The 56,946-nt window shown below is 58.6% G+C and carries 56 protein-coding genes and 1 pseudogene (2 of these 57 running past the window's edge); 35 read left to right on the forward strand and 22 right to left on the reverse strand.

The features are described from left to right. Positions 1–1,507 carry the 3' portion of a proline--tRNA ligase gene (locus WG915_RS00225; protein WP_339563353.1) on the forward strand. The gene continues 230 nt to the left of window position 1, outside the view, so the window shows 1,507 of its 1,737 coding nt (coding positions 231–1,737); its start codon lies off the left edge, out of view; it ends in the stop codon at positions 1,505–1,507. A 156-nt stretch (positions 1,508–1,663) separates the two neighbouring features. Here the strand turns inward: WG915_RS00225 and WG915_RS00230 are convergent, their stop codons facing one another. After that, positions 1,664–2,443, reverse strand: coding sequence for a hypothetical protein (locus WG915_RS00230; protein ID WP_339563354.1), 780 nt, complete (start codon positions 2,441–2,443; stop codon positions 1,664–1,666). A 42-nt stretch (positions 2,444–2,485) separates the two neighbouring features. Between WG915_RS00230 and rimP the strand changes: the two genes are divergently transcribed. The 9 genes from rimP (at position 2,486) to WG915_RS00275 (ending at position 11,869) form a co-directional block, all read left to right on the forward strand. Next, positions 2,486–3,040 (forward strand): ribosome maturation factor RimP, encoded by a 555-nt coding sequence (gene rimP, locus WG915_RS00235; RefSeq protein ID WP_339563355.1) that lies wholly within the window; start codon positions 2,486–2,488, stop codon positions 3,038–3,040. Continuing rightward, complete coding sequence (nusA, locus tag WG915_RS00240; RefSeq protein WP_339563356.1) at positions 3,037–4,026, forward strand: transcription termination factor NusA; 990 nt, start codon at positions 3,037–3,039, stop codon at positions 4,024–4,026. The genes rimP and nusA overlap by 4 nt, the downstream gene beginning before the upstream one ends. Positions 4,027–4,171: 145 nt before the next feature. Further along, a complete protein-coding gene (locus WG915_RS00245) occupies positions 4,172–4,501 on the forward strand; it encodes a YlxR family protein (protein WP_339563357.1) in 330 nt (109 codons plus the stop codon). 109 nt (positions 4,502–4,610) lie between these two features. Continuing rightward, the gene (gene infB / locus WG915_RS00250) at positions 4,611–7,520 is read left to right on the forward strand and encodes a translation initiation factor IF-2 (protein WP_339563358.1); all 2,910 of its coding nucleotides are present in this window, start codon (positions 4,611–4,613) and stop codon (positions 7,518–7,520) included. Positions 7,521–7,651: 131 nt separating this feature from the next. Beyond that, positions 7,652–8,080: a 30S ribosome-binding factor RbfA gene (gene rbfA / locus WG915_RS00255; RefSeq protein WP_339563359.1), complete on the forward strand. Its 429-nt coding sequence runs from the start codon at positions 7,652–7,654 to the stop codon at positions 8,078–8,080. A gap of 3 nt (positions 8,081–8,083) precedes the next feature. Continuing rightward, positions 8,084–9,058 (forward strand): DHH family phosphoesterase, encoded by a 975-nt coding sequence (locus tag WG915_RS00260; protein WP_339563360.1) that lies wholly within the window; start codon positions 8,084–8,086, stop codon positions 9,056–9,058. Further along, the gene (locus tag WG915_RS00265; RefSeq protein ID WP_339563361.1) at positions 9,059–10,372 is read left to right on the forward strand and encodes an MATE family efflux transporter; all 1,314 of its coding nucleotides are present in this window, start codon (positions 9,059–9,061) and stop codon (positions 10,370–10,372) included. Between the two features lie 38 nt (positions 10,373–10,410). Next, positions 10,411–11,223, forward strand: coding sequence for a metallophosphoesterase family protein (locus WG915_RS00270; protein WP_339563362.1), 813 nt, complete (start codon positions 10,411–10,413; stop codon positions 11,221–11,223). Next, positions 11,213–11,869: a 4'-phosphopantetheinyl transferase family protein gene (locus WG915_RS00275; RefSeq protein WP_339563363.1), complete on the forward strand. Its 657-nt coding sequence runs from the start codon at positions 11,213–11,215 to the stop codon at positions 11,867–11,869. Before WG915_RS00270 ends, WG915_RS00275 begins: the two co-directional genes overlap by 11 nt. A gap of 9 nt (positions 11,870–11,878) precedes the next feature. Here WG915_RS00275 and truB read toward each other — a convergent pair whose 3' ends face one another. Then, entirely contained in the window at positions 11,879–12,772 is an 894-nt protein-coding gene (gene truB / locus WG915_RS00280) for a tRNA pseudouridine(55) synthase TruB (protein WP_339563364.1), read from the reverse strand. 30 nt (positions 12,773–12,802) lie between these two features. Between truB and WG915_RS00285 the strand changes: the two genes are divergently transcribed. From WG915_RS00285 to WG915_RS00300, 4 genes are all read left to right on the forward strand, one after another. Further along, positions 12,803–13,762 (forward strand): bifunctional riboflavin kinase/FAD synthetase, encoded by a 960-nt coding sequence (locus WG915_RS00285; protein ID WP_339563365.1) that lies wholly within the window; start codon positions 12,803–12,805, stop codon positions 13,760–13,762. After that, positions 13,759–14,685 carry a nucleoside hydrolase gene (locus WG915_RS00290; protein ID WP_339563366.1) on the forward strand — a complete coding sequence of 309 codons (927 nt, stop codon included), beginning with the start codon at positions 13,759–13,761 and terminating at the stop codon, positions 14,683–14,685. Before WG915_RS00285 ends, WG915_RS00290 begins: the two co-directional genes overlap by 4 nt. Positions 14,686–14,803: 118 nt before the next feature. Next, entirely contained in the window at positions 14,804–15,073 is a 270-nt protein-coding gene (gene rpsO / locus WG915_RS00295; protein ID WP_339563367.1) for a 30S ribosomal protein S15, read from the forward strand. Positions 15,074–15,460: 387 nt separating this feature from the next. Beyond that, complete coding sequence (locus tag WG915_RS00300) at positions 15,461–17,707, forward strand: polyribonucleotide nucleotidyltransferase (protein ID WP_339563368.1); 2,247 nt, start codon at positions 15,461–15,463, stop codon at positions 17,705–17,707. Positions 17,708–17,818: 111 nt separating this feature from the next. Here the strand turns inward: WG915_RS00300 and WG915_RS00305 are convergent, their stop codons facing one another. Continuing rightward, positions 17,819–17,998 carry a hypothetical protein gene (locus WG915_RS00305; RefSeq protein ID WP_339563369.1) on the reverse strand — a complete coding sequence of 60 codons (180 nt, stop codon included), beginning with the start codon at positions 17,996–17,998 and terminating at the stop codon, positions 17,819–17,821. A 126-nt stretch (positions 17,999–18,124) separates the two neighbouring features. Here WG915_RS00305 and dapB point away from each other — a divergent pair, with 126 nt between their 5' ends. The 7 genes and pseudogenes from dapB (at position 18,125) to WG915_RS00340 (ending at position 27,657) form a co-directional block, all read left to right on the forward strand. Further along, on the forward strand, positions 18,125–18,874 hold the full coding sequence (gene dapB, locus WG915_RS00310; protein WP_339563370.1) for a 4-hydroxy-tetrahydrodipicolinate reductase: 750 nt from the start codon (positions 18,125–18,127) through the stop codon (positions 18,872–18,874). Between the two features lie 21 nt (positions 18,875–18,895). After that, positions 18,896–19,648, forward strand: a complete 753-nt coding sequence (thyX, locus tag WG915_RS00315) for an FAD-dependent thymidylate synthase (protein WP_339563371.1) — start codon at positions 18,896–18,898, stop codon at positions 19,646–19,648. A 38-nt stretch (positions 19,649–19,686) separates the two neighbouring features. Continuing rightward, positions 19,687–20,598 (forward strand): 4-hydroxy-tetrahydrodipicolinate synthase, encoded by a 912-nt coding sequence (dapA, locus tag WG915_RS00320; RefSeq protein ID WP_339563372.1) that lies wholly within the window; start codon positions 19,687–19,689, stop codon positions 20,596–20,598. A 176-nt stretch (positions 20,599–20,774) separates the two neighbouring features. After that, positions 20,775–22,667: pseudogene (locus WG915_RS00325) on the forward strand (ribonuclease J); the annotation flags it as partial. A gap of 58 nt (positions 22,668–22,725) precedes the next feature. Then, positions 22,726–23,325, forward strand: coding sequence for a TIGR03085 family metal-binding protein (locus WG915_RS00330; RefSeq protein WP_339563374.1), 600 nt, complete (start codon positions 22,726–22,728; stop codon positions 23,323–23,325). Between the two features lie 63 nt (positions 23,326–23,388). After that, complete coding sequence (locus WG915_RS00335; RefSeq protein ID WP_339563375.1) at positions 23,389–26,304, forward strand: FtsK/SpoIIIE family DNA translocase; 2,916 nt, start codon at positions 23,389–23,391, stop codon at positions 26,302–26,304. 303 nt (positions 26,305–26,607) lie between these two features. Then, the gene (locus tag WG915_RS00340) at positions 26,608–27,657 is read left to right on the forward strand and encodes a TerC family protein (RefSeq protein ID WP_339563376.1); all 1,050 of its coding nucleotides are present in this window, start codon (positions 26,608–26,610) and stop codon (positions 27,655–27,657) included. Between the two features lie 83 nt (positions 27,658–27,740). Here WG915_RS00340 and WG915_RS00345 read toward each other — a convergent pair whose 3' ends face one another. Further along, the gene (locus WG915_RS00345) at positions 27,741–28,031 is read right to left on the reverse strand and encodes a YciI family protein (protein WP_339563377.1); all 291 of its coding nucleotides are present in this window, start codon (positions 28,029–28,031) and stop codon (positions 27,741–27,743) included. Between the two features lie 75 nt (positions 28,032–28,106). Between WG915_RS00345 and pgsA the strand changes: the two genes are divergently transcribed. The 4 genes from pgsA (at position 28,107) to WG915_RS00365 (ending at position 30,440) form a co-directional block, all read left to right on the forward strand. Beyond that, a complete protein-coding gene (pgsA, locus tag WG915_RS00350) occupies positions 28,107–28,670 on the forward strand; it encodes a CDP-diacylglycerol--glycerol-3-phosphate 3-phosphatidyltransferase (RefSeq protein WP_339563378.1) in 564 nt (187 codons plus the stop codon). After that, on the forward strand, positions 28,663–29,187 hold the full coding sequence (locus tag WG915_RS00355; RefSeq protein WP_339563379.1) for a CinA family protein: 525 nt from the start codon (positions 28,663–28,665) through the stop codon (positions 29,185–29,187). The genes pgsA and WG915_RS00355 overlap by 8 nt, the downstream gene beginning before the upstream one ends. 28 nt (positions 29,188–29,215) lie before the next feature. Then, positions 29,216–29,515, forward strand: coding sequence for a helix-turn-helix domain-containing protein (locus WG915_RS00360; RefSeq protein WP_339563380.1), 300 nt, complete (start codon positions 29,216–29,218; stop codon positions 29,513–29,515). A gap of 106 nt (positions 29,516–29,621) precedes the next feature. Beyond that, positions 29,622–30,440, forward strand: coding sequence for a PspA/IM30 family protein (locus tag WG915_RS00365; protein ID WP_339563381.1), 819 nt, complete (start codon positions 29,622–29,624; stop codon positions 30,438–30,440). A 51-nt stretch (positions 30,441–30,491) separates the two neighbouring features. Here WG915_RS00365 and WG915_RS00370 read toward each other — a convergent pair whose 3' ends face one another. From WG915_RS00370 to WG915_RS00380, 3 genes are read right to left on the reverse strand one after another with little or no spacing between them, the layout of a single operon-like run. Further along, positions 30,492–31,103, reverse strand: coding sequence for an energy-coupling factor transporter transmembrane component T family protein (locus tag WG915_RS00370; protein WP_339563382.1), 612 nt, complete (start codon positions 31,101–31,103; stop codon positions 30,492–30,494). Beyond that, positions 31,103–31,792 carry an energy-coupling factor ABC transporter ATP-binding protein gene (locus WG915_RS00375; protein WP_339563383.1) on the reverse strand — a complete coding sequence of 230 codons (690 nt, stop codon included), beginning with the start codon at positions 31,790–31,792 and terminating at the stop codon, positions 31,103–31,105. Before WG915_RS00375 ends, WG915_RS00370 begins: the two co-directional genes overlap by 1 nt. After that, positions 31,793–32,332: a biotin transporter BioY gene (locus tag WG915_RS00380; RefSeq protein WP_339563384.1), complete on the reverse strand. Its 540-nt coding sequence runs from the start codon at positions 32,330–32,332 to the stop codon at positions 31,793–31,795. A gap of 218 nt (positions 32,333–32,550) precedes the next feature. On the opposite strand from WG915_RS00380, the gene WG915_RS00385 reads away from it, so the two are divergent. The 3 genes from WG915_RS00385 to WG915_RS00395 all read left to right on the forward strand — a co-directional run bounded on the left by WG915_RS00385 (position 32,551) and on the right by WG915_RS00395 (position 34,702). After that, the gene (locus tag WG915_RS00385; RefSeq protein WP_339563385.1) at positions 32,551–32,757 is read left to right on the forward strand and encodes a DUF3046 domain-containing protein; all 207 of its coding nucleotides are present in this window, start codon (positions 32,551–32,553) and stop codon (positions 32,755–32,757) included. A gap of 215 nt (positions 32,758–32,972) precedes the next feature. Further along, a complete protein-coding gene (gene recA / locus WG915_RS00390; RefSeq protein ID WP_339563386.1) occupies positions 32,973–34,100 on the forward strand; it encodes a recombinase RecA in 1,128 nt (375 codons plus the stop codon). A gap of 65 nt (positions 34,101–34,165) precedes the next feature. Beyond that, positions 34,166–34,702: a regulatory protein RecX gene (locus WG915_RS00395; RefSeq protein WP_339563654.1), complete on the forward strand. Its 537-nt coding sequence runs from the start codon at positions 34,166–34,168 to the stop codon at positions 34,700–34,702. Positions 34,703–34,757: 55 nt separating this feature from the next. Here the strand turns inward: WG915_RS00395 and WG915_RS00400 are convergent, their stop codons facing one another. From WG915_RS00400 to gluA, 4 genes are read right to left on the reverse strand one after another with little or no spacing between them, the layout of a single operon-like run. Continuing rightward, complete coding sequence (locus tag WG915_RS00400) at positions 34,758–35,699, reverse strand: amino acid ABC transporter permease (RefSeq protein ID WP_339563387.1); 942 nt, start codon at positions 35,697–35,699, stop codon at positions 34,758–34,760. Beyond that, a complete protein-coding gene (locus WG915_RS00405) occupies positions 35,700–36,383 on the reverse strand; it encodes an amino acid ABC transporter permease (protein WP_339563388.1) in 684 nt (227 codons plus the stop codon). Positions 36,384–36,396: 13 nt separating this feature from the next. Then, positions 36,397–37,272, reverse strand: coding sequence for a glutamate ABC transporter substrate-binding protein (locus WG915_RS00410; RefSeq protein ID WP_339563389.1), 876 nt, complete (start codon positions 37,270–37,272; stop codon positions 36,397–36,399). Between the two features lie 9 nt (positions 37,273–37,281). Further along, complete coding sequence (gene gluA / locus WG915_RS00415; protein WP_339563655.1) at positions 37,282–38,010, reverse strand: glutamate ABC transporter ATP-binding protein GluA; 729 nt, start codon at positions 38,008–38,010, stop codon at positions 37,282–37,284. 135 nt (positions 38,011–38,145) lie between these two features. Here gluA and miaB point away from each other — a divergent pair, with 135 nt between their 5' ends. Together miaB and WG915_RS00425 are read left to right on the forward strand one after the other, a co-directional pair. After that, positions 38,146–39,666, forward strand: coding sequence for a tRNA (N6-isopentenyl adenosine(37)-C2)-methylthiotransferase MiaB (gene miaB / locus WG915_RS00420; protein ID WP_339563390.1), 1,521 nt, complete (start codon positions 38,146–38,148; stop codon positions 39,664–39,666). A 54-nt stretch (positions 39,667–39,720) separates the two neighbouring features. Continuing rightward, positions 39,721–40,371: an Rv2732c family membrane protein gene (locus WG915_RS00425; RefSeq protein WP_339563391.1), complete on the forward strand. Its 651-nt coding sequence runs from the start codon at positions 39,721–39,723 to the stop codon at positions 40,369–40,371. On the opposite strand, the gene WG915_RS00430 is transcribed toward WG915_RS00425, so the two are convergent. Then, a complete protein-coding gene (locus tag WG915_RS00430; protein WP_339563392.1) occupies positions 40,368–41,468 on the reverse strand; it encodes a GNAT family N-acetyltransferase in 1,101 nt (366 codons plus the stop codon). The genes WG915_RS00425 and WG915_RS00430 overlap by 4 nt on opposite strands. Further along, positions 41,469–42,824 (reverse strand): DUF349 domain-containing protein, encoded by a 1,356-nt coding sequence (locus WG915_RS00435; RefSeq protein WP_339563393.1) that lies wholly within the window; start codon positions 42,822–42,824, stop codon positions 41,469–41,471. It abuts the gene before it with no gap. A 145-nt stretch (positions 42,825–42,969) separates the two neighbouring features. Between WG915_RS00435 and WG915_RS00440 the strand changes: the two genes are divergently transcribed. Then, positions 42,970–43,551, forward strand: coding sequence for a hypothetical protein (locus WG915_RS00440; RefSeq protein ID WP_339563394.1), 582 nt, complete (start codon positions 42,970–42,972; stop codon positions 43,549–43,551). A 2-nt stretch (positions 43,552–43,553) separates the two neighbouring features. Beyond that, the gene (gene miaA, locus WG915_RS00445; RefSeq protein ID WP_339563395.1) at positions 43,554–44,483 is read left to right on the forward strand and encodes a tRNA (adenosine(37)-N6)-dimethylallyltransferase MiaA; all 930 of its coding nucleotides are present in this window, start codon (positions 43,554–43,556) and stop codon (positions 44,481–44,483) included. Here the strand turns inward: miaA and WG915_RS00450 are convergent. Both WG915_RS00450 and WG915_RS00455 read right to left on the reverse strand, forming a co-directional pair. Next, complete coding sequence (locus tag WG915_RS00450) at positions 44,480–44,968, reverse strand: hypothetical protein (RefSeq protein WP_339563396.1); 489 nt, start codon at positions 44,966–44,968, stop codon at positions 44,480–44,482. The genes miaA and WG915_RS00450 overlap by 4 nt on opposite strands. A 61-nt stretch (positions 44,969–45,029) precedes the next feature. Beyond that, the gene (locus WG915_RS00455) at positions 45,030–45,776 is read right to left on the reverse strand and encodes a hypothetical protein (RefSeq protein ID WP_339563397.1); all 747 of its coding nucleotides are present in this window, start codon (positions 45,774–45,776) and stop codon (positions 45,030–45,032) included. A gap of 96 nt (positions 45,777–45,872) precedes the next feature. Between WG915_RS00455 and hflX the strand changes: the two genes are divergently transcribed. Together hflX and WG915_RS00465 are read left to right on the forward strand one after the other, a co-directional pair. Beyond that, positions 45,873–47,393 (forward strand): GTPase HflX, encoded by a 1,521-nt coding sequence (gene hflX / locus WG915_RS00460; RefSeq protein WP_445227748.1) that lies wholly within the window; start codon positions 45,873–45,875, stop codon positions 47,391–47,393. A gap of 61 nt (positions 47,394–47,454) precedes the next feature. Further along, entirely contained in the window at positions 47,455–48,732 is a 1,278-nt protein-coding gene (locus WG915_RS00465) for a uracil-xanthine permease family protein (protein ID WP_339563656.1), read from the forward strand. Positions 48,733–48,796: 64 nt separating this feature from the next. Here the strand turns inward: WG915_RS00465 and WG915_RS00470 are convergent, their stop codons facing one another. From WG915_RS00470 to WG915_RS00485, 4 genes are read right to left on the reverse strand one after another with little or no spacing between them, the layout of a single operon-like run. Beyond that, positions 48,797–49,066 (reverse strand): HPr family phosphocarrier protein, encoded by a 270-nt coding sequence (locus tag WG915_RS00470; RefSeq protein WP_339563399.1) that lies wholly within the window; start codon positions 49,064–49,066, stop codon positions 48,797–48,799. A gap of 57 nt (positions 49,067–49,123) precedes the next feature. Continuing rightward, positions 49,124–51,133 carry a PTS fructose transporter subunit IIABC gene (locus WG915_RS00475; protein WP_339563400.1) on the reverse strand — a complete coding sequence of 670 codons (2,010 nt, stop codon included), beginning with the start codon at positions 51,131–51,133 and terminating at the stop codon, positions 49,124–49,126. An 18-nt stretch (positions 51,134–51,151) separates the two neighbouring features. Continuing rightward, positions 51,152–52,129 (reverse strand): 1-phosphofructokinase family hexose kinase, encoded by a 978-nt coding sequence (locus WG915_RS00480; protein WP_339563401.1) that lies wholly within the window; start codon positions 52,127–52,129, stop codon positions 51,152–51,154. Then, complete coding sequence (locus tag WG915_RS00485) at positions 52,126–52,941, reverse strand: DeoR/GlpR family DNA-binding transcription regulator (protein WP_339563402.1); 816 nt, start codon at positions 52,939–52,941, stop codon at positions 52,126–52,128. The genes WG915_RS00480 and WG915_RS00485 overlap by 4 nt, the downstream gene beginning before the upstream one ends. Before the next feature lie 198 nt (positions 52,942–53,139). Here WG915_RS00485 and ptsP point away from each other — a divergent pair, with 198 nt between their 5' ends. After that, positions 53,140–54,831, forward strand: a complete 1,692-nt coding sequence (gene ptsP / locus WG915_RS00490; RefSeq protein ID WP_339563403.1) for a phosphoenolpyruvate--protein phosphotransferase — start codon at positions 53,140–53,142, stop codon at positions 54,829–54,831. On the opposite strand, the gene WG915_RS00495 is transcribed toward ptsP, so the two are convergent. From WG915_RS00495 to lexA, 3 genes are all read right to left on the reverse strand, one after another. Then, the gene (locus WG915_RS00495; RefSeq protein WP_339563404.1) at positions 54,828–55,736 is read right to left on the reverse strand and encodes a hypothetical protein; all 909 of its coding nucleotides are present in this window, start codon (positions 55,734–55,736) and stop codon (positions 54,828–54,830) included. The two genes, ptsP and WG915_RS00495, sit on opposite strands and share 4 nt — an antisense overlap. After that, positions 55,733–56,512 (reverse strand): DeoR/GlpR family DNA-binding transcription regulator, encoded by a 780-nt coding sequence (locus WG915_RS00500; RefSeq protein WP_339563405.1) that lies wholly within the window; start codon positions 56,510–56,512, stop codon positions 55,733–55,735. Before WG915_RS00500 ends, WG915_RS00495 begins: the two co-directional genes overlap by 4 nt. A 248-nt stretch (positions 56,513–56,760) precedes the next feature. Beyond that, positions 56,761–56,946, reverse strand: partial view of a transcriptional repressor LexA gene (gene lexA, locus WG915_RS00505; RefSeq protein WP_339563406.1) — the 3' portion only. Its footprint extends 507 nt past the window's final position; the window shows 186 of its 693 coding nt (coding positions 508–693); its start codon lies beyond the right edge, outside the window — the gene reads right to left on this strand; the stop codon is at positions 56,761–56,763.

The following is a 56,946-nucleotide window of genomic DNA, read 5'->3' on the forward strand; positions in this document are numbered from 1 at the left end:
GCCACGCGAACCTTACGAGGTGACTAACCGCTGGACCGAATACGGCGACAGTCTGTTCCGGCTCAAGGACCGCAAGGGCGCCGACATGTTGCTCGGCCCGACCCATGAGGAAATGTTCACCGCCACGGTGAAAGATCTCTATAGCTCTTACAAGGATTTCCCGGTCACTCTGTACCAGATCCAGACCAAGTACCGCGATGAAGAACGCCCTCGCGCCGGCATCCTGCGCGGCCGCGAGTTCGTGATGAAGGACTCCTACTCCTTCGACATGAGCGACGAAGGCCTGGAGGAGTCCTACCAGCAGCACCGCGTGGCCTACCAGCGTATTTTCGACCGCCTCGGCGTGAAGTACGCCATCTGTGCCGCCACCTCCGGTGCCATGGGCGGTTCCGCATCTGAAGAGTTCCTGGCGATTTCCGAGAACGGCGAAGACACCTTCGTTTCCGCCACCGATGGCGACTATGCGGCCAATGTTGAGGCCGTCGTGACGCAGCCTGGCGAAAAACGACCAATCGAGGGCCAGCCGGAGGCCGTCATTCATGAAACCCCGGACGCTGTCACCATTGACGCGCTGGTCGAGTGGGCTAAATCTGCCGGCATTGAGGCTGAAGCGAAGGACACTTTGAAGTGCCTTGTGGTGAAGGTCCGGCAGCCGGGCGAAGAATGGGAGCTCACCGGAGTCCTGTTGCCAGGCGACCGTGAAGCAGACATGAAGCGCCTCGAAGCGGCCTTCGAGCCTGCTGAAGTGGCACTCGCTGAAGAAGCAGACTTTGCCAAGAACCCATTCCTGGTTAAGGGCTACGTCGGCCCGAAGGCTCTGGCCGATAACGGTGTCCGCGTCCTCGCCGACCCGCGTGTGGTGGAAGGTACTTCTTGGATCACCGGCGCAGACCAGGCTAACCACCACGTCGTGGGCATGGTGTGCGGCCGCGACTTCACTCCGGACGGCTTCATCGAAGCTGCGGAAATCCGCGAAGGCGACCCAGCGCCGGCCGGCATGGGCACCCTGACCCTGCAGCGCGGCATCGAGATCGGCCACATCTTCCAGCTCGGCCGCAAGTACACCTCGGCGTTCGACGTCCAGATCCTGGATCAAAACGGCAAGACCGCGATCCCGACCATGGGCTCCTACGGTATCGGTGTCTCCAGGCTCATCGCAGTGCTCGCCGAGCAGATGCATGATGAAAAGGGACTGGTCTGGCCGGCCGAAGTCGCGCCATTCCAGGTGCACGTGGCAGTGGCAAACAAGGATGCCGCAGCTACGGAGGCCGCCGAGTCCTTGGCTGAAGCACTGTCCGAAGCCGGCATCGAAGTGCTTATCGACGACCGTCCAAAAGTATCCCCAGGCGTAAAATTCAAGGATGCCGAGTTACTCGGAATGCCGGTCGCCGTAATCCTGGGACGATCCTTCGCTGATGGCAACGTCGAGGTGCGTATCCGAGGCGGCGAGACCTTAGAAATCGCTTATGACGATGCCTTGGCAAAGGTAGCCGAACTGCTTAAGTAGGTTCGGCCGCTGGGCAGTTGTTTCGCCTGGGTGTGGGTTCGTGCGGAATTTGTCACTTGGTGTGGTCAGCAATGATGCACTGACCCCCTGAATGCGCCGCGTTGTAGCGACTTTCCGGTGTGAGTAATTCGGCGCGCGCGGCGCCAAAACCAAGCCTTAGCCGAATCGAGCCACGTTTCCGGCCTGAATTAACGCGTATTTCCGCCAGCTGGGGTCCTTGGTTTCGGCTGCGGAAATGCTCCAACGTTTTACGCTGTCGGCTTGCACTGCCTGCATGAATTCGCGGGCGGAGTCGGTGTCGCTGACGTCTGGGTATCCGCTGAGATCATACGAAGTCGGTGCGGGGGTTTCGCCCGCTGGGAGGGCATTCGCGATCTCTTTGTGTACTTCGACCGCTGCTTCGATGTCTGTCGTGGCGTTACCTGCAAACGCCAAAGCTACATCCAGCCCAAAGATGACCGAGTTTTCCCATGCCCGCATGCCATCCACGGATTTGGTGTCCTTGGTGGGGACATCTCCGGGGTCGCGCTCGGCGGTGTAGGGAGCGAGCTGGGTGTAAACCTCGAAGACGCGGGGGAGAGATTCCTTGGGGAAGTCGTCGAGTTGTGCGAGTATTTGCTCCTGCGCGGCGGTGGCTAAGGACGCTGCATCGCCGGTGGAAGGCGTGGCGTCAGCGGTGGGGAGGACGCATTCGGGTGGTGTAGCGCCTTCTTTGTTGCGTCCACATAGGCGTGCGATTTCTGCGAACAGAGCTTGTGCTTGTTCGCTGCGCAGGGCTGATAGTGAGGCGTCGGTCTCGGCGAGGCCTGCGGAGTCGTTCAGCGCGCTTTCCGCTACCGCTTGCAACGGTTTGTTCGGTTTTGGTGGCGCGATGATGGCGCAGCCGCTGAGTCCGAGCGCGCAGGCTGTGGTGAGGGCAAGCAGGCGTAGTTTCACAGCGGTTCAGTCTACCTGGGAGTACGCGCTATGGTGGTAGCCATGGCTTTTCCTACCGCAGAGAAAATTACAGAAATTATCAGCCCGTTCCTTGCTTCGCATGGCTTGGATTTAGAGGGGATCAAGATCACGAAGGCTGGTGCGAAATCGGTCGTCGCTATTGCGGTAGACAGTGACTCTCGTCCGGATCTTGATTTGCTTGAGGTCATTTCGAATGAAGTCTCGGAAGCTTTGGATGCCGCCGAGGAGCGCGGTGAGGTGTCATTTGGGCCTGGTTACAACCTTGAGGTGTCTACTCCGGGCGTCGATACGCCGTTGACTGCGCCGCGGCATTGGCGCCGCAATCGGGGCCGCAAGGTCGTCCTCACCCAGGACGATCAGAAAGAGTTTGCCCGCATCGGCGCGCTTAACGACGCCGAAACCCACGTCGTCCTCATCGCTCGCGAGGGAAAAAATCTCAGTGTCCGCGAGCTCGAATTGGCATCACAGCCGCCAGCAGTGGTAGAAATTGAATTCTCAAATGTTCCCGCTGACGAAGCAGAAATCGTCGGCAAGACGTACGACAAAGCCACTGCGTGGCGAGAGGAAAACAAGTGAATATTGACGTCAAGGCTCTTGAGGCCATCGAGAAGGACAAAGGTGTCCCAGTTCGAGAGCTCATCTGGACGATTGGGCAATCGCTGCTCGAGACCTACAAGGCGTCTGCTGGCAATGAAGATGTGAATGCCCGCATCGATATTGACCAGGTCAGCGGTGATGTTTCCGTGATCGTCACCGAGCGTGACGAAGAGGGAAACGTTGTCTCCGAATTTGATGACACCCCACAGGACTTCGGTCGTGTTGGCGCGTTGTCGGTGCGAGACGCGATCATCCGAAAGCTGCGCGAAGCTGAAGCTGCTCAGACATTTGACCAATATTCAGGCCTGGAAGGCGCCGTCGTTTCCGGTCGCGTAGAGGCAGATGCCATTGCCAACGAACGCGGCATCGTCGTCGTCAACCTCGGCACCGAACTGGATGGTCAGGACGGTTTGCTGCTTCCTGGTGAGCAAATTCCTGGTGAGAAGCTGGCCCACGGTGATCGAGTGAAGACCTACATTGTTGAGGTCAACCGGCAGCCGCGCAACGTACAGATCAGCCTGTCCCGCACCCACCCCGAACTAGTGCGCCGGCTGTTTGAGCTGGAGATCCCTGAGGTTGCCGATGGAGCAGTGGAAATCATGGGCATTGCCCGTGAAGCTGGCCACCGCACCAAGATTGCGGTCCGTGCGATGGTCAAGGGCCTGAACGCCAAGGGCGCCTGCATCGGCCCACGGGGGCAGCGCGTGAACAACATCATGTCCGAGCTCGGTGGCGAAAAGATTGACATCATCGACTTTGACGATGAGCCAGCAAAATATGTGGGCAATGCACTCGCGCCATCCAAGGTGGTAAGCGTCGAAGTAATCGACCTAGAGGCACAGCATGCGCAGGTCACGGTGCCGGACTATCAGCTTTCCTTGGCCATCGGTAAAGAAGGGCAGAACGCTCGCCTCGCCGCTCGCCTGACTGGTTGGAAGATCGATATCCGTTCTGACGCGGAATAGTGTGACAGCCACCAGCGTGTCGGGTGAACCGTGGGTTAACTTTTTGGCTGTTGTGGCGTAGAGTAGTGGATGGCCCGTGCGCGGGCTGGCGATTTCTTGTTGCCATTTTCAGCTACATGTTCGATGCGTGAAGAAAGGGTAGTGCATGAGACAAGTCCAAACTCAGCCATTAGTGCAGAGTTTGCGGATGCGTACCTGCATTGCCACAAAGCAAGTTCTTCCCGATGTACACCTGCTGCGCGTTGTTTCTAGCGCGGCAGAGCCGAACACAGTGGTGCCCGATCCGGAAAGAAAACTTCCCGGCCGGGGCGCATGGATTACTCCGACGCTTAACGCGTTGGAAATTGCTGAACAGCGTCGCGCTTTCGGGCGGGCGTTAAGGGTGTCTGGAAACCCAGACACAGGTCCTGTACGCGAGTACATCACAGCTATTGTTGCTGGACCCGACATCGAAGAAGGAAGACTACAGCACTGATGAGCACACGATGAAGCATCAGCGATGAACGTCAAGGTAGACACCTAGAAGTCTTTCCAAACACCCTTTCCAGGGCCTTGGAGACTTCTAGAAAACATAGAGGAGAAAAGTGCCCGGAAAGCTACGTGTACATGAGTTGGCGAAACAGCTCGGTATTACCAGCAAGGAACTGCTCGGAACCCTGAAAGATCAGGGCGAGTTCGTAAAAACTGCGTCTTCCACCATCGAACCACCCGTGGTGAAGAAGATGGCGCAGTACTACGAAAAGAAAGGTGTCAGTGCTGCAGAAGCTCCAAAGGCTGCTGCCGGCAAGCCTGCCGCTGCTAAGTCAGCTGCGGCTAAGCCTGGCGCGCCAAAACCAGCTGCCGGCGCTAAGCCAGGAGCTCCAAAACCTGGCGCGGCCAAGCCAGCACCACAAGCTGCCCCACAAGCCGAACAAAAGCCTGCTGCCAGTGCGTCGAAGCCAGCTGCAAGCAATGCGCAGCAGCCAGCATTCCAGGCACCAACCCCTGGAGCTGCGAAACCTGCTGCGACCAAGCCTGGCGCGCCAAAACCAGCTGCCGGCGCTAAGCCAGGAGCTCCAAAGCCGGCCGCAGCGAAGCCAGCACAGGACGGCGCTATGCCTCGTCCAATGGCAAAGCCAGGGCCGAAGCCCGGTGGCCGCGCACCTCGCGTAGCAAACAATCCATTCTCTACCGGTGGCGGATCCGAGCGACCTGCACCTCGTCCAGGCGCCAACGCACCACGCCCAGGTCAGGGTGGCCCACGCCCAGGCGGCGGAGCACCTCGTCCAGGCGGCCGTGGCGGAGCCGGCCAAGGCCGATCAGGTCAGGGCGGTCCACGCCCAGGTGGCAACCAGGGACGTCCGGGCGGCAACCGTCCGCAGGGCGGTTCTGAAGAACGTCAGGGCGGCGGACGTCGTCCATCGCCAGCAATGATGCCTAATAACGCGCCTACTCCAGGCCAGATGCCATCGCGCGCAGCTGGCGGCGGACGTGGCCGTGGCGGCTCCGGCGGCCAGGGTGGCAACAACGGCCCAGGTGGCTTCAACCGTCCTGGTGGCGGCGGAGGCGGCGCTCGCGGCGGACGTCGCGGTGGCACCGCTGGTGCTTTCGGTCGTCCAGGTGGCGCACCTCGCAGGGGTCGTAAGTCGAAGCGTCAGAAGCGTAGCGAATATGAAGCAATGCAGGCACCAAACGTCATCGGTGGCGTGCGCTTGCCGGACGGCAAGGGCCAGTCCTTGCGACTGGCACGCGGTGCTTCCTTGGCTGACTTCGCAGAGAAGATCGGCGCAGACGCTGCAGCTCTCGTACAGGCGCTGTTCAACCTCGGCGAAATGGTCACTGCTACCGCATCCGTGTCTGAAGAGACTTTGATGCTGCTCGGTGAAGAAATGAACTACAAGGTTCAGGTCGTCTCCCCAGAGGATGAGGACCGCGAACTCTTGGAGAGCTTCGATCTGCAGTTCGGTGAAGACGAAGGCGATGAGGATGACCTCGCGCAGCGTCCACCAGTGGTCACCGTCATGGGTCACGTCGACCACGGTAAGACCCGCCTGCTCGACACGATCCGTAAGGAGAACGTCGGTAAGGGTGAAGCCGGTGGCATTACCCAGGGCATCGGTGCATACCAGGTAGAGGTTCACCTCGAGAATCAGTCCCGTACGATCACCTTCCTGGATACTCCAGGCCACGAGGCCTTTACCGCGATGCGTGCCCGTGGCGCGAAGTCTACGGATATCGCGATTCTGGTTGTTGCTGCAGACGACGGCGTCATGCCACAGACTGTGGAAGCAATCAACCACGCTCAGGCAGCAGATGTCCCAATCGTGGTGGCAGTGAACAAGATCGATAAGGAAGGCGCCACCCCGGAGAAGATCCGTGGCCAGCTGACCGAATACGGACTCGTTCCAGAAGAGTACGGCGGCGAAACCATGTTCGTGGACATCTCTGCTAAGCAGGGCACGAACATTGAAACGCTGCTGGAGGCCGTGCTGCTGACAGCAGACGCTTCCCTTGATCTGCGTGCGAATCCGGAAATGGATGCACAGGGTGTTGCTATTGAAGCTCACCTGGACCGCGGTCGTGGCCCAGTGGCAACGATCCTCGTCCAGCGCGGCACTTTGCACGTCGGTGATTCCATCGTCGTCGGCGATGCCTTCGGTCGTGTTCGTCGCATGGTTGACGAATATGGTGAGGACGTTGTCGAGGCGGGCCCATCCCGTCCGGTACAGGTACAGGGTCTGAATTCAGTCCCAGGTGCTGGTGACAACATCCTCGTGGTTGAAGATGACCGCGTGGCACGTCAGATCGCCAACCAGCGTAGCGCCCGTAAGCGCAACGCCTTGGCTGCTAGGTCCCGTAAACGCGTCTCCCTGGAAGACCTGGATGCGGTGCTCAAGGAAACTTCTACCTTGAACCTGATCCTCAAGGGCGACAATGCCGGTTCTGTAGAAGCACTGGAAGAAGCACTGCTCAAGATCGAGATCGATGACGAAGTTCAGTTGAACATCATCGACCGCGGTGTTGGCGCAGTTACCCAAACCAACGTTTCGCTGGCAGCCGCATCTGATGCCGTCATCATCGGCTTCAACGTGCGTGCCGAAGGCAAGGCGACGGAAGAAGCCAATGCCGAAGGCGTGGAGATCCGCTACTACTCGATTATCTACCGCGTTATCGAGGAGATCGAGCAGGCCCTGCGCGGCATGCTCAAGCCAATCTACGAAGAGCGCGAAGTTGGCAAGGCTGAAATCCGTGCCATCTTCAAGGCTTCCTCTGTCGGCCTCATCGCAGGTTGTATGGTCGAGTCGGGCAAGGTGCGTCGTAACGCTCAGGCCCGCCTCATCCGCGACGGCAACGTCATCGTGGAAAAGACCAACATCGACTCGCTGCGTCGTGAAAAGGACGATTCTACCGAGGTAACCGCCGGTTACGAGTGCGGTATGGTGCTGTCCTACCCAGACATTCAGGTCGGGGACACCATCGAGGTCTATGAAATGGTTGAGGTTCCGCGCGACTAGTTCGCCACCGGATACTCACATGCCAAGCAGGCACCTAGCCCAGTTGGGCCGGGTGCCTGTTTAGCTTCCTAGCACGCTAATTAAGTAGACTTAACAAGGTCAATCAGAACAAATGAAGGGGGATGACTGACGTGGCTGATAATGCTCGCGCAGCTCGACTTGCCAAGCGGATCCTGCAGATCGTTGCATCAACGGTGGAATTGCATATTAAGGACCGTCGGCTCGAATTTGTCACCATCACCGACTGCACCGTCAGCGGAGACCTCCACGATGCCGTGATCTATTACACTGTCCGGGGCACCACGGTGGACGAAGCCCCTGATACTGAGGCTGCCGCCGAGGCACTGCACCGTGCGCGTGGCCAGCTCCGAAAGACCGTAGGCGATCAGCTAGGAGTGCGGTTTACCCCGACCTTGAGCTTTAAGCTCGATACCGTTCCGGAAGCTTCGGCGCACATGGAGGCCCTGCTCGAAAAAGCGCGCCAGCGTGATGAAGAGCTGCGTAAACTCGCCGAGGGTGCCCGGCCAGCTGGCGATCCGCAGCCATATAAGGATGAATAACCTATGACTACCCAGGCGCAGTTCCACGCCGCTAGTTCTTTGGTGCGCTCCGCCGAAAAAATAGCCGTCATCGGGCACATCCGTCCCGATGCTGATGCTATCGGCAGCGTGTGCGCTTTGACGCTGGCATTGCGGGGCTTGGGCAAGGAAGCCGGTGGTTGGATCGGACAGTCCTGCCCTTTTGGGGAGGATCTGCTGAGCATTCCTGGTGCACATGACATCACTTGCGCCCAGGACCTGCCGACAGCAGACCTCGTCATTGTGGTTGACTGTGGTTCCATCGATCGCACGGGTGCCTTTTGCCAGCAGCTGCAGGAAGCAGCGCTACCGGTTGTCATGGTGGATCACCACGCCTCCAACGCGGGCTTTGGCACAGTGAATCTGCTGGATTCTGCGGCGGAATCCACCACTACTATTTTGCGGGAATGGCTTGCTGACCTTGGCGTTGCACTGACCAAGGACATCGCGCATGCCCTGTATGCCGGCCTGGTCACGGACACTGGTAGCTTTCGCTGGGGCAGACCAAGTATGCACACACTGGCGGGCGAGTTGGTCGCCTGCGGCTTGGACACTCGTGAGATTGCCGGCGAGCTTATCGACGGCATCAGCATCGCCGGCCTGAAAATGATCGGCAGCGTCCTTGGTGGAATCGCTGTCCACCAGGCCGGGGATTTAAAGGTGGCGGTGTTGATTGCTTCTCACGATCTAATCGCCGGGCGCTCTACCTCCGAGGTGGAGAGCCTCGTGGAGTATGTACGGGGCCTGGATAACGCGGATCTTGGCGCCGTGCTCAAGGAATATCACCCTGGTTGGTTCGCAGTATCACTACGCACCACGCGTGATCTTGATGTTTCCCTGATCGCCGGTGCCCTTGGTGGTGGCGGACACCTGCGTGCCGCCGGATATACCCAAGAAGGGACAGTGGAGGAAGTGTTAGGCGCGCTCCTGCGTGAGGCTACAAAGGTCACGCTTGCTTAAATGGCCAAACGTGATCCTAAAGAAGTAACCGCTAGGCAAATTTTGGGCCTAGCGCTGCCCGCACTAGGCGTGCTGGCAGCGACGCCGATCTACCTGCTGCTTGATACTGCTGTCGTCGGCAGGCTGGGTTCGACGGACCTCGCTGCGCTGGGGGCCGCAACAACGATTCAGGCACAGGTGACCACGCAGCTGACATTCCTGTCCTATGGCACTACTGCGCGGGCCGCACGCCTGTTTGGTGCGGGGAAACAGCGCGCTGCCGTGCTGGAGGGAGTGCAGGCGACCTGGGTAGCGGGGGTTGTTGGGGCGCTATTGTCACTGCTCGTATGGTTCACCGCGCCAACACTCTCACTCTGGTTGGCCGGGGACAGTGTAGTGGCTAGTGAAGCTACCCAGTGGTTGCGGGTGGCCTCGCTGGGCATCCCAATGATTCTGGCCACTATGGCTGGTAACGGCTGGCTGCGCGGCATTCAAAACACCCGGCTGCCCTTGTTGTTTACTCTCGCAGGTGTGATCCCCAGTGCTGCGCTCGTTCCGATCCTGGTGCAGCACTATGGCATCGTGGGTTCGGCTTGGGCGAATCTGGTGGGGGAGACCATCACCTTCCTCGGGTTCTTTGCTGCGCTGCTCAAGGCGCATAAGGGCAGTTGGTTGCCACGCTGGTCCATCATCAGCAAGCAGTTGGCGATGGGCAAGGACTTGATTTTGCGATCGTTGCTGATGCAGGTGTCCTTTGTGTCTGCGGCAGCAGTGGCAGGACGGTTCGGGGCGGTGTCGCTGGCCTCGCACCAGATTCTCCTGCAATTGTGGTCCTTCCTGACCCTGGTGTTGGATTCCTTGGCCATTGCGGCGCAGGCGCTGATTGGATCGGCGTTGGGGGCGGCGTCGATAAGCACTGCTCGCGCCATCGGCGAAAAGATCGTGCGCTTCTCGACGCTCCTGGCCGCCGGACTCGGTGTCGCGCTGCTCGCCGGAACGTGGGTGATACCCCGCATCTTCACTCAGGATCAAGACGTGTTGGCCACGATGCGTGGTCCATGGTTGCTCATGTGCGGCATGGTCGTGATCGGCGGAGTGTTGTTCGCCCTGGATGGTGTGTTGCTCGGTGCCTCTGACGCGGCGTTTTTGCGCAACGCAACCATGGCGGCCGCGCTGTGCGGATTTCTCCCAGCAGTTTGGCTGTCACTCGCGTTCGGATGGGGCATCCTAGGAGTGTGGTGTGGGCTGGCGAGCTTCATTGTGCTCCGCGCAATTGCCGTAATCTGGCGATTCCGGAGTATGAAGTGGGCTAAAGTTCACGAAGCACAATGTTGAGGCATAATCAAAAGGATAGCTTGGGAGGGAGAGACGCAATGGCAGAAGTACAAACGCTATGGGCCGTCTCTGACCTGCATGCGGCGGTGAAAGCGAACGCGAACCCGATCGCCTCGATAAACCCGCGCCATCCTTCGGACTGGCTCATCGTAGCGGGTGATGTCGCCGAAAGAACGGAGTTGGTGCTGCAGGTCCTGGGCAAGCTACGCCAAAAATTTGCTTGCGTGATCTGGGTGCCGGGAAACCACGAGCTGTTTTCCCGCAGTGGGGATCGGGCCAAAGGCAGAGACAAATACGATGAACTCGTTGAAGGCTGTCGGCTTATCGATGTGTTAACCCCCGAGGATCCTTTTCCCGTATTTGGCGGTGTCACCATCGTTCCGCTGTTCACGCTCTATGATTACTCCTTCCGCAAACAGGGGGTGACCGTAGAACAGGCGGTGCAAGCGGCACACGATGTACAAGTGGTGATGACCGATGAGTTTGCCATCGCCCCGTTCGTGGATGTTCGCGCCTGGTGTTGGGATCGCCTGGCCTATTCGATTAAGCGCCTGGGCCGAGTCAGCGGTCCGACGATTCTGGTGAATCACTGGCCACTAGTTCAGGAACCAGTGAACATGATGGCTTACCCGGAGATCGGGTTGTGGTGCGGCACCAGACATACCAGGACGTGGGCGCAACGCTACGAAGCGAAGTCGGTGATCTACGGGCATCTACACATGCCAGGCATCGTTGAAGTAGCTGGCATACCCCACATTGAGGTTTCGCTGGGCTATCCCCGGGAGTGGGAATTGCTGCCACCGGACCGGCCGTGGCCATTCCCGGTCATGGAGGTGGACATTGCTGGATAAATCCCTGTTCCCAGCCTCCGCCCGTTTCGCGACCCACACCACGGGCCCACAGTCGACTGTCTTGGACCATTTCTACGCGTTGCATCCGCTGGAACGTGCACTTGTTGCCCACTCCGTGGACGTACGTAAGGCAGAATTCGGCGATGCTCGGTGGTGCGCTCACCAGGCACTGAAAGAGCTTGGTCGAGATACTGGGGCTCCGATCCTGCGCGGTGAGCGCGGGATGCCACTGTGGCCGGCCTCAGTGAGCGGATCCCTGACCCATACCGAAGGCTTCCGGGCAGCGGTAGTAGCACCGCGGTTGCTGGTGCGCTCCATGGGGCTGGATGCGGAGCCGGCAGAGCCACTGCCACCGGGAGTGATCGGTTCCATCGCCCGTGACGGAGAATTGGAACAGCTCGACCGGCTGCGAGACAACGGCATCGAATGCGCGGATCGCCTGCTTTTCTGCGCCAAGGAAGCCACCTACAAGGCCTGGTTCCCGCTCACTCACCGCTGGTTGGGATTTGACCAGGCCGAGATTGACCTGCGTGATGACGGGACCTTCGTGTCCTATCTGCTCGTGCGACCGACCCCAGTGCCGTTCATTTCGGGACGCTGGGTCGTTCAGGATGGCTATGTGGTGGCCACTACCGCGGTGTCCTAAGCGAGCGCGCTAGAGCGTTGAGGGGCGCGCGACGAAGACCGTCGATAAGCGCATGCCTTGCTCTTTCACCAGGGCGACGGCCCTGCCATCCGGCCCGACAGCGGCGTGGACGCCTGCCAGCCCACGCGGTTCCAGCCACTTTCCCATCGCAAGGTCGGCGCTTTCCTGCGCGGTGACTTCAAGGATGGGGTAGGACAGCGCCAACACCTGGTCCAGGGAAAGCGACAGACGCGGGTCTTCCTTGATGTCTGCGAGTGTGCGGGCGTGCTCCAAGGTGAAGGGTCCGACTGAGCTGCGACGCAGGGCAGTGAGGTGTCCGCCCACCCCGCACCTCTCGCCCAGATCGCGCGCAAGGGAACGGATGTAAGTGCCGGAGGAACAATGGACGCTGACATCGAGGTCGTAGAAAGCGCCTTCGCGACGCCGATCCAAGACCTCAAAGCTAAACACGGTGACTGGTCGTTCTGGCAGGACAACATCTTCGCCAGCGCGGACCCGTTCATGGGCGCGCTTACCATCGATCTTAATGGCGCTCACGGAGCTGGGGCGTTGCATGATCTCACCAGTGAGCGCGGCAATATGCTCAGCTATGGTGGTGTCCTCGACAGCGGAGGCATCTGAGAGCTGCAGCTCTTCGCCCTCGCGGTCATCAGTGGTGGTGGACATGCCTAAGCGGATGGTGGCTTCGTAGGTTTTGGTCTCCGCCACCATGTGCGCGAGGAATTTCGTGCCACGCTCGATCCCCGCAACGAGCACTCCAGTAGCCATCGGGTCGAGCGTGCCCGCATGCCCCACCTTCCGCGTACCGAAAGCCCTCCTTAGCTGCGCCACGACGTCATGGCTCGTCATGCCGGCAGGCTTATCGACGACCACGATTCCAGAATTAGCCAAGGGATCACACATGCGCTTTAGTCTATGACGTAATCTTTAGCCGTGGATATTTGGCATGGTCTTCAAGAAATCCCGGACACCCTGAGTGGGTCTGTGGTCACCATCGGAGTCTTTGACGGCGTGCATCGGGGGCATCAAAGCCTGATAGCTGCCGCCCGGGAGCAGGCGACGCAGCGCGGTCTGCCCGCTGTGGTGATGACCTTCGATCCGCACCCCACTGCGGTGATTCGCCCTGATTCCATGCCGCCCCTGCTCGGGACCCTGGAAAATCGCGCAGAACTAATCTCGGCCCAGGGCTTAGAGCACATGCTTGCGCTGAAATTTACGCGTGACTTGGCTGCACTCGAACCGGAAGAATTTTTCACGACTATCCTGCGAGACAAGCTTCGCGCACAGTGCGTTGTTGTGGGGGAGAACTTCCGCTTCGGCCATAAAGCAGCAGGCAATACCGAAACTCTCATTGAGCTGGGACGCGCGCATGGCATCGAGGTGATTGTGCAGCCCTTGCTGGAGGTAGATGGCATCCGCTGTTCTTCCACGAATGTGCGCAAGTTCCTGGCCGGCGGCGATGTCGCTTCCGCAGCGGTAGTGCTGGGAAGGCCGTTTTCCGTTTCCGCCATGGTGGCCCGGGGTGCAGGTCGCGGCGGGGCTGAGCTAGGCTTCCCGACGGCCAATATGTACTTTCCGGAATCGGCAGCCCTGCCACAGGACGGCGTGTACGCCGGCTGGTTCCTCATCGACTCCGAAGCGCCAATCGACGGCGATATGGAACGCGGCGTGCGCTACCCAGCGGCGATCTCGGTAGGAACGAATCCAACCTTCGGTGATGCCCGCCGCAGCGTGGAAACCTTCGTGCTGGATCGCCATGCGGACCTCTATGGGCATGATTGCACCGTGGAGTTCATACAGCACGTGCGTGGCATGCTGAAGTTCGAATCGGTGGCCGAACTGCTGGAAGCAATGGAGCGCGATATTGCGCAGATTCGCGAGATCCTGGCGTGAAAGTAATTCTTGACCTTGATACGGGAATCGACGATGCGCTGGCGCTAGCCTACGCACTGGCATCCCCAGAGATCGAACTGATCGGGATCACCGGCACCTTCGGTAATGTCACCACAGCGCAGGGGGTGGCCAATACCCGCGCGATTTTGCAGCTCTTCGGACGATCCGACATTCCCGTCTATGCCGGGGCCGTACACGCTATTGCTGCGGACTCCTTCGAAGTACTGGACATTTCCCGCTTCATTCATGGCGAAAACGGCATCGCTAACGTCGCAGTACCTGTCCTGAGCGGTGAAGCGCCGGATGCCATCGAATTTCTCGTTGAAGCAGCTGCCACTCATGATGACCTCATCATCGTTGCCACGGGCCCACTCACCAATCTCGCGCTGGCCTTGCAACGTGATCCAGCGTTTGCCAAGACCCAAGTGGTGATCATGGGCGGTGCACTCACGGTCCCGGGAAACGTCACCGCGTGGAGTGAAGCCAATATTGCGCAGGACCCCGACGCCGCAGATGCGGTCTTCAGATCTGGCATGGATGTCACCATGATCGGGCTTGATGTCACCCTGCAAACTTTGCTGAGCAAGTCCGACACCGCGCAATGGCGTGGGGCAGGGGAGCGTGCCGAGTTCCTCGCCGATATTACTGATTACTACATCGATGCCTATGCCACGACCTCGCCACAACTCGGTGGCTGTGGCCTGCACGATCCGCTCGCAGTGGCAGTAGCGGTGGATCCTACGCTGGCACTTTTCCTACCGATCCATCTGACCGTGGACACCACGGGCCCAACCCGCGGGCGCACCATTGGCGACGCCACTAAACGCGGACCCGAGGGAGCGGTCACGCGAGTTGCGGTGGCGGTGGAGAAAGAACGTTTCCATCATGAGTTCATGACCCGGCTGGGAGGATTTCGCTCCTAACCCCGCCGCGTGCTAAGTTGGTCGATGGTCTTTACTGCGGTTCGCAGCAGTTTGGCCCCGCGTGCCCTGCAAGCGGATTCTTTCATGCGGACTGAAATAACTACAAGGAGAAAACTCCATGGCTCTTACTACTGAGCAGAAGAAGGAAATCCTGGCCGAGTACGGCCTGCACGAGACCGACACCGGTTCTCCAGAGGCTCAGATCGCAATGCTCACCAAGCGCATTCAGATCCTGACCGAGCACCTGAAGTTCCACAAGCACGATCACCACTCTCGTCGTGGACTGCTGCTGCTCGTTGGTCGTCGCAAGGGCCTGCTGAAGTACCTGGCTGCCAACAATGTCGAGCGCTACCGTGACCTCATCGGTCGCCTGGGTCTGCGTCGATAATTTTCTTAAAGCTTCACGCCTCCGCCGTTTTTACGGTGGGGGCGTTTTGTGTTGTATGGGTGCGCGGGGTGGGGCGTGCCGATGGGTTGTGCGAACCCTTGTTGCCGAACTTTGCAGGTCGGCGTTATTGGTAATCGGTGGCATCCAGGGAAGTTCGGCAAAAGGGGTTCGGCGGGTAATCGCGACGCGCTGCTAGTCCCCGGTGAGCGGGGTTCGCTCGGCCATCGGGATGCGTTGGTTGGTGGCGTCGAAAAGCAGTGGCGGGGAGCACACCCGGATTTGTCGTCCCAAATGGTAGGATAACGGGCAGTCTATAAACCTGGACACAAAATTGGCGGCACCGATGACCGCCACGCAAGACGAACGTAAAGAGGAGTACTCGCCTACATGAGCGATGTCGCTTTCTATCAAGACCCTGAGTTTGGCACCTACGGTGTCACCGCAACTATCGACAACGGTGACTTCGGAACCCGCACTATTCGCCTCGAAACCGGGCAGCTGGCTCGACAGGCTGGCGGCGCAGTAACTGCGTACCTGGATGAAGAAACGATGCTGTTGGCTACTACCACCGCATCCAACCAACCGCGCGAAGGCTTTGACTTCTTCCCACTGACCGTTGACGTTGAGGAAAGGATGTACGCCGCTGGCCGCATCCCGGGGTCTTTCTTCCGTCGTGAAGGTCGGCCATCTACTGAGGCAATTTTGGCGTGTCGTCTGATCGACCGTCCGCTGCGTCCGACCTTTGTTAAGGGCTTGCGCAATGAAGTACAGGTGGTCATCACTGTTCTGTCCATGGATCCCAAGGACATGTACGATGTGCTCGCTATCAATGGCGCTTCCGCTGCAACCCAGTTGTCCGGCCTTCCGGTTTCCGGTGCAGTCGGCGGCGTGCGCATGGCGCTGATCGCTGATGAGGAGCATCCGAAGGGGCAGTGGGTTGCGTTCCCAACCCACGAGCAGCATGCGCAGTCGCTGTTCGAAATCGTGGTAGCTGGCCGCATTGTCTCCAAGAAGGTGGGCAAGAAGCAGGTCGATGATGTCGCCATCATGATGGTGGAGGCGGGCGCTACCGAGTCTGTCATTGAGCGCGTTAAGGCTGGCGCACCAGCTCCTACCGAAGAGGTAGTTGCCGAGGGCCTCGAGGCTGCAAAGCCGTTCATCGACATCCTCTGCCGCGCACAGGCTAAGCTTGCCGACGCCGCCGCGAAAGAAACCCAAGAGTTCCCACTCTTCCCGCCGTACACCTCCGAGATTTACTCGGCAGTGGAAAAGCTGGCTGCTAAGAAGCTCGAGAAGCTGCTGACCCTCAAGGGTAAGCAGGAGCGCGACGAAGCCACTAATGAATTCATGGAAGAGATCGTCGCGAAGTTTGACGAAGAAGAAGTGAAGGAAGTTCGCGCTGCCTACAACGCTGTCATGAAGGCCGTTGTACGTCGTCGCATCCTCACTGATCACTTCCGCATCGACGGCCGTGGCATCACCGATATCCGTGACTTGGGGGTCGAGGTAGACCTCATCCCTCGCGCGCATGGTTCTTCCTTGTTCGAGCGCGGCGAAACCCAGATCATGGGTGTGACAACGCTAGACATGCTCAAGATGGAACAGCAGATTGATTCGCTGACTCCTGAAAAGTCCAAGCGCTACATCCATCACTACAACTTCCCGCCATACTCCACTGGTGAGACCGGGCGCGTCGGCTCTCCTAAGCGCCGCGAGATCGGTCACGGTGCGCTTGCTGAGCGTGCGTTGATCCCAGTGATCCCGTCTCGCGAAGAGTTCCCGTACGCGATCCGCCAGGTGTCCGAAGCTCTCGGCTCGAACGGCTCCACTTCCATGGGCTCGGTCTGCGCCTCAACGCTGTCGCTATACAACGCCGGCGTGCCACTGAAGGCTCCAGTTGCTGGTATTGCCATGGGCCTGGTGTCCGACGAAGTCGACGGTGAGACCCGTTACGTCGCGCTCACCGATATTCTCGGTGCCGAAGACGCTTTCGGCGACATGGACTTCAAGGTCGCAGGCACCCGCGACTTGGTGACTGCTCTCCAGCTGGACACCAAGCTGGATGGCATTCCTTCTGAGGTGCTCGCCGCTGCGTTGTCTCAGGCACGCGATGCCCGCATCACGATTCTTGAGACCATGGCTGAGGTCATCGATGCTCCGGACGAGATGAATGCACTCGCACCACGCATCACCTCGGTGAAGGTCCCACAATCCAAGATCGGCGAGCTGATCGGGCCTAAGGGCAAGACCATCAATTCGATCACGGAAGAGACCGGCGCAGATATTTCCATTGAGGAAGACGGCACGGTTTACGTTTCCGCTACCTCCGGCGAGGCCGCTGAGGCTGCGATGGAGAAGATCAACGCCATCGCTAACCCACAGCTTCCTAAGGTAGGCGAGCGCTACTTGGGCACCGTGGTGAAGACCACTGCCTTCGGTGCCTTCGTGTCCCTGATGCCAGGTCGCGACGGTCTCGTTCACATCTCCAAGCTCGGTGGCGATAAGCGCGTCGAGAAGGTTGAGGATGTAGTTAACGTGGGCGAGAAGATCCAGGTTGAGATCGCGGACATTGATAACCGCGGTAAGATCTCGTTGGTTCCAGTTTCTGATGACGCTGCGGAGTCTGAGGACTAATCTCCTAGACGTTTTCGCTGCATCGGCGGCCTCGCTAAGCACATGCTTGGGGAGGCCGCCGTTTTTCTAAATATGGTTTAGGCTTCCGGCCCTGGACTTGGCAACGGTGCCTTATTCTTCCCCGAAGAAGATCACCTTTTTGATCGCCAACGCGAAAACCCAAAAGACCACCGAAAAGATGCTGGCTTGGACGGCCCATTTGAAGTGGCCAGTAGCGTATCCCACGATGAGCAGTAGGAGGATCACTCCGGCAAAGCCAGCGAGCCTTCTTGACAGGATGCTAGATCTCATTTGAATGAGCTTAGCCAAGATCTAAATCACTTCTAATTAACCTGGTTTAGAGTGTCTTAATAAATGGCGTCTATAGTGGAGGACTAGACTGTGAAAGCATAGACCGCACAGGAAGGCGAAGCATAGATGAGTGACATTAAAGTCGGCGTTCTCGGCGCAAAAGGGCGAGTCGGACAGGCCGTGGTTGAGGGAGTAACCACAGCTGAGGGGCTGTCCTTGGTGGCAGAGATTGATCGCGATGACAGTCTGCAACAGCTTGTCGACGCCGACGCTCAGGTCATCGTAGACTTCACCGCGCCCCAGGTCGTGATGGACAACCTGGAATTCTGCATTAACCACGGAATTTCTTGTGTAGTTGGTACCACCGGTTTCAACGAGGAACGCCTCGCTACCGTCCAGGGCTGGCTGGACAAAAACCCAGGGGTTGGCGTATTGATCGCCCCGAATTTCGCCATCTCCGCTGTGCTGACCATGGAGTTTGCCAAGCAGGCTGCGCGATTCTTCGAATCTGCCGAAGTAATAGAGATGCACCATCCGAACAAACTGGATGCTCCTTCAGGTACCGCCATTCACACTGCGCAGGGCATTGCTGATGCTCGTCGAGAAGCGGGCATGGAGCCGCAGCCTGACGCCACCAACCAGTCGCTCGACGGCGCGCGGGGCACTGACATCGATGGAATCCCAGTGCATGCGGTTCGTATGCAAGGCACCGTCGCGCATGAGGTAGTCATTTTCGGCACGCAGGGCCAGTCGCTTTCCATTCGTCAGGACTCATATGACCGCACCTCTTTTGTGCCGGGTGTGCTCCTCGGTTGTCGTGAAGTGGGCAAGAACCCGGGGCTGACCGTTGGCCTTGAGCACTACCTGGACATCTGAGCGGAAGGAGGAGTTACTGACATGGCGAAGGCCGTACCTTTAAGCGTGGAATTGATCGCGTGCTCGAACTTCACTGCTCCGGCAGACATCAAGTGGGACACCGATGCCTCCGGCGGGGAAGCGCTCGTCGAGTTCGCCGGGCGGGCCTGCTATGAGAGCTTTGATAAGCCGAACCCGCGCACTGCCGAGAACGCGTCCTATCTGCGACACATCATGGAGGTCGGGCACATCGCGCTCCTAGAACACGCGACTGCAACACTGTATCTTCGCGGTATTTCGCGCAGTGCGACGCACGAATTGGTGCGGCATCGTCACTTCTCCTTCTCCCAGCTTTCCCAGCGCTTTGTTCATCCGGAGGAGACCAACGTCGTGGTCCCACCGCTCATTGCCGCGGACGAGGACCTGATGCGCCTGTTCAACCGGGCCGTCGATGAAGCTCGCTTTGCCTTCGACGAGCTACTCGACGCATTGGATGAGAAGCTCGCCGAGGAACCCAACGCGCTGCTGCGAAAGAAGCAAGCTCGCCAGGCTGCGCGCGCCGTTTTGCCGAATGCCTCTGAATCGCGCATCGTGGTGACCGGAAACTTCCGCAGTTGGCGTCACTTCATCGGTATGCGTGCCACCGAACATGCGGACGTTGAGATCCGTAAAGTTGCAGTGGAATGTCTCAAAGTTTTACAGCAAGAGGCGCCAGTGGTGTTCGGAGACTTTGACATCGCAAAGCTGCATGATGGTTCGGAAATGGCGACGAGCCCATACGTAACTGACTTTTAGTAAACGACAACAGAAACAAGAAAGTACAGGTAGAAACCATGCCTACACATACCGGTCTCGCAGCAAAGACAGGCACGGAAACATTCGGTACCGTCGGCGTCGCCATGGTCACGCCCTTTGATGAGAACCACGAGGTGGACCTAGACAAAGCGGCGCAACTCGCCACCCACCTGGTTGATAACGGCATCGATAGCCTGATTATCTCGGGCACCACTGGGGAATCGCCCACGACGACTGCTACCGAGAAGATCGCGCTGATTAAAGCAGTGCGTGCAGAAATCGGGGAACGAGCTAAGATCGTGGCCGGTGTCGGTACGAATTGCACCAAGGGCTCGGTTGACTTGGCGAAGGCAAGCGCCGCCGCGGGGGCAGACGCGCTGCTCGCAGTGACACCGTATTATTCAAAGCCCTCTCAAGTTGGCGTATATCAGCACTTTATCGCCATCGCGGATGCAACCGATCTACAAATTTGTTTGTACGATATCCCCGGCAGGTCAGCAATTGAGATAACTTCTGATACCATTAAGCGTCTGGCTGACCATGAGAATATTACGGCGATGAAGGATGCGAAGGGTAACCTTTGCGCCGCGACTGATTTGATCGCTCAAACTGGTCTTGCGTGGTACTCAGGAGATGACCCACTTAACCTGCCATGGTTGAGCCTTGGGGCATCAGGTTTCATCTCTGTGGTTGGACATGCGGCTCCGCGCTTGTTGCGTGAGCTGTACACAAGCTTCGAGGACGGCGACCTCGCCCGTGCGCGGGAAATCAACGCCACGCTGTTTCCACTTTTTGGTGCGCAAGCTCGATTGGGTGGAGTCAGTATGAGTAAAGCTGCTCTGCGACTGCAGGGCATTGACGTCGGAGATCCTCGACTTCCTCAGGTCGCTGCAAACGATGCTGAGATCGAGGCACTCCATAAAGATTTAGAAGAGGCTGGAGTCCTATAAATATGACCGAACCACGAAATCGCTCTCGCAAGGTGACCCGCAAAGCTGGCCCACCAGAGGCCGTAGAGGCCGTCAAGTTCCAGGCGCCAGAGGTCCCGGTTGCTAGCGATTCCGCGCCGGCCAACCAGCCAGAGCAGACTGATGAGAATAACGGCTCGAACGGAGAGGGCGGTCGTAATCGCTCCCGTTCGAACAATCGTCGCAGCAGCCGTGGTCGTGGCCGTGGCAACGGCGCTAACAACAACGGCTCAAATGGCAACAATAGCAACGGCGGGAACAACAACCGCGGCGGACGTCGCAATGTTGTGAAGTCCATGCAAGGCGCAGACCTCACCGAACGTTTGCCAGAGCCACCACAGGCACCGAAGGACGGCCTGCGCATTGTTGCGCTCGGCGGTATTTCCGAAATCGGTCGTAACATGACCGTCTTTGAGTACAAAGGCAAGCTGCTCATCGTCGACTGTGGCGTGTTGTTCCCATCTTCTGGCGAGCCAGGCGTGGACCTGATTCTCCCGGACTTCTCCTACATGGAGGGCAAGTGGGACAAGGTGGAAGCACTTGTGGTCACACACGGCCACGAGGACCACATTGGTGCGATCCCGTGGCTGCTTAAGCAGCGCCACGACCTGCCAATCCTTGCTTCTCGCTTTACCTTGGCCTTGATCGCTGCCAAGACGAAGGAACACCGCCAGCGTCCGAAGCTTATCGAGGTTAATGAAGAGTCCAACGTGAACCGCGGGCCATTCAACCTGCGCTTCTTCGCTGTGAATCACTCCATTCCAGAGTGCCTCGGCATCGCGATCAAGACCGGCGCCGGCATGGTGGTTCACACCGGCGATATCAAGCTGGACCAAACCCCAACCGACGGCCGTCCGACCGATCTTCCAGCGATGTCTCGCCTCGGCGATGAAGGCGTTGACCTATTCCTTTGTGACTCCACCAACGCCACCACTCCGGGTGTCTCTGGTTCTGAGTCGGAAATCGGTCCAACCCTCAAGCGCCTGGTGGTTACAGCCAAGCAGCGCGTGATTATCGCCTGCTTCGCGTCTAACGTGTACCGCGTGCAGTCCGCAATCGATGCCGCTGTTGCTTCGGGTCGTAAGGTGGCCTTTAATGGCCGCTCGATGATCCGCAATATGGAAATCGCGGAGAAGATGGGCTTGCTCAAGGCCCCTCGCGGCACCATCATCCAGATGGATGAAGCAGCAAAAATGGCACCGCACAAGGTGCTGCTGGTTACCACCGGTACCCAGGGCGAGCCAATGGCAGCGCTGTCCCGCATGGCGCGTCGCGAGCACCGCCAGATTACGGTTCGCGATGGCGACTTGATCATTCTGTCTTCCTCCCTGGTTCCTGGTAACGAGGAAGCCGTATTCGGCGTCATCAATATGTTGGCGCAGATCGGCGCTACTGTGATCACCGGTCGTGATGCCAAGGTGCACACCTCGGGCCACGGTTATTCTGGAGAGTTGCTCTTCCTGTACAACGCTGTGCGTCCGAAGAATGCGATGCCGGTGCACGGCGAGTGGCGTCACCTGCGTGCTAACAAGGAACTTGCTATTTCCACGGGCGTGGCACGCGATCGCGTCGTCCTCGCCCAAAACGGTGTGGTAGTCGACCTGGTTAATGGTCGCGCATCCGTTGTCGGCCAGATCCCAGTCGGTAACCTGTACGTCGACGGCGTCACCATGGGTGACATCGATGCGAAGGTCCTGGAGGATCGTACGTCCATGGGCGAAGGTGGCGTCATCGACATCACTGCTGTCATTGACAACCGCACTGGCCGACTGCTGGAGCGCCCTACCGCTCGCGCCTTCGGCTTCTCCGAGGATGCGGTGGCAATGATGCCGGAAATCGCAGAGCTGGTAGAAAACATCATGATGGAGCAGGCCGGCGAAGGCGAGAACGATCCGTACCGCATCGCCCAGCAGGTCCGTCGGAAGGTATCCCGCTTTGTGGAGCAGAAGTGGCGTCGTAAGCCACTCATCATGCCGACCGTTGTGCCGATGACCGCTGAAACTGACGTGGTTGACGATACTGACCTCGAGCACGCTCGACCAAGCTTGTAATTCTTCAAGCTTGTCTGCAGGCGCCCCAGTCCTAGGAGTTTTCCTTAGACTGGGGCGCATGTCATTTGCAGCACGGGAACGCCAGGAACTCGTCGATACTTTTGTTCAGCTCGGTCCACAAGCACCTACGCTATGCGAGGGGTGGACCGCTCATCACCTTGCCGCGCACCTGTTAATTAGAGAGCGTTCCCCGCTCGCAGCGGCCGGAATGTTCATTCCAGCACTGGCGGGACTAACCGAACGTGCGATGCAGCGGCAACTGGAGCGCCCCTTTATGGACGTCGTTAAGCAGTGGGGGAGGGGACCGGTCGGCGTGTGGCGGCTGCTCGACGGTCGAGCAAATGTTGCCGAGCACTTCATCCATCATGAAGATCTGCGGCGGGCAAACGGGCTTATGTCGCGCCGCTTGTCGACGGCCGATCAACGCGAACTCTATGCCGCCCTGCGCACACTAAAGCTGATGTATCGTGCTTCTTCGTGTCGCGTTGAGCTGTGTCCGACTGGATTCGTTCCTATTTCCACCGGCTCCGTCTCAGCCGAAGACAAAGTGCTGATCCGAGGAGCGGTGGGCGAACTACTGCTCTATACCTACCAACGTCCAGCCGAAGGGCTTGATTTTGTGGGAGATGCAACCAAAGTGGTGCGTTCCTCGCTATAAAACCTGCCAGATAGCGGTGTGGCGCGTGTGACTAGAGTGCTGTGAGCGACTAGAGTTTGGGCTATGTCTGTCTCAACAAGCCCCAAGTCGTCGAAAGGTTCACGGCGTAAAACTGGCCCGGCTGCCAGTTCGCGTCGCGGCGCCTCCGCAGTCGCACTACGCACCACAACCGCGTCACGTGCTGCCGAAACGTCGCATGAACGCACTGGCAGCGCTTTCCGAGCTGTAGGCTCGGGGCTGGGAACGATCTTTGGGGCAACCGCTCGGGGGATGGGTGGCACTGCCCGTATGTTGACAAAGCGGAACCATGGGGAGGACGCAGACGTGGCAGATAATAAGCATGAAGGCGAAGAGCAGCCAGGTGGCCGCAGCTTCAATGTGGGCGAGCATGCCGACGGCATTGGCCTCTCCCTCATCGGTCTGGCAGTGGTCCTCGGTGCCACAGTATGGTTCAACGTCGCGGGTCCAATCGGCGCATGGATTGCGGAAATTGCACATCTCGCCGTTGGCGCCGGTGCCCTCGTGCTTCCCGTTGCTCTAGTTGCCCTCGCAGTGGCACTGATGCTGGGGCATTCGCCGCGAGCAGGCAATAACACTGGAGTGGTGTTAGGCACAGTCCTCATTGTCCTCAGTATGTTGGGGCTAGTGCACATCTTTGCTGGTAACCCGGCTGACTGGGGTGCACGGAAAGCGGCCGGAGGCGCGCTGGGATACATCGTTGGCGGACCCTTGGCGGCAGGATTTAGTGCTTACCTAGCTATCCCGATCCTCGTCTTGGTCATCACCTACGGTGCCCTGCGCGCTACTGGGGTGGCAGTGCGTGAGTTCGTAGACTACTTGGTTGAGGCACTCGGGTTCCATGACGCCAGCGCGGCATCGGATGCTGAGGATGAAGATGACCGATACGGTAGCGCTGATGACGAGATCGAACAGCTTGCCCGCGCCCCGCGGGTGCGCTCCGGCCGCAGCCCGCGTCCGATCGACAATTACCCAGTAGAGGAAGACGCTGACGAGGATCCTCAGCCTTCACTATTTAGTCGTATGGGTAAGCAGAAGCCTGTGGCTGCGCCCGTCGATCTCTATGAAGAAGAGGAAGCGCCTCCAGCGCCGCGTCGCAACGCAGCAACCGCACGGAAGGTTCCTGCGCCGCAGCCTGACACGGACGAATTCCCCGCAGTAACCACCGAGCCGACCACCGTCCTGCCACGTTCCGAGGCTGTCGAGGAAGCGCCAGATGCGGTGGCCGCGAGCCGGGAAGCAATCCGTGACGCGATTATCGCCCGTTCCGGAATTGATCCGGCCAAGGTCAAAGCCACGACTCCGAAGAGTGAACTATCCAAAGACACCCCGCCACCAGCGCCGCGTCAGGTGGATAGCAATTATGTACTCCCGAGCGCTGACCTATTGATTCCGGGTGAGCCACCAAAAACCCGCTCGGCTGCCAACGACCGCATGATCGAGGCAATCACCGACGTCTTCCGCGAATTCAATGTGGACGCCGTGGTAACCGGATTCTCCCGTGGTCCGACAGTAACGAGGTACGAGGTTGAACTCGGCCCAGGCGTTAAGGTCTCTAAGATTACCAACCTGCAGTCGAATCTCGCCTATGCTGCCGCGACTGACAACGTTCGCCTATTGGCTCCGATTCCTGGCAAGTCTGCGGTCGGAATTGAAGTGCCCAACGCGGACCGTGAGATGGTGCGGCTTGCTGACGTCCTTAACGCACCAGCGACGGTGGGGAACCATGATCCGATGCTCATCGGACTGGGCAAGGACATTGAAGGCGACTTCATCTCCCACTCCATCCAGAAGATGCCACACCTGCTCGTCGCAGGCTCAACTGGTTCTGGTAAATCCGCGTTCGTGAACTCTTTGTTGGTTTCACTGCTGACGCGTGCGACTCCGGAAGAAGTACGGCTCATTCTGGTTGACCCGAAGATGGTGGAACTAACACCTTATGAGGGGATCCCGCATCTGATCACTCCGATCATCACCCAGCCGAAGAAGGCTGCAGCAGCACTGAACTGGCTGGTGGAGGAGATGGAGCAGCGCTACATGGATATGAAGTCCACGCGTGTGCGACACATTAAGGACTACAACCGGAAGGTCGAGTCTGGCGAGATTACGGCGCCACCAGGATCTGAGCGAGAATACCGCCCGTACCCTTACATCGTGTGTGTCGTCGACGAGCTCGCGGACCTCATGATGACTGCTCCGAAGGAAATCGAGGAGTCTATCGTCCGCATTACTCAGAAGGCTCGCGCGGCCGGTATCCACTTGGTGCTCGCTACGCAGCGTCCTTCCGTCGATGTAGTCACCGGTCTTATCAAGACCAACGTCCCATCACGGCTGGCCTTTGCTACCTCCTCCCTTACCGACTCACGCGTCATCCTGGACCAGGGCGGCGCCGAGAAGCTCATCGGTATGGGCGACGGGCTGTTCATCCCGCAGGGAGCTGGTAAGCCAATCCGTATGCAGGGCGCCTATGTGACGGACGAAGAAGTCCAGGCAGTGGTGGATGCTGCCAAGGATCAGGCAGAGCCAAACTACGCCGAGGGTGTTACTGAAGAAAAGGCCTCGGAGTCTGCGCGGGAGATCGACGACGACATCGGAGGTGATTTGGAGGACTTGCTGGCTGCCGTCGAGATCGTGGTGACCTCCCAGCACGGCTCTACTTCTATGCTGCAGCGCAAGCTTCGAATCGGTTTCGCTAAGGCCGGACGCCTCATGGACCTGATGGAAACCCGCGGCGTGGTGGGCCCTTCCGAGGGGTCCAAGGCCCGGGAGGTGCTGGTAAAGCCGGACGAGCTGGACACCATCCTGTGGATGCTGAAGGGGGCAGACCCTGCCGAAGCGCCAAAGGAAGATGGTTGGGAGGACGATGTGGATATCGATCCCGAGCTTAACGACGTCGATAGCCCAGCCGACACTTCCGCCACCCGCGTTGTCCAAGCAAATCCGGGAACTGGCATGTTCTAGTGTTCTCCCTACCCGATAACCCCGATAGCTTTCCCAAGAAGCTACCGGGGTTATCGGCGTCCATAGGGGACCTTTCGTGCTCACTAAGTTGCGGACAACCCAGCGTGGTTTGTGACACATCAGCTGCCATCGGCTAAAGTGGTGTTTCGTCTTGGAGGGGAGTACCCCAATTCCCGGCATTGATCGTCAGCACGGCTGCCCCAGAAAAGGGCTCCCGGTCATGCCACCCAGCAGCATTCAGCAGTGTGGGCGGGGGAGACCTCCGGTCAGTTTCGTCAACCGATCAGACCGGAGGTCTTTATAGTGGAAGTAAACGCGATGACATGGGGCATCACAGGAATTGTGGTGCTAGGCCTGTTCGTTTTCGACTTTCTCACCCACGTGCGGCAGCCGCACGAGCCGTCGATGAAGGAATCCGCCTATTGGATGCTGTTCTACATGGCGCTGTCCTGCGGCTTTGGTGTATTCCTTTGGTTTACCTGGGGTGAGCCGGGGAACCCCCACCAGCACGGCATGGAGTTCTTCACCGGCTATGTCACCGAGCTAGCGCTCAGCGTGGACAATCTGTTCATGTTCGCGTTGATCATGGGCTCGTTCAAGGTTCCGCGCAAGTATCAGCAAAAGGTGTTGCTGATCGGCATTGTGCTGGCGTTGGTGTTCCGCCTGGTCTTTATCCTGCTGGGCGCTGCCGTGATCAACGCGTGGTCCGATGTTTTCTACCTATTCGGACTTTTCATCTTGTACACGGCAATCAAGCTGATCATCGACGAAGTCTCTGATCAGCCGGAGACCGATCCTTCGGATATGTGGATCATCAAGACGCTGCGAAAGGTCATTCACGTCACCCCGACCTATGAAGGTGACAAGCTGTGGATCCGCCACATGGGTAAGCGCGCGCTGACACCGCTCTTTGTCTGCCTCGTGGCCATCGGCATGATTGATGTGATGTTCGCGCTAGATTCAATCCCCGCAATTTACGGCATTACCCAAGAGCCGTATATCGTTTTCACGGCCAACGCCTTTGCATTGCTCGGATTGCGTCAGATGTACTTCCTGCTCGATGGCCTCATTGACCGCCTGGTCTACCTGCCATACGGCTTGGCCATCATTCTGGGCTTCATCGGTGTCAAGCTGATCTTGCATGCTTTGCACGAGAACAACTTGCCGTTTATTAACGGTGGTGAAAACCTGCATGTTGTGGAGATCCCGACGCTCGTCTCGCTCTTCGTGATCGTCGGTGTGTTGGCGCTGACCACCATCGCCTCCGTGATCAAGACGAAGCGCGATGAAGCGCAAGGTGCGATCCCGCCGAAGTGGAATACCGCGAAGGACATTCAGGACGACACTGTCTAGGCCCCAACCCCAAAGCCCGCCCGCCCCTTTAGCAACTGAGTTTGCTTTCGGATGCGGGCGACTTTGCTGTAAGAAGTCGGTGACTAGCTAAAGATGTTTAGCACTGGGTTCCAGGGGCGAATGCTCCGGGAATCCAGCAGCCCTGCGGTGGTGAAGGGGTCCTTGTCCATTAGCTCTGTGGCATCACTGACGGTTGCGCCTTCGGCGAGCTTGATGATGATCAAAGCGCCGCCGTCCGAATCCAGGAATGGGCCAGAGCCTACGAGCTTGCCTTCCTGCAAGAGGGTGCCGAGGAATTCGCGGTGCACCGGGCGGGTGCTTGCTATGGCTTCGGAATCTGCGGGGTACTGGTAGTTAACTGCGAAGTAAGTCATGGCTCCCAAGTTTAGGCTTAAACCCGCCATGCTCAACAGTAGTTCTGTAACGCTGAGCGGGTAGGGTGGTGCCTTGTGAACGGTGATCAGAAGACTTCCAACTGGAATCTGCCAAATGTCCTCACGAGCCTGCGCATTATCGCAGTTCCGCTCTTCGTTTGGCTGGTGCTCAAGGCCGACCATAGCGATACCACTTGGATGTGGTGGTCGTTTCTGTGCTTCGTCGCGCTGATGATCACGGACAAGCTAGACGGCGACATTGCCCGTAAGCACAACCTCATCACGGACTTCGGGAAAATCGCGGACCCCATAGCTGACAAGGCGCTGATGATCTCCGCCTTTGTTTCGCTCAACATCGTTGGTGTCTTGCCCGTGTGGGTGACTGTGGTGATAGTGATCCGCGAGCTTGGCATCACCCTCTGGCGGATGTTCCAGCTTCGACAGGGCAAGGTGGTGCCAGCGTCGAAGGGCGGCAAGATTAAGACGACGCTGCAGAGCTTGGCAGTAGCGCTCTACCTAATGCCACTGCCAGGTTGGGCATGGCTGCTCGCGCAGCTGGTTATGTGTGCTGCTGTGATCGTCACAGTGGTCACCGGTATTCAATACATCCTCGATTCTCGAAAGGAAAACCGTGTCTAAGGCAGCCCTGGTTCGTGCGCTCAAAGAGCGTTCTCTTACCGTCGCTACCTGCGAATCCCTCACAGCTGGCTTGCTTGCCAGCAGCATTGCCGATGTTCCAGGCGCTAGCGATGTACTCGTGGGTGGACTCATCACTTATTCCAACGATTTAAAAACGGCGCTAGCCGGGGTGCCCGCATCGCTTATCGACGACCATGGCGCCGTCTCCGCAGAGTGTGCCGCGGCGATGGCTGCTGGGACCCGGGATCGCTTGGGCTCCGATTGGGCATTGGCCCTGACTGGGGTGGCGGGACCCGCTAGCCAAGAAGGACACCCTGCAGGCGTCGTATGGCTGGGGGTTGCCGGACCGGAATTCGAGGAGAGCATCCAGGTGTTGCCGGCGGAGCATATCCGTTGGGCGCTGCGTCCCGGCGCCAGTAAGCCAGAGCCCGTACTCGACGGAGACAGAAATGAAATCCGCCTGCGAGCGGCGGAATTTGCGATCGAGTATCTAGTTCAGCAATTGGGAGGGAACTAAACAACACCCGCGGGCGTTGTATTAAACGATGGTTACCTACACTGCAGTTCTAGAAAAGCCCGTTGCCGAGCCGTTGCTGCGCGAAGCCTTGGGCGCGGCTCTCCGCGCCTTCCGAGCCGACCGGGGTATCACTCTCCGCGAGCTGGCCGAAATGTCCAGCGTGTCCCCGGGGTATCTTTCCGAGTTGGAGCGCGGGCGCAAAGAAGTGTCCTCTGAGTTGCTCGCGGCCGTTTGCCATGCACTGGGAGCGAGCGTGTCTGACATCTTGATCGAGGCTGCCGGATCTATGGCTATTAGGTCCGCGGAGCCGGATTTCGCCACGATATAGTTTCAGCACCTTATCCCGCGCCGTCCTGACAGACAGCGGGTACACTTGTGGCATTGAAAATAATTGGGCTTAAGTGCCTGATCACAACTTTGGAAGGTTTACTCTCATGGCAAATCCATTCGTCAAGGCATGGAAATACTTGATGGCGCTGTTCGACTCCAAGATTGAGGAGAACGCTGACCCTAAGGTTCAGATCCAGCAGGCGATTGAGGATGCGCAGCGTCAGCACCAAGACCTGTCTCAGCAAGCCGCCGCAGTGATCGGCAACCAGCGTCAGCTGGAGATGCAGCTCAACCGTCGCTTGGCGGACATTGAAAAGCTCCAGGGCAACACCCGTCAGGCCCTCCAGCTCGCCGATAAGGCTCGAGAAGCCGGCGACACAGCTAAAGCAACCGAGTACGAAAATGCCGCCGAAGCTTTTGCTGCGCAGCTGGTTACCGCGGAGCAGTCTGTGGAAGATACCAAGCAGCTGCACGATCAGGCCTTGCAGCAGGCTGCAGCAGCCAAGCAGGCTGTGGAGCGCAATGCAATGCAGCTGCAGCAGAAGGTTGCCGAGCGCACCAAGCTGCTGTCCCAGTTGGAACAGGCCAAGATGCAGGAGAAGGTCTCGGATTCCATCAAGTCCATGAACTCGTTGACTGCCTCCGGTAACACCCCGAATCTGGATCAGGTGCGAGAGAAGATTGAGCGTCGCTACGCAAATGCCCTTGGCCAGGCTGAGCTGGCACAGAACTCCGTCGAGGGTCGCATGGCTGAAGTTGAGCAGGCAGGCGTCCAGATGGCTGGACACTCCCGCCTTGAGCAGATTCGCGCCCAAATGTCCGGTGAACTGACCTCCGGTCAGCCACAGCAGTCCATTACGGGTGGCAACTCCGCCGCTGACGACGCTGTTGCTCAGAAGATGCGTGAGCTTCGCGGCGAGTAATCCGCACCACACAGCAAGTAATCCCGGTTCTGTGGAACCGGGATTTTTGCGTTAGTCCCCGGCGCCACGAGCAATAAGGGCATCGCCGATGTCGCGGGCACGCTTGATCGAGCGAATCAGCACCGGAGTGCCGAGGGCCCGCAATGAGAAGTCTGCGCCCCGCGCTTTGCGGGCATCGAGTACCGCCAAAACCGTGGCGAGCTGGAGCGGGATCAGCCTGATGGTGAGGCTCACGGCAAGCACAATGCTGTCCACTGGGACTCCGAAGCGGCGCAACGGCTCCAGCGCTGCAGCGATTGCATCCATCATCGCACTGATTTTAATAGTCAGTGTGAGCAGGGTAGCTGCTGCAATTGCTGCGTAAATGACCAGGACGATTACTGCGGCCGCAGCGAATCCAAGCTGCCACCACTGAAACCCAAAAAGCATCAGCAAGATCGGCGCCGCTGGCCACAGCTGTTGCCAAGCAACTCGAACTGGAATCTTTGCGAGGACGTAACCAAGCAAAGGCAATAGCAAAGCGGCCAGCGCCCAGGAGAGACTCTTGATGAAGATAGACGTACAGAGGATGAACGCCATGAGAGCACCGAACTTGCAGCCGGGTCGGGCGCGGTGAATGAGCGAGTCGCCGGGCACGTATACGCCGAGGGGCACGGTGGGCATTAGTGGGCCTTAGTCATTAGGTCGACATAGTGGCTGATCGCCAGTTCGGGTGTGCCGTCAGCTACCACCGCGCCGCCGTCCAGACACAGCACCCGATCAAAGCCGCGGAGAAATTCCAGGTCATGAGTTACCACAATCAGTTGCTGCGGCAGCTCTGCCAATACCGCGCCAATCTTATTTCGATTGCGCAGATCCAACAGGGTAGTCGGCTCGTCGGCGATGATCACTTCGGGTTCCATCACGAGCACGGCTGCCAAGGCTAGGAGCTGCTTTTGGCCACCTGAGAGCGTGTGTGGCGAGGCATCTCGGTGACTGGAGAGTCCGAAACGCTCGAGGATGTCATCGACGCGGGCTTGGCGCTCCGGCTTGGATAGCTTTAGTCGCCGGAGGGAGAAATCGACGTCCTCCGCGACCGTTGGCATGATGATTTGGTTCTCTGCGTCCGAGAAAACGAAGCCAACCTTGCGCCGAATCGCGCGGGCATTGGTTGAAACTTCCATGTCGTCGACAAGCACGCGGCCATTGCTCGGTTCCCCCAGCCCGTTGATTAACCGGATGAGAGTGGACTTGCCACCTCCGTTGGCGCCGATGATGCCGATACGGCGTTCGGAAAGCTCTAGGTTGATGTTTTGGAGAACGTGACGCTCATCAAAGTTGACGCTGACCTGATCGAAGTGGATGTGTGACATCTACTTGCGGCGGATGAGATCTGGGAAGGCTGCGTGGACACCGGAAGCTACCGCCACCATTACTGCCACCTTGATTGCGTCGGGGAGGATGAAGGGGAGCTGCGCAGTGAGTGCGGCACTCACCGTCATGTGCGCCACGATCATCAGGCCAACGACACCACAGGCGTACTGGACGAGCAATGCCACAAAACCTGCGATGCTGAGTATCACGGTGCGGGCGGCTTTGGAGGCTGCTGGGCGGTAGGCAATCAGACCGGCAACGAAGGGGCTAATGACGTAGCCGACGATGTAACCTACGGTCGGACCAGCAAGGGCGGGAAGTAGGGAACGGCCGCCGGCAAGGACAGGCAATCCGATGAGGCCAAGAAGGAGGAACAGTAGCGCCGTAGCAACGCCGCGTTTAGGGCCGAGCACTAGGCCGGTGAGGATGATGATCGCGTTTTGAAGCACGATCGGTACGCCCGCTGCACCGGGGATGGAAACGAATGCGAAGACGATGATCAAGGCGGCGAATACCGCGATGTAGGCAAGGTCGCGCATGCTGGAATTTGATGATGAAGCACCGCTCACGGGGCTCCTCCTTCGGGAGTTGGGCCAATGGAAATAGGGCTGTCGCGATCTTTAGTGCGTTAAACGCCGTTCAGTGATCGGATACAGTTAGTTACTGTAGCAACAGGGTGGGTTAGCTATCGATATTGCTCAGCGATTTTTGCGCGTACAGTGCCTAGATCTTTTCCGCCTGCGCTATCGTTTGACGCATGCGATTAGCCCAGTTTCACCAACTCGTGGCGGATGAGTTTGGACCTGTCCTTGGCAGGCAGCATGTGTCATCTCATGTGCTGGCCGAATACGGCGCAACTCCTGCACAGCTTCTCGAACAAGGCGTTGATATGCGAAGGATTTGGTGGGCCCTCTGTCGAGACTTCGAAGTTCCACAAAGTCGCTGGCTGGGCGAGGATTACTGAGTGGGTGACGACACGCCACATATTGAACTGCAATCGAACACCCGTTTGTGTACTATGGGAACGTGTCCGCCGGGATGGTTATGCTCAGACCTGTTCAATGCTTAGCCGCTGACAAGATGGTTTCCGAAAAGCCAATGCAACCTTTTGGCGGGGTAAAGCAGTCTAATTTATATAGACGGATAAATATTTTCTAGCTCATTAGAAGGATTTTCAACATGGCAACCAAGAAGTCTAAAGTAAGCCCTAGCGCCGGCGGCGATAAGCAAAAGGCCCTCGATGCCGCGATGGCAATGATCGAGAAGGACTTTGGCAAAGGCGCAGTTATGCGGCTCGGCGACGACTCCCGCCCGCCTATCCAGGTGATTTCTTCTGGAAATACCTCGATCGATATTGCGCTGGGCATTGGTGGCTTCCCCCGAGGCCGTGTGGTGGAAATCTATGGTCCAGAATCCTCCGGTAAGACCACTGTGGCTTTGCACGCAGTGGCGCAGGCACAGCGCGCGGGCGGAATTGCCGCCTTCATTGACGCTGAGCATGCGCTCGATCCTGACTATGCCCGAAAGTTGGGCGTCGATACGGACCAGCTACTCGTCTCCCAGCCGGACACCGGTGAGCAGGCGCTGGAGATTGCAGACATGCTGGTGCGCTCCGGTGCCATCGACATCATCGTTATTGACTCTGTTGCCGCATTGACTCCAAAGGCGGAAATTGAAGGTGAGATGGGTGATTCTCACGTCGGTCTCCAGGCACGTTTGATGTCGCAGGCGCTGCGCAAAATGACTGGTGCGCTTTATAACTCCGGCACCACCGCCATCTTCATCAACCAGCTGCGTGAGAAGATCGGCGTGATGTTTGGGTCTCCCGAGACCACCACCGGCGGTAAGGCGCTAAAGTTTTACGCCTCCGTGCGTTGCGACGTCCGTCGTATCCAAACCCTCAAAGACGGGCAGGACGCAATCGGTAACCGGACCCGCCTCAAAGTGGTGAAGAACAAGGTGTCACCACCATTCAAGATTGCCGAGTTTGACATCATGTACGGCGAGGGCATTTCCCGGGAATCCTCCATCATTGACCTCGCAGTGGAAAACGGCGTGATTAAGAAGTCCGGTTCTTGGTTCACCTACGAAGGGGAACAACTCGGGCAGGGCAAGGAAAAAGTGCGCATCAACCTCAAGGAAAATCCCGATCTTGCCGACGAACTGGAGGATAAGATCTACCAGAAGATCGGCTTCGGCAAATACGCTGATAAACAAGATCAGCTCTCAGATGAGCCTATCGATGTAATCCCGAACGTTGACTTCGATGACCTTGACATCGAAGACGATGTTGCAGCGGAGAAATAGCCGCCTTTCGCACAGTGAACCAGCATGACAGCAACGCGAAGAAGATCGCGGCTCTGCGCGAGAGCATGGCAGACCTTGGTGCAGAGCCCTTATTCGACGCAGAATACGAAAAGAACAAGGCGCGGGTGCGCAATCGTGCCTTGCTCTTGCTAGATCAGCGGGCCAGGTCGATCCATGAACTTAGGCAGCGCCTGCTTGCCGCGGAGTTTGAACCAGCCTTGGTCTCCGACGTTGTGGCAGACCTCGTGCGCTGCGACCTGCTCAACGATGAAGTCTTTGCTGCAGAATGGGTGCGTCAACGGCATCATGCACGCGGGAAATCCCGGCGCGCTCTCGAGCTAGAACTCATCGCCAAAGGGATTGCGCCGGAACTTCGCGAACAGGCACTGGAAAGCATCGACCACGAAGACGAATCCCGCATGGCGCGCGACCTAGCGCTGAAGAAAGTTCGCGCCATCCGGACAGTGCCGAATGACCGCAAAGAATACGACAAACTGCTCCGCAGGGTAGTAGGACAGCTTGCCAGGCGTGGCTATGGCGAATCTATGAGCTTCAGCATCGCTAAGCAGGTGCTCGACGAGCGCATTCAAGAACTACGCTAAAAATTGAAGATGCCCCACCGCAATTCGTGCGGTGGGGCATCGGCACTTAAAAGGACTATTCGGTGATCGGCCGGAGGTCCTTGTGCGCTGGGTCGTGCCAGTCCACATTCACGTTGTCCTTGGTTTCCAGACCCTGCGATGGGTGCTCCGGAACCTTGGCCAGAATGTTCTTACGGGCACGACCAGCGCGGAGCTGGCGTTCGATGCGCTCTGCCAGCGTGGTGAGCGCATAGTTGATGATGATCATCACGATGGCCGTGATTGCCAGCGCGGCAAGGAAGTTGCGGTAGTAAGACGCAGACTGCATGCCACTGCGGACCACTTCGATGTAGCCGAGCTGGTACCCAAGGGCAGAGTCCTTCAGCGCGATGACCATCTGGGAGATAATTGCCGGCAGCATTGCTGCAACCGACTGTGGCAACAGGATGGACCACATGGTTTGTCGATGGGACATGCCCAGGGCACGGGCGGCCTCCACCTGCCCCTTCGGCAGCGACTTGATGCCGGAACGCAGAATCTCTGCAATCACGGAACCGTTGTACATGGTCAAGCCGAAGACAACTGCCGCGAACGCCAGCTGGGAGGATGGGAAGACGGCGTACTTGGCAAAGAGCTGGTAAGCAAAAATCATCAACAAGAGCACTGGGATGGCGCGGAAGAACTCTACGACTATTCCGCAGAAGCCCCGCACGATGGCGCTCTCCGAAAGTCGACCGAGTCCGAGTGCCACGCCCATAGCCAAGGCGAGGATGATGGAAACCACGGCGGCCTTTAGTGTGCCAAACAGGCCTGGCAGCAGATACGTCGTCCAAGTAGTGGACTTCAGGAACGGGGTCCACTTATCAGCGGCCAACTGGCCGTTGACGTGCAAAATGTTGATCACCCAAGCTGCGACGGCCAAGGCCGCCAGCAAAGTAGCGATGGTGATGATGATGTTGAATCGACGACCTTTGGGGCCGGGGGCATCATAAAGGACTGTTGCGCGTACAGAAGACATTTACTTCTTCACCGCCAATCGGTTAGAGAGCGAGCCGACGGCAAGACCCATCGGGAGGGTGAGAATGATGAATCCCAGCGCAAAGATTCCAAATACCAAGAACAGCTGGTTTGCGTGGTTCTCAATCGTGGACTTCATCAGCAGCGAGGCTTCCGCAACACCGATGACTGAGGCGATGGTCGTATTCTTCGTCAGCGCGATCAGTGTGTTGCCCAGGGGCACGATAGCTGCGCGCAGTGCCTGGGGAAAGATCACGGAACTGAAGATCTGCGGAAAGGTCAATCCCAGGGAACGAGCTGCCTCTGCTTGACCGAAGTGGACTGTGTTGATGCCCGAACGCAGGGACTCAGCCACAAATGTCGAGGTGTACAACACAAATCCCAATACAGCGAGCCAGAAGTTGTTGTTCTTAATGAAGTTGTCGTTCTCCGGCGCCAACGTCAGGCCTAGGTTCTGGTACAAGCCCACGGAGCAGAACAGGATGATCAGCGTCAGTGGGGTGTTGCGAACGATATTGATGTAGGCGGTGGAGATAGAGCGTAAGAAGGCGACAGGCGAGACGCGCATCGCGGTCAAGATCGTGCCAAGCAGCATTGAGCCGATGGCAGAAAAGAAGGTCAGTTTGATAGTGACCCAAAACGCCAAGATGAGTTTGGGTTCCAGATCGGTCCATAAGGTGTCCATGTGTTCCCCTTAACTACTTGGCGTCCAGGAACGACAGGTCGCCTGGCTCACCCTGCTCGACAACCTGAGCGTCATCGCCCAAGTTTTCCTTCAGAAAACGGTCAAAGGAGCCGTCGCTGTACATCTTCTCCAAGGCCTTGTTGATGGCTTCGGTGGAGGCTTTGTCTCCCTTAGCGTGACCAATGCCGTAACGCTCGTTGGTAAACGGTTTACCGTCGGCCTTATTCATTTCGACGACCTTAAACTCGCCGTCGTATTGCGCGGCGAAGCCGTAGAGGATGGTGGCATCCGTGGTCAGGGCATCTACCTTCTTCTGGTGGAGAGCTTCCACACAAGAAGAATAGGAGTCATATTCCTGCAACTGGACACCCGGCAACTCGGCCTTGATCTTTTGCGCTGGGGTAGAGCCGGTCACGGAGCAGAGCTTGCGGCCGTTGGCAAGGTCAGTGAGTTGGTTGAGGGAATCATCCTCTTCACGGACAAGCAAGGCCTGATGTGTGGTGAGGTAAGGTCCGCCAAAATCGACGGCTTTAGCGCGGTTAGCGTTGATTGAGTACGTCGCGGTAATCATGTCTACCTCGCCGTTCTTGATCAGCGTCTCGCGCTGTGCCGATGGCGTCTCGCGCCACGTGATGTGTGGCTGCTGCCAACCATTTTCCGCTGCGATCGAGTTGACCACGTAGGTGGCCACATCGACGTCGAGGCCGGACATGGATTTGTCGGGGTGCCGCAGACCGAGGCCCGGCTGATCATATTTGGTACCCAGGATCACTTCGCCGGACTGAATGCTGTCTAAGACGCTGCGTGGCTCTGAGCTGCCACAGGCAGCCAATGCGAACAGCGATGCTGCGGCGCTTATGGCTGCCGCGCAAGATCGAAATAGTTTCATAGCGGGCCCCTAGTGTCCGAGGATCTTGCCGAGGAAGTCCTGGGCGCGATCAGACTGTGGGTTGTTGAAGAAGGACTCTGGGTCACTGTCTTCCACGATGGCACCATCGGCCATAAAGAGAATCCGATGTGCGGCCTTGCGCGCGAAGCCCATTTCGTGAGTTACACAGACCATGGTCATGCCTTCCTTGGCCAGGTCGGTCATGACTTCGAGAACCTCGTTGACCATTTCCGGGTCGAGGGCCGAGGTTGGCTCGTCGAAAAGCATGATGTGTGGGTGCATGGCCAGGGCGCGGGCGATAGCAACGCGCTGTTGCTGGCCACCAGAAAGCTGCGCCGGGTATTTCTCAGCCTGTGCCGCAATCCCAACTCGTTCTAGGAGTTTGAGGGCCTGCTTGTCCGCTTCCACCTTGCTCATCTTGCGAACCTTGCGAGGCGCAAGGGAGACGTTTTCCTTGATGGTGAGGTGTGGAAAGAGGTTGAAGGACTGGAAACACATGCCGACGTCGGCACGCAGCTTGGCGAGGTCTTTGCCTTCTTCAGGCAGCAGCGTGCCGTCGATGTGAATCGTGCCTTCATCAATGGTCTCGAGCCGGTTGATAGTGCGACACAGCGTGGATTTGCCGGAACCGGAGGGGCCGAGGACGACGACAACCTGGCCTTTGGGTATTTCCAGGTTGATGTCTTTCAAAGCGTGGAAGTCGTCGAAGTACTTATTGACGCCCTTCATGGAGATCATTGGGTGTTGTAGGTCACTAGTCATGGCACAACTATAGAGTAGTGTTCGTCACATTCAAAGTGGAAAGTAACCCCGCTCGGGAGCTGGCCATACCCGATTTAGGATCCCACTCGCGCCACACTAGACTGAGCTACCGTGTTGGAGCAACAAAATACTAAAACGTACGAGGTCCGGACCTTCGGGTGCCAAATGAATGTGCACGATTCCGAACGGCTGTCCGGCCTGCTCGAGGAAGCAGGATATGCTCCGGTCCCCGACGGCAATGAACCAGATCTAGTGGTGTTTAATACCTGTGCGGTACGAGAGAACGCTGATAAGCGGCTTTATGGCACCCTCGGCACGCTGAAAGGCGTCAAGGACAACCACCCGGGGATGCAGATCGCCGTAGGCGGTTGTCTCGCGCAGAAGGACAAAGAAACCGTGGTGAGCAAAGCGCCGTGGGTGGACGTTGTCTTTGGCACGCACAACATCGGGTCCCTGCCGGTGCTGTTGGAGCGAGCCGCTCACAATGACAAAGCGCAGGTAGAAATCGTCGACTCTCTCGAGCAATTTCCCTCCGTATTACCTGCGAAGCGCGAGTCCGCCTACGCAGGCTGGGTCAGCGTCTCCGTCGGCTGCAACAACACCTGCACCTTCTGCATCGTGCCTTCCCTGCGCGGTAAGGAAGTAGATCGCAGGCCGGGGGAAATCCTCGCCGAGGTGCAAGCGCTAGTGGACCAGGGGGTGTCCGAAGTGACGCTGCTCGGGCAAAACGTCAACGCCTACGGTGTCAATTTTGCTGACCCCGAACTGGAGCGAGATCGCTCTGCCTTTTCTAAGCTGCTACGCGCCTGCGGGGACATCGAGGGCCTGGAGCGCGTGCGCTTCACCAGCCCGCACCCAGCGGAATTCACCTCGGATGTCATTGACGCAATGGCAGAGACACCTAACGTCTGCCCGCAGCTGCACATGCCGCTGCAGTCCGGTTCGGACAAAGTACTCAAGGAAATGAAGCGCTCCTATCGTTCCGCAAAATTCTTGAGAATCCTTGATGAGGTGCGCGCGAAAATTCCGCATGCCGCGATCACCACAGACATCATCGTCGGCTTCCCAGGGGAAACCGAGGAAGACTTCCAGGCCACCCTCGATGTCGTCGAAAAGGCGCGTTTCACCAGTGCCTATACCTTCCAGTACAGCCCGCGTCCGGGTACCCCAGCGGCGGAGTATGAACGTCAGGTTCCGAAGGAAGTGGTGCAGGAACGCTATGAACGCCTCCTTGAACTCCAAGAACGGATCTGCCGGGAAGAAAACGAAAACCTGGTGGGGACGGAAGTAGAACTCCTGGTACAGGCGGACGGTGGCCGTAAGAATGATCAGACGCATCGCCTCACTGGCCGGGCCCGAGATGGCCGCCTAGTGCACTTCGCGCCCCAGGGCAATGTTGAGGGCGAGATTCGACCGGGCGATGTGGTGACCGTACAACTGACCGGCGCGGCCCCGTACTTCCTGATCGCCGATGATGGGGTTCTCACACACCGGCGTACTAAAGCAGGGGATATGTCGGCGGCGGGCCGGGTCCCGACTACTGCCCCCATCGGCGTAACCTTAGGGCTGCCGAAGATTGGCGTGGGTATCGAGCCAACCCCGGCCACCCAAGGATGCTGCTCCAGCCACTAAGTTGGATAGACGAGCCTAAAGCAATATCTCCAAGAAGTCAGGAAGAGCAAAGCAGTGAGTGATTCAGCGGAAAATAGTGCGCAAGAATTGGCGGAGCAGGAGCGCCAAGCTGCCCGGCGGCTGGACATGTCTGGGTACCGAGTGCCCTTGTTCGCCGGATCACTCATCATCGTGGTCAGCTGGTTTCTGCCTTACACCGGTAACATCACTGGCCTAGATATCGCACTATTTTCACAGCGCTCTGTTGACTATGGCATCGCAGTGCCAGAACGCGCCTTTGTGTTGCTCTGTGCGCTGGGGCCAGTGGCGCTGACCTGGGCAGCATACTTTCTGAAGTCCACCCGGATTGCGCAGGTAGCGTGGTTCTTCTCCGGAATTTCGATGTTCTATTCCATCTTCGCAATCTGGATGCGACAGACCCGCGATCAAGGATACGGTCCGGGACCCGGGTTGATTGTGGCGGCTCTCGCCGTGTTGTTGGTGGTCTATGGCCTCTACAACGTAGTCACCCTGGTCAGCGATGAACAGGAAGAGATCGCAGCGCAGCGGCGTAAGCAAGTCGAGCTCGATCCCGTGGCTAAGGTGCAGCTTTCGAAGATGGCGGAGAACAAGAACGCCACCGGCGCGCCTATCGACGACCGCCGGGCACGCAGCGCGGAACGTCGCGCTGGGGCTGCCGGACAGGATCAGCAGCCTACTGACTAAGAGCTCTCAAGCTTGCGCTGCCACGCGCTGGCATAGCCCACCGGAACGCTGCCGAGTTTGCGATTGAGCGCAAGCATGGCAGCGTTTTCTGTTGCCACAGCGGTATACACTCGCTGCACGCTGGGGCAGGATTCCTGCAGGACGGCTAGGGCGCGGCGCTTTAGTGCTTCGCCGAGGCCCTGACCGCGATACTCGGGAAGCACATACGTCAAGCCCTGCACTGCAACCTCTGCGGAGAATCCCTCGTGGATCCAGACCTCGGACAACGCACAGACTTGCCCCGCTGGGGACAATGCTAGGGCATGGTAGTTTCTGGTGCCCAAGGAGCGAAAGTGCGAGGTCGCTTCCTGCAGTCGTGACTCATCCCACGGGGCTTCTTCGACGAGCAGCATTCCGAAGGGTTGATCGGCAGAGGCCTGCTGATACAGCGCAGCCACACTCGGCAGTAGCTCTTCCGGAAAGTCCTCGTTGGCAAAGCCTAAGGTTTTTGTGTCCGTCGTTTTCCCGGGGAGGGGGAGACTGAGCACACTTTCTACTTGGGTGAGTGCTTGTTCGAAGCCGCAGTCCTGGAAGAGCGGTGCCAGCGCATCATTAGTAGTCAGGCTGTGTTGTTGCCACAGCTGGAGCACCGTGCGCCCATAGCGCGGGGCAAGCGAGGCAGCTGCCTCCAGTAGGGCGCGCACGACCTCCGCTGCTTCCGCACCTGCTAAGTCTCCCGGGAGCGGTTGTAGTTCCACGTCGAGGACGATGGACAATTCCATGGTGTGGGTGTTGTCGGCGAGCGGGAGGTTGATAATCAGCCAACCAAGGGCCTCCGGGTCCGGCGTTGTTCCGGTGCAGGGCAGGAGCGGGATTGAGTTGCTGTCGGCTGCTGCTTGGCACAGCGAGCGCGCGGATTCCGGCAGCATGGCAAGGACTACTGTGCGGGCATGCGGCGAAGGGTTGGCGAGCGCGTCGAAGAGCTCGTTGACACCGCGTGAGGCATCGGTGTGGCCTGTGATTTCTTGCGCTGCGAAGTTGGCCATTAATGCCAAAGAGCGGAGCACATCCGCCGGCTCTTCGCTGGGATTGGGCTCCGCTAGTTGGGCTAAGAACATTTAGAGGTCTTCCACCGCGTTGACGGCTGCGTCGGCCCACTCCTGCCACTGGGCAGCTTGGGCACGCAGTTCTTCCGCTTTCTTGGTCTTGCCGGCAGCTGCAGCTGCGTCTGCCTGCGCGGTGAAGTCATTGACACGCTCGATGAACTGGGCAGCGCGGGCCTGTGCGGCTGGATCTGTGCGACGCCACTGAGCATCTGCTGCCTCTGCCACTAGCTTTTCCAAGGTGCCGATCTTTTCTTCGAATTCGCGAATGCGATTCTTGGGAACAAAACCGATGCCTTCCCACTTCTCCTGCAACTCGTGCAGCTTGCGACGGGCACCTTCAAGGTCCTTGTCAGGGGCTATGAGCGGGGTGTACTCGGCGATCAGCGCGTCTTTCGCTGCTGCGTTGTCCTGGAACTCGCGATCGCGTTCATCATTGACTGCGGAACGCGCATCGAAGAAGAAGTCCTGTGCGGCTTTGAAAGCATTCCACAGTTTGTCGTCGATCTCTCGCGGTGCACGGCCGACAGCCTTCCACTCCGTCATCAGGTCACGGAAGGAACGGGCGGTTTCCGCCCAGTCCGTGGAGTCCTTGAGTTCTTCAGCCCGCGCAACGAGGGCCTCCTTGGCCTTGCGAGCGGCGGCGCGACCCCGATCCAACTCGGCGAAATGGGAGCCACGTCGCCGGTTGAAAGAGTCGCGGGCGCGGGAGTAGCGCTTCCACAAGGCATCATCAGTCTTGCGATCAATGCCGCGGATACTCTTCCATTCCTCCAGGATCTCCCGGAGTCGGTCGCCAGCAACCTTCCACTCAGTGGAGCTGTCCCCAATGGTTTCGGCTTCGGTGGCGAGGGCCTCCTTGCGAGCAATGGCGTGCTCGCGAGCTTTTGCCTTGGCTTCCTTGGCAGCTTCACCGGCCTGCTCCGAAGAAGCGACGATTGCGTCTAGGCGCTCGTCAAGGGCAGCGATGTCTCCAATGACAGCGGCCTCCGGCAAGGTCTTCTTCAAGTCAGTGGCGGCCTGACGGATGTTCGTGGCATCGTCGGGATGAGCAATCAGGCGAGCTTCCAGAAGCTCAACCTCGGTTGCCAAGTCATCAAAACGCGTGCCGTAGTGAGCAAGACCCTCCGCAGGGGTGCCGGCCTGCCAAGAACCGATCAGCCGCTCGCCGGCAGAAGTCTTGACAAAAACATCACCGTTGTCCGCAATCCGACCCCACTTAGCTGGATCATTGGTGGTCACCGAAGTCGCAACAACTGGCACCACAGGTGGTGTTCCACCTTTCGCAGCCTGTGTTCCTGGGCGAGCACCCGGGCGTGGTCCAGGTCGAGGCCCAGGGCGTGGGCCAGGCTTTGGAGTTGGAGTTGTCATGGGAACGTCCTTCGGTGTCTTGCCGCGCGACACGGCTGCCAATAGAAACTTAGGTTTTCAGTTTAGCCGGTTAGTACCGGGCCCGCGCATACTCCACTAACAAAACGACTCCGCGCGCTAGAGTGATGAGGTGCCCGTCATATTTATGCCCTCTTCACCAGCGCTTGTGCCCGAGTTGGGGATCGGGGACGCAGATAGCGCCCGCCTACTGCGCAGCATCCGCGAGCTTATCGACGCCACCAGTGCTGCGTACCCGGTGACGTCGATAAGCCTGGTTGGTAGCAGGGACCCGCGCTCCTACACCGCCCACACCGGGAGCTTTCGAGCCTGGGGTGCCCCGCAGTGCAATGTCGGTGCGGGTAATCATCTGGCGGAACTTGTGCAGCGGTATGTGCTCAAAGGGTGCGAGCTGCCGGTTATCGTCGGCGAGTCGGTTGCTATCACCACTGACACACTGGTGCTGTACGCACTCGATGGCCCGGCCGGATTGAGCGCAGCCGCGCCGCTGGCACTGCTGCCAGGCGCGCAGCAGCGTCACGAATGGTGTCTAAAGGTGCTGCGTGGAGGCGCAGTAGCGTGGCCGAGTTCTGCCGAGCTGCGGGCAGATGGAATAGTAGAGCCAGCAACCTGGCTCGCTTTGCGTGAATTGAAACCGGCACACGCCGAGGTAGTGGCAAGCTCCCAAGCTCACGGTGTGGGCCGGTACGTAGCCTGGTGGAAGGAATGACGATGAAGCCAATTGCAGTGGTGGGGCCTACCGCCTCCGGAAAATCAGCCCTAGGGGTTGCGTTAGCGCATCGCTTCGATGGGGAGATCATCAATGTCGATTCCATGCAGCTGTACCGCGGCATGGATATCGGTACTGCCAAGCTGACGGTCGCAGAGCGAGAGGGCATCCCGCATCACATGCTTGATGTGTGGGACGTGACCGAGACCGCTTCTGTGGCTCGTTACCAACATGACGCTCTGGTCTGCGCGGAGGACATCATCGCCCGGGGTAAAACACCAATTCTCGTGGGCGGGTCGATGCTCTATTTGCAGTCGCTCGTAGATGACTGGCAGTTCCCGCCGACCGACCCGAGTGTGCGTGACAAGTATGAAAAACAACTGGCGGAAATTGGGCTAGCGGCCCTTCACGCAGAACTAGCAGCAGTGGACCCCGCCGCAGCAGCAATCATCGAGGACAATGATCCGCGCCGCACCGTCCGCGCGCTAGAGGTTATCGAGCTTACCGGGCAGCCTTTCGCTGCCAGCCAGCCACCGATCAACAAGCCACCGCGCTGGGGGCTTACCTTGCTAGGACTGCGCACTGAAAGCCAATGGCTCAATCCGCGCATCGAGCGGCGAACCACCATGATGTTCGAGCGCGGTTTGGTTGCAGAGGTGGACGCATTGCGTTCCCAGGGGCTGGTCCCGGATTCCACAGCAGGTCGCGCGATTGGATACGCGCAGGTGCTGGCAGCGCAAGAGGGGGAATTGTCTTGGGAAGAGGCCGTTGAGCGGACCATCACCGGCACCCGCCGCTATGTACGACGCCAACGGGCATGGTTCAACCGAGACAAAAGGACTCACTGGTTAGATGCTGCCGGGGATACCCTCAGCCAGGCGCTGCAAGTGCTGGAGAACGCGCCCGCTGCGATTGACTCAGACCGCGACTAATTCGTGCCGAGTTCGCGGGCCGCACGGCGCGCTGCGACCCAACTTTGTCGTAGCACTGCGGCGCGCTCGTCAGTGATTTCTAGCAGGTGCGCCGCCTGGTGCTGCGACATCGGTGCGGCCAGCCGGGCAGGTAAGCGGTGGAGGTATCGCTGCGCGTTGGCGTAGTCCTCGTGAAAGCTTGCGATCGCGGGTACGGTGCAGTCTTTATCCGCCAGCGCGGGCCGCAGTAGGGTGCGATCTGCGAGTTGCTCTGCGTCGGCACCGGTGCAGAATTCATCAAATTCATCCAGGACATCGGAAATGTCGCGAGCACTGAGTTCAATTGCAGCCAGTGTTGCGGAGAGCTCCCCGGCCCCAGCTCGACGTGAATAAGCATTAGCAAACAAGCCGAGGATAACCAAGGATAGAACGAGGCCCGGAACCTTGAGCAGCCAAATCAGAAGGAGGCAGACGGCTAAGACCGGCAGTAATAGCCAGACTGGCACAGCACTCAACCTCCTTCTGTATCAGAATGTGCCCAGGTTGCTAGCCATGGGCGTCGGCACGCTAGTGGCCGCCGCAACCACCGCCGCAACCACCGGAACCGCAACCGCCGTCGCCACCGCAGCCAGCGGGCGCCTTGATCTGCCCGGAGAGCAAGAAAGTGCCAGCAACCACGCTGCCATCGGCGGGAACCTCGCCGGCTGGCAGGCATACGTCGATATGGAATGGTGAGGTGGCCACAGCATGCAGGAACTGCTCACCAGTGAGCTCATTGGTGCGCAGGGCGGCGCCAAAGATCTCCACGGCGAGGATAGCGGAGGCATCAGGTAGGTCAGCAGAACCCGAATTGATGATCTCCGCGCCCTTGCTCCGGATCTCGCCCGGGGTGACACCTGCTGCCGAAGCTTCGGCTGCGGAAGAGTAGACAGTAGCATCCACTGCTAATGCGGAGAGCTGCAGCCGCTGCCACTCCTGGGTCGGCTCCTCTACGAGCAGTGGCCCCTGGGCGAGGTTAGCGGCGACGGAGACCTGGTGGTAGCCCTCGTCGTTAACAATGTCACACAGTGCCAGCACGTCATTGATCATGCTGACGTGTGCATCGTGTACTGAATCAGCCTTGAAGCCGGCGAAGGTGGTGAAGGGCTCGGCGGCCAAAATGAACATCTGGGCCCCGGAAGCATCCGTGAACTCAATGAGCTGGCCGTCGCGGACTTCGCCGATAACCTCGAGTTTCTTAGATGCGATGGCCGCTTCTACGGCATCTTGCCAACGATCGAATTTCATGCCGATACTCAAAAGATCACGTGTCATGACCTTAAGTCTAAACCGCTAGCCAAAGAGATAAGGACATACCCCGCCGGATGCGTATTAGCTGCAACAACCGTTGACATGACACAATGGAACGCAATGACGAATAACAATCACGAAGACCTACTCAGTGCCGCCTTTAAAGATCACCGGGAACCTGTTGCCGCGGTGGACGAAGGCGTGGATCTCACCGAGCTGATTCCGGTAGCGGAAGACGTTCCCACTGTGGGCGATCTAGACCTAGAAGCTCGTGACGCGCGTCGTAAGCTCACACGTGGCGGCCAGGTCCGAGACACGGAGCACCGCGAAGGCTACGACGTTGAGTACCGTAAGCTGCGCCTGGAACGCGTTGTCCTCGTCGGCGTATGGACAGAAGGTACGACGGCGGAGATTGAGGCCAACATGGCCGAACTTCGCGCTCTCGCGGAAACCGCCGGTTCCGAGGTCACCGATGTGCTGTACCAGAAGCGCGATAAGCCCGATTCCGGCACATACATCGGCTCGGGTAAGGTGCGCGAGCTGAAGGACATCATCGTCGCCACCGATTCGGACACCGTGATTTGTGATGGCGAGCTGAGCCCGAGTCAGTTGATCGCGCTCGAAGAGGCGCTGAACGTTAAGGTCATCGACCGCACGATGCTGATTCTGGATATCTTCGCGCAGCACGCCACCTCCAAAGAAGGCAAGGCGCAAGTCGCGCTGGCCCAGATGGAATACCTGATTAACCGGGTGCGAGGTTGGGGTGGCAATTTGTCCCGCCAGGCTGGTGGTCGTGCTGGCTCCAATGGAGGCGTTGGTTTGCGCGGTCCGGGTGAAACCAAAATTGAGGCTGACCGCCGTAGATTGCGCGCTGATATGTCACGGCTGCGCAAGGAGATCGTCTCCATGAAGACGACGCGTGAGACTAAGCGTTCACGCCGTCGTTCTAGCACCACACCCCAGATTGCGATCGCTGGGTATACCAACGCGGGCAAGTCCTCCCTAATTAACGCAATGACAGGCGCGGGCGTGTTGGTGGAGAACGCACTGTTTGCCACCCTTGACCCCACCACCCGTCGCGCTGAGCTTGCCGACGGCCGCACCGTTACTTTCACCGACACGGTCGGCTTCGTGCGCCATCTTCCGACATCCTTTGTGGAAGCCTTCCGTTCCACGCTCGAGGAGGTAGTGGACGCGGACCTCGTGTTGCACGTAGTCGATGGCAGCGATCCTTTCCCGTTGAAGCAGATCGAAGCTGTGAACGTCGTCATTACTGACATTGTTCGTGAGTCTGGCGTAGAAGCCCCACCTGAGATCATCGTGGTCAACAAGATCGATAAGGCGGATCCGCTGACTTTGGCAGAGCTGCGTCACTCCCTTGACCAGGCAGTCTTTGTCTCTGCTCAAAGTGGTGAGGGGATCCCAGAGCTGCAGGCACGCATCGAGCTTTTCCTAAACTCACTGGATGCACATGTGCATCTGCAGTTGCCGTTTACTCGCGGAGATGTTGTCGCTCGGCTGCATACTCAAGCCACTGTGCTGTCGGAAACCTACACCGAGTCGGGCACGCTTCTCGACGTCCGGCTCCCGCAATCCCTGGCCGCAGAGCTTTCCGAGTTCGTGGTGGAACCGGACCTGTAGCTAGCTCTCGTTTGGTTGATTGCCCACGCAGCACCCATAATGTTTAGACGTGAGCACACTAATGCGCTGGACCGTCCATGGTGACGGGAAAACTATCAACCCCGGGGCAGTAGTTGCGCCCGAAGAACGCCTCAGCTGGGGCCGCACCATTGGCATCGGCATGCAGCATGTTATCGCCATGTTTGGGGCAACGCTGCTGGTCCCAACTCTCACCGGATTCCCGGTCAACACCACGTTGTTGTTCTCAGGGCTGGGCACCATACTTTTCCTCCTGATCACCCGCAACCGCTTGCCGTCTTATCTCGGTAGTTCTTTCGCCTTCATCGCGCCGCTCATGGCAACGCAGGCTGAGGGGATCAGTGTTCAGATCGGCGGCGTTTTGGTCGCTGGCCTGACACTCTCTGCTATCGGCGTGGTGGTAAAGGTGGCCGGCAAGCGGGTCATCGATGCAGTTATGCCACCCACGGTTACCGGCGCAATCGTGGCATTGATTGGACTCAATCTGGCACCAACCGCTGCCAAGAACTTTGGGGCTCAGCCCTTGGTTGCTGCGGTTACTCTGTGTGCGATCCTCGTTGCAACGGTCGCTGGCCGTGGCATGATCGCTCGGCTCGGAATTCTCATCGGTGTCATCACTGGCTGGGTGTTCGCAGCGGTGACCGGCAACCTTGCTGAGGGCACTGCTGAGACCATCCGGCAGGCGGCGTGGTTTGGACTGCCGACTTTCCATAGCCCCGAGTTCAAGATCTCAGCCATCTTGGTCACCCTGCCGGTGATCATCGTGCTGGTGGCGGAAAACGTGGGCCACGTGAAGGCAGTGTCTGCTATGACCGGCCGCGACTTAGACGATCTCGCTGGTGATGCGCTGATCGCGGACGGCTTGGCTACAACTCTGGCCGGTGGCTTCGGTGGTTCTGGTACCACCACGTATGCAGAGAACGTCGGGGTGATGGCTGCAACCAAGGTCTATTCGACGGCAGCCTACTGGGTCGCTGCGCTCACCGCTATCATGTTGGCGTTCGTCCCAAAGTTCGGTGCGTTGATCTTTACCATCCCCATTGGAGTGCTGGGCGGCGCCACCATCGTTCTATACGGTTTGATTGGCATGCTCGGCGTGCGCATCTGGCAGGATAACCAAGTGAACTTCAATGATCCGGTTAACCTCACTGCCGCCGCTGTGGCTTTAGTCGCGGGCATCGGCAATCTCACCCTCACTGTGTTTGGCATCGAGTTGGAAGGCATCGCCTGGGGATCAGCAGGCATCATCGTGATCTATCCGATACTGCGCTGGCTGTATCTGCATATCGGGGAAGGTCGGCTCGCCGGACGCTTCAGCTAGTAGTTGCTACATGAAAAAATCCTAGGAACGATGCGGTTCCTAGGATTTCTTTTATGCTGTGGGACTACTCAGCGTCGAGGTCCTTGGCGATCAAAGCTGCGATCTTCTCTACAGCTTCGGCGTTTTCGGAGGAGACCACTACCTGGTCATCCTTCTCAGCGCCCATAGCCATGATCATCAGAGAAGAAGCAGCATCGGTTGGCTCTTCGTCATCCTCACCGACGAGCGCGAGGTAGATATCCTCGTCGTACTCGCCAGCAGCTTCAGCGATGATGGTAGCAGGGCGAGCGTGGAGTCCAACGGCGGATCCAACGGTTACGGTGGTGGAGTGCATGTGCACGGTCCTTTCTATTGCGGGCGTTTGTCCGCAAGTGTAGTGAAAAACTTAAGGTTAAGCGTTAGCGGCGGCAACTGCTTTATTGGGCCAGAATTGCTTCATTGCCACAACTGCGACAGCTGAGACCAAGGAGCCGACGACGATCGCAAGTAGCCATGCCCATGCCGGGTTGATGGCGAACAAGACGAACAATCCGCCGTGTGGCGCATGAGATCCTGCGCTGAGCCCCATGGAGATGGCACCGGTGACTGCGCCACCGAGCATCATAGATGGGATTACCCGCAAGGGGTCCGCCGCCGCAAATGGGATGGCTCCTTCGGAGATGAAGGACAGGCCCAAGAGCCACGCGGACTTGCCGTTCTCCTGCTCGGCTGGGGTGAACAGTTGTTTCCGAACGAAGGTAGCCAGGGATAGCGCGATCGGTGGCACCATGCCGGCAGCCATGACAGCGGCCATGATCTCCAGTGAGGCTTGATCGCCGGTGGAAAGTCCGGCGGTGGCGAAGAGGTAGGCAGCCTTGTTCACAGGGCCACCCAGGTCGAAGCACATCATCAAACCGAGAACGATACCGAGAACGACGGCGGAGCTGCCTGCCATGCCACCAAGCCAGGTCTGCAGTCCTTCCATGATGGCGGCCAATGGGCGGCCCAGGAAGAGGAACATGACCAGGCCGACGGCCAGGGAGGTGAGCAACGGGATGATCACCACCGGCATCAGCGATTGGATGATGCGTGGCACCTTCCAGTTCTCGATCCAGTACGCGATCAGGCCCGCCATGATACCGGTGATCAAACCGCCGATGAATCCTGCGCCCAGCGTGACGGAGATGGCGCCGCCGACAAAGCCCGGTGCGATTCCAGGACGGCCAGCAAGTGCGTATGCGGTGTAGCCAGATAGCGCAGCGACGATGAACCCCATGGCCGCCTGGCCGGTGGCAAACAATACTGCGCCTAAGTAGAGGGCGAGGCCGGCGCGGCGGAATTCGGTGTCGACGCCGTCGATAGCTACGGTATGGCCCGGCAGGTTATTGAAGGAATAGCCGGTGGCAATTTCCTTCCACCCCGAGGCCATGTCATAGTCGCCGATGAGGAAGCCAAGGGCCAATAGCAGGCCGCCGGCGGCGACAAAGGGCACCATGTAGGACACACCAGTCATCACAGCCTGCTGGATTCGCTTGCCCCAGCCGAGCTTGCTGGCGGATTCGCTGCTGTCTGTTGTAGCAGTGGTGCCACTGACGCGGTGGGCGTTCGGATTCTGAGCGGCGGCCACGGCCTCATCCAGCATCTTCTCTGGTTCATTGATGGCGCGCTTGACACCGGATTCGATGACAGGCTTACCGGCGAAGCGTTCGCGGTCTTTCACTCCCACGTCGGTAGCGAAGATGACGGCGTCGGCGCTTTCAATGACGTCGGCAGGCAGCGGGGTGACAGCGGAGGAACCTTGGGTTTCTACGTTGATCTCAACATCTTCACGCTTTCCGGCCGCCTGGGTGAGTGAATCCGCGGCCATATAAGTGTGAGCGATGCCAGTGGGGCAGGCAGTGATGGCGACGAGGCGAGTGACCTGCTTGTCGACGCCAGCGGCAGGGGCAGCTTTCGTTTCCTGCTGCTGTGGGTGCAGCACCTCATTTACCAGATCCACGATCTCAGCTTCAGTCTGAGCGGAGCGCAAGGCGACGGCGAACTCATCTTTGACCAATGCACGTGCGAGGGTGGAAAGGATCTTCAGGTGTGCTTTCCCGCTACCTTCAGGTGCAGCGATGAGGAAAATGAGGTCAGCGTCGCCGTCTGGGCCACCGAAATCAGCAGCTGGTTGAAGACGCGCGAACGCCAACGTCGGTTCAGAAACCGCTGAGGTGCGGCAGTGGGGGATAGCAATGCGACCCCGGAAGCCAGTCGGGGATTTTGACTCGCGGGCTTCGGCATCAGCCTGCAATACCTCGGGCGCTGTAGTCCTGCCAGCGGTGGCGACGGTAGCTACGATGTTCTTGATCACGTCGCCGGCGGTAGTGCCGAAGTCTTGATCGAGGCTGACGAGCTCCGTGGAGATTACTTGAGCAGTCATTAGTTGGGTCCTTCTGAGCTAGGTTGACGGAAGGTCGAGGGGAAAGACGGTTACTTGGTTCAGTCGGAGGTCTTCCGGCGCAGGAATTTGGGTTCCAGGCAGGGAGGCGGCTGCTGAGCCATACGCCACGGCAGTGGCCAGGCAATCCTGGGGCGGAAGTCCATCACCATGCGCCATGACGAATCCCGCTAGGGAGCTATCGCCGGCACCTACAGTGGACACCGCCTCGGTCGGGGGCGGAGTCGCAGCCCAGGCACCATTCTCGGAAACCAGCACAGCGCCCGCCGCACCGAGGGTTACCAATACAAATTCCACGCCACGTTGGTTGAGTTTCCGGGCAGCGGTGACGACGGGGATGAAATTGCCTGCAGCGGCCTGTGCCTCCAGGTCTTCGCCGTCGACGCCTACCGCCTGGCCGAGCTCTTCGCCATTGGGCTTGATCACGTTGGGGCGAGCAAACTCTAGATTTTCCATCAACGCCTTAAGGGCGGCATCAGAGGTATCGATGGCAATCTTGGTTTCTGGGTTGACGGTACGGATGGCGTCGGCAAGCTGCGCATACCAATTCTTGGGGGCACCCGGTGGCAAGGAGCCGGCGAGCACCAACCAGTGGGCGGCTTCAGCTTTGAGGGCTAGGGTTTCCTCACAGTGCGCAACAACCGCTTCAGGCAGCGCTGGGCCCGGACCGTTAAGTTTGGTGGTTGCGCCGCCGGGCTCCGTGACGGTGGTGTTAGTTCTTACTCCGCTTTCGCTGGTGACGAATTGGTAGTTAACGCCCGTCTTTAGCAAGAGACGGATGAAGGGGTCATCCGCTGGAGCGGGGAAGACCGCCAGGGTGGCCTTTCCGGCGCGGTGGGCGGCAACACTGACATTGATGCCCTTACCGCCCGCTACATTGCTCACGCTGTGAAGGCGATGCACTGTGCCGCGCTTGAGTTCGGTATCGAGTTCGAGTGTGCAGTCGATACTGGGGTTAGCGGTGAAAGTAAGGATCATGAAACGACTACCTCAATTCCAATCGATTCGAGGCGGTCACGGTGATCCGGATCAATGCCCGAATCTGTGACCACGATGTTGATGTCTTCTAAGGTGCCAAAAGTGACGAGGTAGTCCTTCTGGAGTTTGGTTGAGTCGCAGAGAACCATGATGTTGCGTGCGCCTTTGATCATCGCCGACTTCACTGCGGCCTCGGAAGGGTCTGGGGTTGAACAACCGTGGTCGAAAGAAAGTCCGTTAGTTCCCATCACTGCGAAGTCGGTCCGGAGGCGCTCGATTTCCAGCACCGTGTGGTCGCCCACTATCGCACGCGTGATCGGGCGAATACGACCGCCCACCACGTGCACGTTTGTCAGGCCAAATTCGGCAGTAAGGTTGGCCACCGGAATTGAGTTGGTGATCGCCGTCAGTGGGGCAATGCCGTGGAGCTGACTGGCTGAAGCCATTTCACGGGCGAATTCAAGGGTGGTAGTACCGGCATCGATGCTGAGGCTAGAAATGCTGGTTTCAGCTGAAATGCGGTTCCACGCTGCCAACGCGATGCGGCGCTTTTGCTCCATGTTCACGAGTGCATTGGAACCATACTCAACTTCCACACCAGAGCTTGCGGTGGTTGACACTGCACCACCATGGACGCGGACCAGGCGACCACGGCTCTCCAGAGATTTGAGATCACGCCGGATGGTTTCCGGGGTGACGCCAAAGTGAGTGGCCAACTGGGACACGCTGACGTGGCCGGTGGTTTTAGTCGTATGGGATATTTCAGCTTGGCGCTCTGGTGCTGACAGCATGGTTGCCTCATTCTTTTGCAAGAACTCGAGCGGAAAGAACTCGGGCCAACAAAATGTGATCTGGACTAGCTCGCGGATTTCTTTGTGTTGTTCAGTACCAGCATATCTACGAACAGTGTTGGAATGTCAACAGATGTGACATGTGTTTCAAACATAAAACCACATGCGGGTGTTAGGATTAATCAAAGCTACTTCCTACCTCGTAGACGGGTGATATACGTGACCGAGCAGCAAGATAATTTGACAGTTCAAGGCACAGCGGTAGTTGGAGGCGTGCGATTCGCTCCAGCAGTGTGGATTGCACCACGCCCAGAGCTGCCGACCCCAGGGCAGCCAATTGCTGAGGACAGCCGCGCTGCGGAATTAGATCGCTTTACCGCCGCAGCGGACATCGTTGCAGGTCGCTTAGAAGAACGAGCTTCCCGTGTCTCGGGTAATGCTGCGGAAGTACTCAAGGCTACTGCCGGTATGGTTCGTGACCGCGGCTGGCGCAAGGCGGTTCGTAAGTCGACTGTCGTTGGCCAGTCAGCAGAATTCGCCGTGGTGGAAGCAACGGGCAAGTTTATTGAAATGTTCGAGAAAGCCGGCGGCCTGATGGCAGAACGCGTCACCGACCTGCGCGACATCCGGGACCGCGTCATTGCTGAACTCAAGGGCGAGCAGGAGCCCGGGCTGCCACAGGTTGACGGGGAGGTGGTGCTTTTTGCTGACGATCTCTCGCCTGCGGATACCGCAGTGCTGGATACGGACAAATTCATTGCGTTGGTGACCCGCCTGGGCGGCCCGACCAGCCATACCGCGATCATTGCGCGCCAGCTGGGTGTGCCGTGTATTGTCGCCGCTGGCGATGGTCTACAGGACATTGAATCAGGCGTGGCCGTGCTTGTTGACGGCACCCTCGGCACCGTGGTTACCGGGGTTGCGGAGGAAGAAGCTCGCCAACAAGTGGCGGAGTCGCAAGAACGGGCAGCGAAGGTAGCTAAGTGGCGCGGTCCAGCTCAGACCAAGGACGGGCACCGCGTGCAGCTGTTGGCAAACGTTCAGGATGGCAACGCCGCCCGCATCGCAGCTGACTCCCAAGCAGAAGGAATTGGGCTTTTCCGCACCGAATTGTGCTTCCTTTCGGCGACCTCTGAGCCTTCTGTTGCTAACCAGGCTGAGGTATATCAGCGCGTTTTCGAAGCTTTCCCGACGTCGAAAGTCGTGGTCCGCACCCTCGACGCTGGCTCCGATAAGCCAGTTCCTTTCGCCTCTATGATGCATGAGGACAATCCAGCACTGGGCGTTCGCGGTTTGCGCATCGCCCGCAAGAACGAGGAAATGTTGAATCGTCAGCTGGATGCGATTGCGCTTGCCTCGCAGCAGGCCGGCCGCTCCGCCGATGCTCCTACCTGGGTGATGGCCCCTATGGTTGCCACTGCCTACGAAGCGAAATGGTTCGCTGGCCTGTGTCGGGAGCGTGGTCTGACTGCGGGGGCGATGATCGAAGTCCCAGCTGCCGCACTGATGGCAGATAAGCTGTTGCCGCATCTTGACTTCGTTTCTATCGGCACCAACGATCTCACCCAGTACACAATGGCAGCGGATCGACTCTCCCCAGAACTGGCCTACCTCACCGACCCATGGCAGCCGGCAGTGCTGCGGTTGATCCAACATACCTGTGAGGTGGCGAAGGTGACGCAGACTCCGGTTGGTGTTTGTGGTGAAGCAGCGGCTGATCCGCACCTTGCCTGCGTGCTCACCGGTTTGGGTGTCTCTTCGCTGTCTGCTGCAGCTACTTCTGTCGCTGGCGTTGGTGCGCAGCTGGCGGAAACCGACTTGGAGGTATGTGAAGCAGCGGCGAAAATTGCGCTTGATGCTTCGGGTGCCCAAGAGGCCAGAGCAGCGGTTGCGGAGCTCCTCGCAGGTTAAAGCTCGCGCACGCTGACGTGTTCCGGCGCTAGGACATCTGGGGTCGGGACAGCGCGTTGGGCGTCGCCTATCGGTGCGTTTGCGTAGGCCAGCGCCGAGGTCAGGGCGGCGACGGGGTCCTTCTCCACGTCTTTGAGCAGCGCGCCCGCAAGGGCGGCGTCTATCCAAGGCAGCCACTGCTTACCGGGTGTGCCACTGTAGGCGCCTGCGTATCGACGCCCACGGGAAAACAATTCAAAGTCGCCCCGATCCCAGCACATGAGGATGTGGGGGACTTCGGCGTCGAGAAGCGTGGTGAACCATTCATCGACGCTGGAGCGCTCAGTCACGCTGGTGCCATCAATGACCAGGAAGTCTGGCTTGGTGGTGTATACCTGCCGCAATACCGCATGTAAAGCCTGATTCGAGGTGGAGACGGCAATTTTGGTGTTGCGATGGTACAGGCGCAAGGCGCGAATAATATCTACGTACCAGGTGGCATCGGCAATGTCCGGTAGCACGCCCGCTAGGACAACCCATTCGGCTGTTTCTGCCTGCGTCACGCACAAGTCGCGCAGCATGGCCAGCTGGGCAACGTTGAGGCGCATCGGGGGATCGACGAACTGCAGTAGTTGTCCATCCGGCGCATCGATCAGGTAGCGCACTGGCACGGGGCCTGGGACATCCACTAGGTCGAACGGTAGGCCAAACAGCTGCAGCATTCGGCTGAATTGGCTCACTTCCGGGGCGGGGGCGATCACGGAGGTTTCCGCGCCGGCACAATACAGGGCCTGAGCAACGTTGACGCCACCGCCGGCGGGTACGATCGCAACCTCGGTCAGCTTGTTGACCTCTGTCCACGACAGCTCAGATTGCAGGTGGGAGGTCCGGAACAATTCGGGGGTCGTGGCAACGGTAAGGATCATGATGCGATGATTACCTGAATTTCGCGTTCACGCAAGGCATCGACGAAAGATTGTGGGGCCCCGGAATCCGTAATCACAACGTCGATGTCGTCGATTCCCGCGAAACTGACCAAATAATCATTACCCAACTTGGTGGAGTCACACAGCACAACTACTTGCTGCGCGTTGGTGATCATTGCCCGCTTGACCGCGGCTTCTTGGGAGTCTGCAGTAGACAGTCCGTGATCGAGGGTGAGTGCGTTTGTGCCGATGAAAGCGACATCGGCGCGCATGAGAGCGAGGGTGCGTAGCGCAGTATCGCCGACGACTGCCTGGGTGATCGCACGTACTGTGCCGCCGAGAAGTTGAACTTCATCGATGCCTGAATTAGCTAGATTCAGCGCAATGGAGAGGCAGTTGGTAACGATTGACCAATGGCGCGCACTGGGATGATCCACAATGAGTTCAGCGAGCGCGGATACCGTCGTACCGGCATCAAGAAAAATTCCCCCGTTGCGGGAGGGGAGGAAATCGAGCGCGGTGCGGGAAATGGCGGTTTTGGCGCTAGAGGCAGACTTGTAGCGAGTGTCCAGGCTGAACTCTGTAGTTAGAAAGCTCTGTGTAGCTACAGCGCCACCGTGCACGCGGTGAATAATGCCGTCTTGAGCCAGTACGGCGAGATCGCGACGCACAGTTTCCGCAGTGACATCAAACCGTTGTGCTAACTCGGTCACGTTGACGCGGCCCTCGATAGCAGTCAGCGAGGCTATCTGGCGTCGGCGCTCTTCTGCATACAAAATGGGACTCCTTGGTTGGGGGTGAACACGTGAAGCGGGATATCACGTGTCCCGCGGCTTCGTCTGGGGTGTGACGAAACACGTTGCAAACTCCATATAGTGTCCCACAAAACCAATGTCCGATCGGGCGTACCGGACATATCCCACAGTGAAGAGCTCCGTCTGACCCCCTAAACGTGGTTAAAAACCGGTCACGTTGGTGGGGTTAACCGCATTAAGGCTTGCTTAAGGGGTGTAATGCCTGCATATTACAGCTTTCGTAGCACGGAGACGACCTTGCCCATGATCTGCGCGGTTTCGCCGGGGATAGGTGCGAACGCATCGTTGTGAGGTAGCAGCCAGATGCCGGTGGAGTCTCGATGGAACTCTTTAACCGTTGCTTCTCCATCGAGCATCGCAGCGACGAATTCACCCTCTTCGGCAACGGGCTGGGA

It is taken from the genome of Corynebacterium sp. H128, from assembly GCF_037482625.1.
GTDB lineage: Bacteria > Actinomycetota > Actinomycetes > Mycobacteriales > Mycobacteriaceae > Corynebacterium.

What these genes read in the sequence shown, in the direction of transcription:
- WG915_RS00410 (WP_339563389.1), bottom strand. Translation starts at nt 37,272, where the DNA reads ATGAAACTATTTCGATCTTGCGCGGCAGCCATAAGCGCCGCAGCATCG.
- WG915_RS00455 (WP_339563397.1), bottom strand. Translation starts at nt 45,776, where the DNA reads ATGACACGTGATCTTTTGAGTATCGGCATGAAATTCGATCGTTGGCAA.
- WG915_RS00380 (WP_339563384.1), bottom strand. Translation starts at nt 32,332, where the DNA reads ATGCGCGACCTTGCCTACATCGCGGTATTCGCCGCCTTGATCATCGTC.
- WG915_RS00265 (WP_339563361.1), top strand. Translation starts at nt 9,059, where the DNA reads ATGGCCAAACGTGATCCTAAAGAAGTAACCGCTAGGCAAATTTTGGGC.
- rpsO (WP_339563367.1), top strand. Translation starts at nt 14,804, where the DNA reads ATGGCTCTTACTACTGAGCAGAAGAAGGAAATCCTGGCCGAGTACGGC.
- WG915_RS00470 (WP_339563399.1), bottom strand. Translation starts at nt 49,066, where the DNA reads ATGCACTCCACCACCGTAACCGTTGGATCCGCCGTTGGACTCCACGCT.
- WG915_RS00435 (WP_339563393.1), bottom strand. Translation starts at nt 42,824, where the DNA reads ATGACAACTCCAACTCCAAAGCCTGGCCCACGCCCTGGGCCTCGACCT.
- recA (WP_339563386.1), top strand. Translation starts at nt 32,973, where the DNA reads ATGGCAACCAAGAAGTCTAAAGTAAGCCCTAGCGCCGGCGGCGATAAG.
- WG915_RS00245 (WP_339563357.1), top strand. Translation starts at nt 4,172, where the DNA reads ATGAGACAAGTCCAAACTCAGCCATTAGTGCAGAGTTTGCGGATGCGT.
- WG915_RS00335 (WP_339563375.1), top strand. Translation starts at nt 23,389, where the DNA reads ATGTCTGTCTCAACAAGCCCCAAGTCGTCGAAAGGTTCACGGCGTAAA.
- WG915_RS00300 (WP_339563368.1), top strand. Translation starts at nt 15,461, where the DNA reads ATGAGCGATGTCGCTTTCTATCAAGACCCTGAGTTTGGCACCTACGGT.
- miaA (WP_339563395.1), top strand. Translation starts at nt 43,554, where the DNA reads ATGAAGCCAATTGCAGTGGTGGGGCCTACCGCCTCCGGAAAATCAGCC.
- dapA (WP_339563372.1), top strand. Translation starts at nt 19,687, where the DNA reads ATGCCTACACATACCGGTCTCGCAGCAAAGACAGGCACGGAAACATTC.
- WG915_RS00405 (WP_339563388.1), bottom strand. Translation starts at nt 36,383, where the DNA reads ATGGACACCTTATGGACCGATCTGGAACCCAAACTCATCTTGGCGTTT.
- WG915_RS00345 (WP_339563377.1), bottom strand. Translation starts at nt 28,031, where the DNA reads ATGACTTACTTCGCAGTTAACTACCAGTACCCCGCAGATTCCGAAGCC.
- WG915_RS00400 (WP_339563387.1), bottom strand. Translation starts at nt 35,699, where the DNA reads ATGTCTTCTGTACGCGCAACAGTCCTTTATGATGCCCCCGGCCCCAAA.
- thyX (WP_339563371.1), top strand. Translation starts at nt 18,896, where the DNA reads ATGGCGAAGGCCGTACCTTTAAGCGTGGAATTGATCGCGTGCTCGAAC.
- WG915_RS00480 (WP_339563401.1), bottom strand. Translation starts at nt 52,129, where the DNA reads ATGATCCTTACTTTCACCGCTAACCCCAGTATCGACTGCACACTCGAA.
- dapB (WP_339563370.1), top strand. Translation starts at nt 18,125, where the DNA reads ATGAGTGACATTAAAGTCGGCGTTCTCGGCGCAAAAGGGCGAGTCGGA.
- WG915_RS00360 (WP_339563380.1), top strand. Translation starts at nt 29,216, where the DNA reads ATGGTTACCTACACTGCAGTTCTAGAAAAGCCCGTTGCCGAGCCGTTG.
- WG915_RS00305 (WP_339563369.1), bottom strand. Translation starts at nt 17,998, where the DNA reads ATGAGATCTAGCATCCTGTCAAGAAGGCTCGCTGGCTTTGCCGGAGTG.
- WG915_RS00375 (WP_339563383.1), bottom strand. Translation starts at nt 31,792, where the DNA reads ATGTCACACATCCACTTCGATCAGGTCAGCGTCAACTTTGATGAGCGT.
- WG915_RS00260 (WP_339563360.1), top strand. Translation starts at nt 8,084, where the DNA reads ATGACTACCCAGGCGCAGTTCCACGCCGCTAGTTCTTTGGTGCGCTCC.
- WG915_RS00465 (WP_339563656.1), top strand. Translation starts at nt 47,455, where the DNA reads ATGCGCTGGACCGTCCATGGTGACGGGAAAACTATCAACCCCGGGGCA.
- WG915_RS00495 (WP_339563404.1), bottom strand. Translation starts at nt 55,736, where the DNA reads ATGATCCTTACCGTTGCCACGACCCCCGAATTGTTCCGGACCTCCCAC.
- WG915_RS00475 (WP_339563400.1), bottom strand. Translation starts at nt 51,133, where the DNA reads ATGACTGCTCAAGTAATCTCCACGGAGCTCGTCAGCCTCGATCAAGAC.
- WG915_RS00370 (WP_339563382.1), bottom strand. Translation starts at nt 31,103, where the DNA reads ATGCCCACCGTGCCCCTCGGCGTATACGTGCCCGGCGACTCGCTCATT.
- WG915_RS00385 (WP_339563385.1), top strand. Translation starts at nt 32,551, where the DNA reads ATGCGATTAGCCCAGTTTCACCAACTCGTGGCGGATGAGTTTGGACCT.
- WG915_RS00365 (WP_339563381.1), top strand. Translation starts at nt 29,622, where the DNA reads ATGGCAAATCCATTCGTCAAGGCATGGAAATACTTGATGGCGCTGTTC.
- WG915_RS00270 (WP_339563362.1), top strand. Translation starts at nt 10,411, where the DNA reads ATGGCAGAAGTACAAACGCTATGGGCCGTCTCTGACCTGCATGCGGCG.
- hflX (WP_445227748.1), top strand. Translation starts at nt 45,873, where the DNA reads ATGACGAATAACAATCACGAAGACCTACTCAGTGCCGCCTTTAAAGAT.
- rimP (WP_339563355.1), top strand. Translation starts at nt 2,486, where the DNA reads ATGGCTTTTCCTACCGCAGAGAAAATTACAGAAATTATCAGCCCGTTC.
- WG915_RS00430 (WP_339563392.1), bottom strand. Translation starts at nt 41,468, where the DNA reads ATGTTCTTAGCCCAACTAGCGGAGCCCAATCCCAGCGAAGAGCCGGCG.
- WG915_RS00330 (WP_339563374.1), top strand. Translation starts at nt 22,726, where the DNA reads ATGTCATTTGCAGCACGGGAACGCCAGGAACTCGTCGATACTTTTGTT.
- gluA (WP_339563655.1), bottom strand. Translation starts at nt 38,010, where the DNA reads ATGATCTCCATGAAGGGCGTCAATAAGTACTTCGACGACTTCCACGCT.
- WG915_RS00395 (WP_339563654.1), top strand. Translation starts at nt 34,166, where the DNA reads ATGGCAGACCTTGGTGCAGAGCCCTTATTCGACGCAGAATACGAAAAG.
- truB (WP_339563364.1), bottom strand. Translation starts at nt 12,772, where the DNA reads ATGTGTGATCCCTTGGCTAATTCTGGAATCGTGGTCGTCGATAAGCCT.
- WG915_RS00440 (WP_339563394.1), top strand. Translation starts at nt 42,970, where the DNA reads ATGCCCTCTTCACCAGCGCTTGTGCCCGAGTTGGGGATCGGGGACGCA.